Source organism: Streptomyces sp. NPDC021622, assembly GCF_040640795.1.
In the GTDB taxonomy this organism is placed as follows: Bacteria; Actinomycetota; Actinomycetes; order Streptomycetales; family Streptomycetaceae; genus Streptomyces.
Map to the genome: position 1 here is coordinate 1 of NZ_JBFACK010000003.1, position 57370 is coordinate 57370.

At 70.8% G+C, this 57370-nt stretch carries 48 protein-coding genes (1 of these 48 cut by a window edge); 20 read left to right on the forward strand and 28 right to left on the reverse strand.

The genetic code is table 11. The features are described from left to right. Positions 1-300 precede the first annotated feature (300 nt). From AB0G47_RS07495 to leuA, 5 genes are all read right to left on the reverse strand, one after another. Positions 301-978: a response regulator transcription factor gene (locus AB0G47_RS07495; protein WP_360765173.1), complete on the reverse strand. Its 678-nt coding sequence runs from the start codon at positions 976-978 to the stop codon at positions 301-303. After that, positions 975-2153, reverse strand: a complete 1179-nt coding sequence (locus AB0G47_RS07500) for a histidine kinase (RefSeq protein WP_360766498.1) — start codon at positions 2151-2153, stop codon at positions 975-977. The genes AB0G47_RS07495 and AB0G47_RS07500 overlap by 4 nt, the downstream gene beginning before the upstream one ends. A gap of 181 nt (positions 2154-2334) precedes the next feature. Next, a complete protein-coding gene (locus AB0G47_RS07505) occupies positions 2335-4413 on the reverse strand; it encodes an MMPL family transporter (RefSeq protein WP_360765176.1) in 2079 nt (692 codons plus the stop codon). Between the two features lie 211 nt (positions 4414-4624). Beyond that, positions 4625-5305 (reverse strand): TerB family tellurite resistance protein, encoded by a 681-nt coding sequence (locus AB0G47_RS07510; protein WP_360765179.1) that lies wholly within the window; start codon positions 5303-5305, stop codon positions 4625-4627. Positions 5306-5619: 314 nt separating this feature from the next. Beyond that, positions 5620-7347 carry a 2-isopropylmalate synthase gene (gene leuA, locus AB0G47_RS07515; protein ID WP_360765182.1) on the reverse strand — a complete coding sequence of 576 codons (1728 nt, stop codon included), beginning with the start codon at positions 7345-7347 and terminating at the stop codon, positions 5620-5622. 297 nt (positions 7348-7644) lie between these two features. Between leuA and AB0G47_RS07520 the strand changes: the two genes are divergently transcribed. The 4 genes from AB0G47_RS07520 (at position 7645) to AB0G47_RS07535 (ending at position 11700) form a co-directional block, all read left to right on the forward strand. Continuing rightward, a complete protein-coding gene (locus tag AB0G47_RS07520; RefSeq protein ID WP_360765185.1) occupies positions 7645-8715 on the forward strand; it encodes a M4 family metallopeptidase in 1071 nt (356 codons plus the stop codon). A 25-nt stretch (positions 8716-8740) separates the two neighbouring features. Beyond that, entirely contained in the window at positions 8741-9007 is a 267-nt protein-coding gene (locus tag AB0G47_RS07525) for a protealysin inhibitor emfourin (protein ID WP_360765189.1), read from the forward strand. Positions 9008-9103: 96 nt separating this feature from the next. Beyond that, complete coding sequence (locus AB0G47_RS07530) at positions 9104-10465, forward strand: GH1 family beta-glucosidase (protein ID WP_360765192.1); 1362 nt, start codon at positions 9104-9106, stop codon at positions 10463-10465. Next, on the forward strand, positions 10462-11700 hold the full coding sequence (locus tag AB0G47_RS07535; protein ID WP_360765194.1) for an MFS transporter: 1239 nt from the start codon (positions 10462-10464) through the stop codon (positions 11698-11700). The genes AB0G47_RS07530 and AB0G47_RS07535 overlap by 4 nt, the downstream gene beginning before the upstream one ends. A 213-nt stretch (positions 11701-11913) precedes the next feature. Here the strand turns inward: AB0G47_RS07535 and AB0G47_RS07540 are convergent, their stop codons facing one another. Further along, the gene (locus tag AB0G47_RS07540; RefSeq protein WP_360765198.1) at positions 11914-12588 is read right to left on the reverse strand and encodes a TetR/AcrR family transcriptional regulator; all 675 of its coding nucleotides are present in this window, start codon (positions 12586-12588) and stop codon (positions 11914-11916) included. A gap of 80 nt (positions 12589-12668) precedes the next feature. On the opposite strand from AB0G47_RS07540, the gene AB0G47_RS07545 reads away from it, so the two are divergent. After that, a complete protein-coding gene (locus AB0G47_RS07545; protein WP_360765201.1) occupies positions 12669-13391 on the forward strand; it encodes an SGNH/GDSL hydrolase family protein in 723 nt (240 codons plus the stop codon). Between the two features lie 4 nt (positions 13392-13395). On the opposite strand, the gene era is transcribed toward AB0G47_RS07545, so the two are convergent. Beyond that, positions 13396-14355 carry a GTPase Era gene (gene era / locus AB0G47_RS07550; RefSeq protein WP_360765203.1) on the reverse strand — a complete coding sequence of 320 codons (960 nt, stop codon included), beginning with the start codon at positions 14353-14355 and terminating at the stop codon, positions 13396-13398. 153 nt (positions 14356-14508) lie between these two features. Here era and AB0G47_RS07555 point away from each other — a divergent pair, with 153 nt between their 5' ends. From AB0G47_RS07555 to AB0G47_RS07580, 6 genes are all read left to right on the forward strand, one after another. Continuing rightward, positions 14509-15819, forward strand: coding sequence for an ammonium transporter (locus AB0G47_RS07555; RefSeq protein WP_360765205.1), 1311 nt, complete (start codon positions 14509-14511; stop codon positions 15817-15819). Then, complete coding sequence (locus AB0G47_RS07560; RefSeq protein WP_360765207.1) at positions 15816-16154, forward strand: P-II family nitrogen regulator; 339 nt, start codon at positions 15816-15818, stop codon at positions 16152-16154. The genes AB0G47_RS07555 and AB0G47_RS07560 overlap by 4 nt, the downstream gene beginning before the upstream one ends. Positions 16155-16308: 154 nt before the next feature. Further along, positions 16309-17376, forward strand: coding sequence for a PhoH family protein (locus AB0G47_RS07565; RefSeq protein ID WP_360765210.1), 1068 nt, complete (start codon positions 16309-16311; stop codon positions 17374-17376). 13 nt (positions 17377-17389) lie between these two features. Beyond that, positions 17390-17887 (forward strand): rRNA maturation RNase YbeY, encoded by a 498-nt coding sequence (gene ybeY / locus AB0G47_RS07570; RefSeq protein ID WP_360765214.1) that lies wholly within the window; start codon positions 17390-17392, stop codon positions 17885-17887. 16 nt (positions 17888-17903) lie between these two features. Continuing rightward, positions 17904-19196, forward strand: a complete 1293-nt coding sequence (locus tag AB0G47_RS07575) for a hemolysin family protein (RefSeq protein WP_360765217.1) — start codon at positions 17904-17906, stop codon at positions 19194-19196. Further along, positions 19193-19549 carry an MmcQ/YjbR family DNA-binding protein gene (locus tag AB0G47_RS07580; RefSeq protein ID WP_360765219.1) on the forward strand — a complete coding sequence of 119 codons (357 nt, stop codon included), beginning with the start codon at positions 19193-19195 and terminating at the stop codon, positions 19547-19549. Before AB0G47_RS07575 ends, AB0G47_RS07580 begins: the two co-directional genes overlap by 4 nt. Here AB0G47_RS07580 and AB0G47_RS07585 read toward each other — a convergent pair. Continuing rightward, a complete protein-coding gene (locus tag AB0G47_RS07585) occupies positions 19546-20979 on the reverse strand; it encodes an MFS transporter (RefSeq protein WP_360765222.1) in 1434 nt (477 codons plus the stop codon). The two genes, AB0G47_RS07580 and AB0G47_RS07585, sit on opposite strands and share 4 nt — an antisense overlap. A gap of 170 nt (positions 20980-21149) precedes the next feature. Between AB0G47_RS07585 and AB0G47_RS07590 the strand changes: the two genes are divergently transcribed. Together AB0G47_RS07590 and AB0G47_RS07595 are read left to right on the forward strand one after the other, a co-directional pair. Next, entirely contained in the window at positions 21150-21974 is an 825-nt protein-coding gene (locus tag AB0G47_RS07590; RefSeq protein WP_360766501.1) for a helix-turn-helix transcriptional regulator, read from the forward strand. Between the two features lie 17 nt (positions 21975-21991). Then, positions 21992-22345: a cytidine deaminase gene (locus AB0G47_RS07595; protein WP_360765225.1), complete on the forward strand. Its 354-nt coding sequence runs from the start codon at positions 21992-21994 to the stop codon at positions 22343-22345. A 7-nt stretch (positions 22346-22352) separates the two neighbouring features. Here AB0G47_RS07595 and AB0G47_RS07600 read toward each other — a convergent pair whose 3' ends face one another. The 7 genes from AB0G47_RS07600 to AB0G47_RS07630 form a co-directional block, all read right to left on the reverse strand. Beyond that, complete coding sequence (locus AB0G47_RS07600) at positions 22353-23456, reverse strand: PfkB family carbohydrate kinase (RefSeq protein WP_360765227.1); 1104 nt, start codon at positions 23454-23456, stop codon at positions 22353-22355. Positions 23457-23541: 85 nt separating this feature from the next. Continuing rightward, positions 23542-24735 (reverse strand): macrolide family glycosyltransferase, encoded by a 1194-nt coding sequence (locus AB0G47_RS07605; protein ID WP_360765230.1) that lies wholly within the window; start codon positions 24733-24735, stop codon positions 23542-23544. A 197-nt stretch (positions 24736-24932) separates the two neighbouring features. Continuing rightward, positions 24933-25934 carry an adenosine deaminase gene (locus tag AB0G47_RS07610; protein ID WP_360765233.1) on the reverse strand — a complete coding sequence of 334 codons (1002 nt, stop codon included), beginning with the start codon at positions 25932-25934 and terminating at the stop codon, positions 24933-24935. Positions 25935-25947: 13 nt separating this feature from the next. After that, positions 25948-26856, reverse strand: a complete 909-nt coding sequence (locus AB0G47_RS07615; protein ID WP_360765236.1) for a ribonuclease Z — start codon at positions 26854-26856, stop codon at positions 25948-25950. A 6-nt stretch (positions 26857-26862) separates the two neighbouring features. Continuing rightward, positions 26863-27216 (reverse strand): histidine triad nucleotide-binding protein, encoded by a 354-nt coding sequence (locus AB0G47_RS07620; protein ID WP_360765238.1) that lies wholly within the window; start codon positions 27214-27216, stop codon positions 26863-26865. A 444-nt stretch (positions 27217-27660) separates the two neighbouring features. Then, complete coding sequence (locus tag AB0G47_RS07625) at positions 27661-30924, reverse strand: S41 family peptidase (RefSeq protein WP_360766504.1); 3264 nt, start codon at positions 30922-30924, stop codon at positions 27661-27663. Positions 30925-30975: 51 nt separating this feature from the next. Continuing rightward, entirely contained in the window at positions 30976-31620 is a 645-nt protein-coding gene (locus AB0G47_RS07630) for a hypothetical protein (protein WP_360765240.1), read from the reverse strand. A gap of 75 nt (positions 31621-31695) precedes the next feature. Between AB0G47_RS07630 and AB0G47_RS07635 the strand changes: the two genes are divergently transcribed. Then, the gene (locus tag AB0G47_RS07635) at positions 31696-32133 is read left to right on the forward strand and encodes a hypothetical protein (RefSeq protein ID WP_360765243.1); all 438 of its coding nucleotides are present in this window, start codon (positions 31696-31698) and stop codon (positions 32131-32133) included. On the opposite strand, the gene AB0G47_RS07640 is transcribed toward AB0G47_RS07635, so the two are convergent. The 5 genes from AB0G47_RS07640 to hrcA all read right to left on the reverse strand — a co-directional run bounded on the left by AB0G47_RS07640 (position 32075) and on the right by hrcA (position 36631). Beyond that, the gene (locus AB0G47_RS07640; RefSeq protein WP_360766507.1) at positions 32075-32446 is read right to left on the reverse strand and encodes a VOC family protein; all 372 of its coding nucleotides are present in this window, start codon (positions 32444-32446) and stop codon (positions 32075-32077) included. The genes AB0G47_RS07635 and AB0G47_RS07640 overlap by 59 nt on opposite strands. A gap of 48 nt (positions 32447-32494) precedes the next feature. Then, complete coding sequence (locus AB0G47_RS07645; protein WP_360765246.1) at positions 32495-33235, reverse strand: 16S rRNA (uracil(1498)-N(3))-methyltransferase; 741 nt, start codon at positions 33233-33235, stop codon at positions 32495-32497. Further along, complete coding sequence (locus tag AB0G47_RS07650; protein WP_360765248.1) at positions 33232-34329, reverse strand: nitronate monooxygenase; 1098 nt, start codon at positions 34327-34329, stop codon at positions 33232-33234. The genes AB0G47_RS07645 and AB0G47_RS07650 overlap by 4 nt, the downstream gene beginning before the upstream one ends. Before the next feature lie 148 nt (positions 34330-34477). Continuing rightward, entirely contained in the window at positions 34478-35614 is a 1137-nt protein-coding gene (gene dnaJ, locus AB0G47_RS07655) for a molecular chaperone DnaJ (protein WP_360765251.1), read from the reverse strand. Next, a complete protein-coding gene (hrcA, locus tag AB0G47_RS07660; RefSeq protein ID WP_135335328.1) occupies positions 35615-36631 on the reverse strand; it encodes a heat-inducible transcriptional repressor HrcA in 1017 nt (338 codons plus the stop codon). It lies immediately after the preceding gene. 212 nt (positions 36632-36843) lie between these two features. On the opposite strand from hrcA, the gene AB0G47_RS07665 reads away from it, so the two are divergent. Further along, on the forward strand, positions 36844-37587 hold the full coding sequence (locus tag AB0G47_RS07665; protein ID WP_360765254.1) for an MBL fold metallo-hydrolase: 744 nt from the start codon (positions 36844-36846) through the stop codon (positions 37585-37587). A 35-nt stretch (positions 37588-37622) separates the two neighbouring features. Continuing rightward, positions 37623-38438: a DUF3097 domain-containing protein gene (locus tag AB0G47_RS07670; protein WP_360765257.1), complete on the forward strand. Its 816-nt coding sequence runs from the start codon at positions 37623-37625 to the stop codon at positions 38436-38438. A gap of 415 nt (positions 38439-38853) precedes the next feature. On the opposite strand, the gene hemW is transcribed toward AB0G47_RS07670, so the two are convergent. Together hemW and AB0G47_RS07680 are read right to left on the reverse strand one after the other, a co-directional pair. Next, positions 38854-40086, reverse strand: coding sequence for a radical SAM family heme chaperone HemW (gene hemW, locus AB0G47_RS07675; RefSeq protein ID WP_360765260.1), 1233 nt, complete (start codon positions 40084-40086; stop codon positions 38854-38856). Positions 40087-40147: 61 nt separating this feature from the next. Next, on the reverse strand, positions 40148-41959 hold the full coding sequence (locus tag AB0G47_RS07680) for an ATP-binding SpoIIE family protein phosphatase (protein ID WP_360766510.1): 1812 nt from the start codon (positions 41957-41959) through the stop codon (positions 40148-40150). 411 nt (positions 41960-42370) lie between these two features. On the opposite strand from AB0G47_RS07680, the gene AB0G47_RS07685 reads away from it, so the two are divergent. Together AB0G47_RS07685 and AB0G47_RS07690 are read left to right on the forward strand one after the other, a co-directional pair. Further along, positions 42371-46474 carry a HAMP domain-containing protein gene (locus tag AB0G47_RS07685; protein ID WP_360766512.1) on the forward strand — a complete coding sequence of 1368 codons (4104 nt, stop codon included), beginning with the start codon at positions 42371-42373 and terminating at the stop codon, positions 46472-46474. Positions 46475-46486: 12 nt separating this feature from the next. Further along, on the forward strand, positions 46487-47074 hold the full coding sequence (locus tag AB0G47_RS07690) for a response regulator (RefSeq protein WP_360765263.1): 588 nt from the start codon (positions 46487-46489) through the stop codon (positions 47072-47074). 47 nt (positions 47075-47121) lie between these two features. On the opposite strand, the gene AB0G47_RS07695 is transcribed toward AB0G47_RS07690, so the two are convergent. Then, positions 47122-49011 carry an AMP-dependent synthetase/ligase gene (locus tag AB0G47_RS07695; protein WP_360765266.1) on the reverse strand — a complete coding sequence of 630 codons (1890 nt, stop codon included), beginning with the start codon at positions 49009-49011 and terminating at the stop codon, positions 47122-47124. A 268-nt stretch (positions 49012-49279) separates the two neighbouring features. Next, positions 49280-51151: a translation elongation factor 4 gene (gene lepA, locus AB0G47_RS07700; RefSeq protein WP_360765269.1), complete on the reverse strand. Its 1872-nt coding sequence runs from the start codon at positions 51149-51151 to the stop codon at positions 49280-49282. A 258-nt stretch (positions 51152-51409) separates the two neighbouring features. On the opposite strand from lepA, the gene rpsT reads away from it, so the two are divergent. Next, on the forward strand, positions 51410-51676 hold the full coding sequence (gene rpsT / locus AB0G47_RS07705; protein WP_266867063.1) for a 30S ribosomal protein S20: 267 nt from the start codon (positions 51410-51412) through the stop codon (positions 51674-51676). A gap of 324 nt (positions 51677-52000) precedes the next feature. Here rpsT and holA read toward each other — a convergent pair whose 3' ends face one another. After that, the gene (gene holA / locus AB0G47_RS07710; protein ID WP_360765273.1) at positions 52001-52984 is read right to left on the reverse strand and encodes a DNA polymerase III subunit delta; all 984 of its coding nucleotides are present in this window, start codon (positions 52982-52984) and stop codon (positions 52001-52003) included. Between the two features lie 136 nt (positions 52985-53120). On the opposite strand from holA, the gene AB0G47_RS07715 reads away from it, so the two are divergent. Continuing rightward, a complete protein-coding gene (locus AB0G47_RS07715) occupies positions 53121-53366 on the forward strand; it encodes a hypothetical protein (protein WP_360765276.1) in 246 nt (81 codons plus the stop codon). Positions 53367-53379: 13 nt separating this feature from the next. On the opposite strand, the gene AB0G47_RS07720 is transcribed toward AB0G47_RS07715, so the two are convergent. From AB0G47_RS07720 to AB0G47_RS07730, 3 genes are all read right to left on the reverse strand, one after another. After that, positions 53380-54264 carry a YceI family protein gene (locus AB0G47_RS07720; RefSeq protein ID WP_360766515.1) on the reverse strand — a complete coding sequence of 295 codons (885 nt, stop codon included), beginning with the start codon at positions 54262-54264 and terminating at the stop codon, positions 53380-53382. A 190-nt stretch (positions 54265-54454) separates the two neighbouring features. After that, positions 54455-57130 (reverse strand): ComEC/Rec2 family competence protein, encoded by a 2676-nt coding sequence (locus tag AB0G47_RS07725; RefSeq protein WP_360765279.1) that lies wholly within the window; start codon positions 57128-57130, stop codon positions 54455-54457. Further along, positions 57127-57370, reverse strand: partial view of a ComEA family DNA-binding protein gene (locus AB0G47_RS07730; protein ID WP_360766518.1) — the end only. It continues 632 nt past the right edge of the window; only the last 244 of its 876 coding nucleotides appear in the window; the start codon falls outside the window, past its right edge — the gene reads right to left on this strand; its stop codon occupies positions 57127-57129. Before AB0G47_RS07730 ends, AB0G47_RS07725 begins: the two co-directional genes overlap by 4 nt.

Genomic DNA, 57370 nt, shown 5'->3' on the forward strand with positions numbered 1-57370 from the left:
GGAGGCCGCTGCGGGGCAATCGGGTGGGCGGGCGGGAAAGCTTTCGCCGCGAAGCGGCGGTACGGCGGCGCGGCCGACGACGGCGCGTGGGCAGAGACGGAGGCCGCTGCGGGGCAATCGGGTGGGCGGGCGGGAAAGCTTTCGCCGCGAAGCGGCGGTACGGCGGCGCGGCCGACGACGGCGCGTGGGCAGACCGGAGCCGCCGCCGGGCAATCGGGCGGGAAAGATCCGCCGCGAAGCGGCGGTCTTGAGCGGGGTCCGGGAGCGAAGCCCCCGGTTCAGAAGCCCCGCAGGGACCGCCTACCCCGCCGCCCCACCCGGCCGCACAAGCCCCGACTCGTACGCCACAATCACCAACTGCGCCCGATCCCGCGCCCCCAACTTCCCCATGATCCGGCTGACATGCGTCTTCGCGGTCAGCGGACTCAGCCCCAACGCCTCCGCGATCTCCGTGTTGTTCAGCCCCCGCGCCACCAGCGAAAGCACCTCACGCTCCCGCTCGGAGAGCCCCTCGGGCCCGCCCGCCCCCAGCCCCACCGGTGCAGCCGGCGCCCGCAGCACGCGGGCGATGAGCCGGGACGTCGGGCCCGGCGACAGCAGGGACTCCCCCGCCGCCACCGTCCGAATCGCATCGAGCAGCTCCGCCGGCTTCGTGTCCTTGACCAGGAAGCCCGACGCCCCGGCCCGCAACGCGTCGACGACGTGCTCATCGGTGTCGTACGTCGTCAGCATCAGCACCTTCACGCCCGCCAGATCCTCGTCCTTGGCCAGCAGGCGCGTCGCCTCGATGCCGTCCAGATCCGGCATGCGGATGTCCATGACGATGAGATCGGCCCGCTCGGAACGGGCGAGATCGACCGCCGCCCGCCCCGTCTCCGCCTGCCCGACCACCTCCATGTCCGGCGCCGACTCCACGAGCAGCGCGAACGCCGCCCGTACCAGCGTCTGATCGTCGGCGAGCAGCACACGGATCGTCATCGGAGGCCTCCCACGGGCACCAGGGGCAGTACGGCGTCCACCATGAAACCGCCCTCGTCCCGAGGCCCCGCCTCCAGGGTGCCCCCCACACTGCGGGCCCGCTCGCGCATGCCGACGAGGCCGAAGCCGGGCGTGTGGTCCGGGTCGCGTACGGCACGCCCGTCATCCGTGACCGTCACCCGCAGCGCCGCGTCCTCGGTGTGTACGCCCACCCGGATGGTGAGGCCGGGGCCCCCGTGCCGGACGGCGTTGGTCAGGGCCTCCTGGACGATGCGGTACGCGGCGGCGCCCACGGCGGGCGGCGCGTCCGCCGGAGTCTCGTGCACCGAAAGGTCGACCGCGGCGCCGGAGATCCGTGCGGCCTCGGCCAGATCGGTCAGACCGTCGAGGCCGGGCAGCGGCCCGCGCGACTCGTCGGAATCCGACCTCAACACCTCGAGCGTGGCCCGGAGTTCGCCGCGTGCGGACCTGCAGGTGTCTGCGATGTCGTCAAGGGCCTTGGCGACCGCCTTCCGGTCGAGCCGCTCCGGATCGGCGGCCAGGACGTGCGCCGCGACGGAGGTCTGGACGCCGACCAGGGTGATGCTGTGCGCAAGGAGATCGTGCAGATCGCGGGCGACCCGCAGCCGCTCCTCGGCGACGCGCCGCCGTGCCTCTTCCTCGCGCGTACGTTCCGCACGCTCGGCACGTTCCACGACGGAGGCGACGTACTGCCGGTGGATGCGCACGTACACCCCGAGGAGCAGCACGGCCACGATCCAGCCGGAGATCCGCAGCACCTCCGTGACCTGGTACGGGGCGACGCTCGCGTTGATGGCGAGCGGCACGCCGACGACGGTGAGGCCGGTGAGCAGGGCGCGGCGGGGGCGGCCGGTGGAAGCGACGGTGTAGAGGGCCAGCATCTCCACCGGGACGGCGGCGATGTCCGTGAACTCGGCGGTGTGGTACGGCACGACGAAGGCGGCGACGGCGAGCAGCACCAGCTGAGGGCTGCGCCGCCGCCACACGATGGGGATGTTGGCGGCCATGAGGAGGGCCCACCCGATGGCGTCCGGGCGGTGCTCGTCCTTCACGAACGCGGCGAGGAGCGCGGCGAGCAGGGCGACCGCCGCCGCGAGGACGGCGTCGTCCCGCAGGGCCCTTCGGCTGCCGGGGGCCGCGCCGCTGAACGGCAGGAGCCCCGCGCCGTCGAACCCCCGCGCCTCGTCCCGCTCCTCTGAACCGTTCTGAACCCGCAGGCTTTCCACCACCGCTCGATCCTCCCGTACGTCGCTTCCCCTGTGGGGCTCCTCTGCTCAGAAGCCGGGCGGGCCGGAGTCCATCCAGCCCGCCCGGCTCCGAGGACGAACTCGACGGCTACGAGACCGGAACCCGGGGCGCGTCCGCCCCCTTCGCCACCGCCGCGGGACGCGAAAGCGCTCCGGGCCACCAGACCTTCCGGCCCAGGGCCACACTCGCACTCGTCACCAGGTATGTCCGCACCAGGAAGGTGTCGAGGAGCACTCCGACCGCGATCACGAAGCCCAGCTCGACCAGCTGCACCAGCGGCATGCTGGTGAGCACCGCGAAGGTGGCGGCGAGGACGAGCCCGGCCGATGCGATGACCCCGCCCGTCGTGCGCAGCGCGGTCAGGGCGGCGTCGCCCGGCTCCGCACCGGCCAGGGACTCCTCGCGCATGCGGTGCATCAGGAAGATGCCGTAGTCGACGCCGAGGGCGACGAGGAAGACGAAGGAGAGCAGACCCAGACCGGGGTCCGTGCCCTCCAGGCCGAGGAGCGGTTCGAAGACGAGTCCTGCGATGCCGAGGGACGCGCCCCAGACCGCGACCACCGCGGCGAGCAGCAGCAGCGGCGCGACCAGGCTCCGCAGCAGCGCCACGAGGATCAGCAGGACCGCGGCGAGCACCAGCGGCACGACGATGTTCCGGTCACGGGCGTTGGTGTCCTTCAGGTCGATCTGCTGGGCGCTCGCCCCACCGACGTACGAGGAATCCAGGTCCGACCGCAGGGACTCGATGGTCGCCGTCTCGCCCGCCGACTGCGGCGCGGAGGATGCGATGACGGAGATCTCCGTCCAGCCCTTCGCGGTACGTCCCTTGGCCGCGCTGTCCACGCCCTTCGTGTCCTGGATCTTGGTGAGCGCGGTGCCCGCGTCCTCGGTGGGCGTCATCACGGTGATCGGCTGGCTGCCCCGCTCGGGGTAGGCCTTGGCGAGCGTCTCCATGGCGGAGACGGAGTCGGGCGTCTTGGTGAAGGAGTCCTCCTGCTTGAGGGCTCCGGGCAGGTTCAGCGCGCCGAGCGCCAGCGCGCCCAGGAGCACCGCGCCACCGGCGAGGACCGTCAGCGGCCTGCGCCCGGCCGAGCTGCCCATCATGGAGAAGAGGCTGCGGCGCTGCTTGGGCTCGCTGCCGAACGCGGGAATCAGCGGCCAGAACACCTTCCGCCCGAGGAGGACGAGGATCGCGGGCAGCAGCGTCAGCATCGAGGCGAGCGCGCACAGCACGCCCACCGTGCCGAGCGGGCCCATGCCCCGGCTGCTGTTGAGGTCCGCGGCGAGCAGGCAGAGCAGACCGGCCGCGACCGTGCCGGACGAGGCGAGCACGGCGGGACCGCAGCCGCGCAGGGCGGCCACCATCGCGTCGTAGGGGCGCTCGATGCGGCGCAGTTCCTCCCGGTAGCGGGCGACGAGCAGCAGTGCGTAGTCGGTGCCCGCGCCGAAGACGAGGATCGTCATCACGCCCGAGCTCTGGCCGGTGACGGCGGTGCCGAACCATTCGTGCAGTCCGTACGCGATGGCCATCGCGAGGTAGTCGGCGAGGCCTGCGACGGCGAGCGGAACCAGCCACAGGAACGGGCTGCGATAGATCAGGATCAGGAGGAGGGCCACCACGCCTGCCGTGGTGTAGAGCAGCGGGCCGCCCAGCGAGTCGTAGACCTTGCCGGCGTCGGTGCCGAACGCCCCGTCGCCGCCCACCTCGACGCTCAACCCGCCCTGGCTCTCGGCGACTTCGCGGACGTCCTCGACGAGCGCGTCCCGCTTCTTCTCGTCCTGGCCGGGCTCGGTGCTCGCCACCGGGTACATCAGCGTGGTGCCGTCCTTGGACGGTACGGCGCGGGGCTCGGAGGTCAGCTTGTGGGCGCCCTGGATCTCGGCGACCTGGTCCGCGGCGGTCTTGCGGTCGGCTGCCGTCAGACCGCTGTCGCGGTGGTAGACGAGCACCATCTCGGTGGCCTCGCCGCCGGGCAACTGGTCTTCCAGTTCGGCCACTTGGGTGGAGTCGGCGCTTGCGGGGAGGTAGTCGACGACGCGGTCCTGCTGGGTGTCGGCCAGTTTCGCCGCGAAGGGCGCGGCGAGCGCGATGACGCCGATCCACAGCACGAGGAACACCCAGGGCACGGCTCGTCGCCGTCGAGCGGTGGTCTGTTCGGCCCGCATGACAGGCCTCCTTCCGGCAGGTTGGCAGGTTCAGCGCCAACCCTCCCGGAATCGGAGGGCCAATCCGTCGGGCCGGAGGGCGAGTTGGGGCGTACACCCCAGGGAGTCAAGGGGAGATAAATACTCCCGGGGGAGTACTGCGGCCGCGTACACGAGACCCTGTACGCGTACACGAGCCCCTGTAAACGAGACCCCTTGCCGGAGCCGCCCGCTACGACTGCGTCGTCCGCGCCGCCACCAGGAGCCGGGTCACCTCGTCGGCGCCGATGGTCAGCGCCCCGCCCGCCGTGCCGAGCACCTCGCGCTCGGCGGGGGTGTAAGGGCCGTCGGCAAGGGCGATCCGCGCGCCCTGCAGGAGCAGCGACTCGCGTCCTGCGGGGGCGAGGTGCGGGGCCAGCGGGCCGAGCGCCTCGTGCAGCTCTATGGCCAGACCCGGCACATAGTCCGGCACGGTGGCCCGCCCGGTGTCGGCGGCGAGCGCCTCGACGAGCGCGACGAGCTGTTCCTCGCAGCAGTCGTCGTATCCGGCGGCGCGCAACGTCGCGACGGCCGCGTCGAGCGTCGTGCGCGACGAGGTGCCGCCGGCGGAGAGGACCGCGAGGACGACCGTGTGCACGGCGTCGCGCACCATCGCGGAGAGCCGGGTGGTCGTGGGATGGCCGAGAACATCCGTACCGAAGTGGTCCTGGCAGGCGGCGCATTCGACGATGGGGCCCGTGGTGCCACGGGGCAGCACGGGCACGCCGAGGAGGACGAAGCGGCGCCGCCCTGTGCGCCGCTGGTAGTTGCGGTCGCCACCGCAGCCGGGGCAGAAGAACTCGCCGTCCCCGACGGTGGTCCAGGCCGTATGCACGCCGATCACGCGCCTGCGCAGCACCCGCGCGCGCGACACGGGCGTGGCGAAGATGCGGGATTCCCGGCCGTTTCGTCCCCGATCTGGCAGCACCACGCACCTCCGTAACGCCCCGGCAACATTGCCTGGTTGGGCGTGATGTTAGCCACATTGTTGATGTGACGTCAGCACCCTGTGCGAGAGATGGCCGGTAGACGACCAGAGCGCGAGGGCGCACAAAGGCGCCGGACCGGCTCAGAATGAGCCGGTCCGGCGCTTTTGGACCCAGGGTCGGGCCCCGAAGGGGCGCGGGGAACTGCGCGACCAGCCACGTCCAACCCGCAGACGAAACGCACCGGCCTCGCAGCGGAGCGCTAACGCGCCGCGCGGTTGACGGCAGAAACAGCCGCCTTCAGCGAGGCCCGGGTCGTATTGGAGTCGATGCCAACGCCCCACAGGACCTTGTCGCCGATCGCGCACTCGATGTACGAGGCGGCCTGCGCGGATGCGCCCTCGCTCATCGTGTGCTCCTGGTAGTCGAGCAGGCGTACGTCGATGCCGATGCCCTGCAGCGCCTGGAAGAAGGCCGAGATCGGGCCGTTGCCGGTGCCGGTCAGGACCGTGTCGGCGCCGTCGACCGTGGCCTCGACGGTGAGGGTGTCCGTGCCGTCCTTGTCCGTGGTCGTCTGGCCGTTCTTGACCTGGATGCGGCCCCACGGGTTCTGCGGGTTGGGCAGGTACTCGTCCTGGAAGATGCCCCAGATCGCGTCCGGCGTGACCTCGCCGCCCTCGGTGTCGGTCTTCGTCTGGATGATCTTGGAGAACTCGACCTGCATACGGCGCGGCAGGTCCAGCTTGTGGTCGTTCTGCAGGACGTAGGCGATGCCGCCCTTGCCGGACTGCGAGTTGACGCGGATGACGGCCTCGTAGGAGCGGCCGACGTCCTTGGGGTCGATGGGCAGGTACGGCACGGCCCACTCGATGTCGTCGACGGTCTTGCCCTGCTGCTCGGCCCGGACCGCCATGGCCTCGAAGCCCTTCTTGATGGCGTCCTGGTGGGAGCCGGAGAAGGCGGTGTAGACGAGGTCGCCCGCGTACGGGTGACGGGGGTGGACCTCCATCTGGTTGCAGTACTCGGCGGTGCGGCGGATCTCGTCGATGTCGGAGAAGTCGATCTGCGGGTCGACGCCCTGCGAGAACAGGTTCATGCCCAGGGTGACCAGGTCGACGTTGCCGGTGCGCTCGCCCTGGCCGAACAGGCAGCCCTCGATGCGGTCGGCGCCGGCCATGATGGCCAGCTCGGCGGCGGCGACGGCGGTGCCGCGGTCGTTGTGCGGGTGCACGGACAGACAGACGTGCTCGCGCCGGGACAGGTTGCGGGACATCCACTCGAAGCGGTCCGCGTGCGTCGACGGGGTCGAACGCTCCACCGTGGCGGGCAGGTTGAGGATGATCTCGCGGTCCGGGCCGGGCTGCCATACGTCGCAGACGGCCTCACAGACCTCCAGGGCGAAGTCCAGCTCGGTGTCCGTGAAGATCTCGGGGCTGTACTGGTAGCCGAAGACCGTCTCGGGGCCCAGCAGCTTCTCGGCGTACTCCATGACAAGACGCGTGCCGTCGACGGCGATCTGCTTGACCGCATCCTTTGAGCCACGGAAGACGACCTCGCGCCAGACGGGCGCGGTCGCGTTGTACAGGTGGACGGTGGCGCGCTTGGCGCCGACCAGCGACTCGACGGTGCGGGAGATCAGCTCTTCGCGGGCCTGCGTCAGGACGGAGATGGTGACGTCGTCCGGGATCGCGCCGTCCTCGATGATCGAGCGTACGAAGTCGAAGTCCGTCTGCCCGGACGAGGGGAAGCCGACCTCGATCTCCTTGTAGCCCATACGGACCAGCAGATCGAACATCTCGCGCTTGCGGGCCGGGGACATCGGGTCGATCAGCGCCTGGTTGCCGTCGCGCAGGTCCGTGGAGAGCCAGCGGGGAGCGACCGTGATCCGGTTCTGCGGCCAGGTGCGGTCGGGGATGTCGACCTGCTCGTACTGGCCGTACTTGTGGATCGGCATGGACGTGGCGCGCTGGAAATTAGGCTTGATCGCCATGATGCGGGGCTCCTCGGGTGTGTCCTTAAGGACGGCCGACGGTCGCTTTCGCGAGCAACACCGAACTCCGCGGGGAGGGGGTCGGCCTCGACTACAGGCCCTCGCCGCGGCAGCTAAGGAGAAGCAGCCCGTAACGCATGATGCTCCGCAGCCTAGCCGAGCCGCGCTGTGTGCGCGGATGCGTATCAGTATGCGGGATCACCATCAGGTAACGGGGTAGAGGTGATCAATCCCTCTATTTCACTAATCATGGTTGCAGGTAGTGACAGCGGCATGACCCAGTGCCACATTGCCGCCATGACCGCCAACCCAGGCTTCGAGCCTGTCTTCTGCACCATCATTCCGCCCCACGTGCTCGACACTCTGGCCCAGAGTGACGACGCCACGCTCGCCGGACCCGCCCGCCGCACCCTGGAGCGGGACGCCATCGAGCGCACCCACCGCCGGCTGACCACGGTCATCGGCGCCCCCTCCGTCACGCCGCCCAAGGAAGCGGCCGAAGGCAAGCCGCACCGCACGATCTACGACGCGAAGCACAAGACCGAGCTGCCGGGCCGCAAGGTCCGCGGCGAGGGCGACAAGCCCGGCAAGGACGCGACCGTCAACCGCGCGTACGCGGGCCTCGGCGCGACCTTCGAGCTGTATCTGAAGTCGTACGAGCGCAACTCCATCGACGGCAGCGGACTGCCGATGAACGCGACGGTCCACTACGGCGAGAACTACGGGAACGCGTTCTGGAACGGCGAACAGATGGTCTTCGGCGACGGTGACGGCGAGATCTTCCTCGACTTCACCATTCCGGTGGACGTCATCGGCCACGAGCTGACGCACGGCGTCGTGCAGTACACGGCGAACCTCACGTACTTCGGCCAGCCGGGCGCGCTCAACGAGTCCATGGCGGACGTCTTCGGCTCGCTGATCAAGCAGTACACGCTCGGCCAGACCGCGGCCGAGGCCGACTGGCTGATCGGCGCCGGGCTGCTCGCCCCGCGCGTCACCGGCACGGCCCTGCGCTCCATGAAGGCACCGGGCACGGCGTACGACGACGACGTGCTCGGCAAGGACCCGCAGCCCGCCGACATGGACCACTACGTCAAGACGGGCCGCGACAACGGCGGCGTGCACATCAACTCCGGCATCCCCAACCACGCCTTCTACCTGCTCGCCGAGGCGCTCGGCGGCCACGCGTGGGAGCGGGCAGGACAGATCTGGTACGCCGTCCTGACCGGCGGCGATCTTGCGCAGGACGCGTCCTTCGCGGACTTCGCGAAGCTGACGGTGGCCGCGGCCCGCGACAAGTTCGGCGAGGGCGAGGAACACGGGGCCGTCCTGAAGGCGTGGTCCCAGGTCGGGGTGCCTACCAACTGACCGCCTCCTGGAGTAGACAGGACCCATGCGTATCCAGGTGAAGCGCACGGGAGGATTCGCGGGCATCGAGCGGCACGCCGAGGTCGACACCTCGGGACTGCCCGATGCCCACGAGTGGCACGCCCTGGCCGAAGAGGCCATGGCCGAGGGCCGGGGCACGCCACCCATAGGGGTGCCGGACGGCTTCAACTACCAGCTCACCGTCGACGGGCACACGGTGTACTGCTCGGATCCCCGGCTTACCGAGCCGCAGCGGAAGCTGATCTCACGGGTCCTGAAGGAGGGCTCGTAGCGCCCTCGCAGCACTCTCGTAGAACTTGAGAAGTGTTCATCTTTTCTCGTGTACGCCCATTGACTTCCGTACTGGGCGGTACGGAAGATCGCGCCCATGGCAGCGAGCGATGCGCGCGAACCGATACCCCAGTTCCCCCGCGACTTCCTGTGGGGGGTGTCCACATCCGCCCACCAGATCGAGGGCGCCGTCGACGAACGCGGCCCCTCGGTCTGGGACGCGTTCACCGCGGTGCCGGGCCGGGTGAAGGACGGCACGACGGCCGCCGTCGCCTGCGACCACTACCACCGCTACCGCGAAGATGTGGCGCTCATACGGGAGTTGGGCGTGGGCGCGTACCGCTTCTCGGTGTCGTGGCCGCGGGTGCTTCCGACGGGCACGGGCGAGGTGAGCGCCGCGGGCCTCGACTTCTACGACCGCCTCGTCGACGAGCTGTGCGCGGCGGGCGTGCGCCCCGTCCCCACCCTCTTCCACTGGGACACCCCGCTGGCCGTGCAGGAGGCCGGCGGCTGGCTGCGGCGCGAGACGGCCGAGCGGTTCGCCGATTACGCCGCCGTGGTGGCCGCCCGTATCGGCGACCGCGTCACGAAGTGGATCACCCTCAACGAGCCCGCGGAACACACCCTGCTTGGCCACGCCCTCGGCCAGCATGCCCCCGGCGAGCAGCTCCTCTTCGACGCGCTGCCGGTCGCCCACCACCAGCTCCTCGCGCACGGCCTCGCGGTGCGGGCGCTGCGCGCGGCGGGCGCGGGCGACATAGGCATCGCCAACTCGCACGGCCCGACCTGGCCCGCGTCGGCCGCCGACGAGGACACGGCGGCGGCCGACTTCTACGACGTACTCCTCAACCGCCTCTTCGCTGACCCGTTGCTGCTCGGGCAGTACCCGGACGGCATCGGGGAGTTGATGCCGTCGGACGACCTCGAAGCGGACCTGAAGGTGATCTCCGAGCCGCTCGACTGGTACGGCGTCAACTTCTACCAGCCGACGAAGGTGGGAGCGCCGCTGCCCGAGAGCACGGCCACCGAGTTCTCCGGCCTCACCCTCCCGCCCGAACTCCCCTTCTCCCCAAGGGAGATCGAGGGATACCCGGTGACGGACTTCGGCTGGCCGGTGGTCCCGGACGCGCTCACGGAGCTGCTCACCGGCTTCCGCGACCGGTACGGCGACCGGCTTCCGCCTCTCGTCATCACCGAGAACGGCTGCTCGTACGAGGGTCTCGACGACCAGGATCGGATCACGTACCTGGACGGTCATCTGCGGGCGCTGCACAGGGCGTTGGAGGCTGGGGTGGATGTCCGCGGCTACTTCGTCTGGTCGCTGATGGACAACTTCGAGTGGGCGGAAGGCTATCGGCAGCGCTTCGGCCTGGTCCACGTCGACTACGACACCCTTGAACGCACCCCTAAGGCGTCGTACGGCTGGCTGCGCGAGGCCCTGCGGGCGCAGCGACCATGACCGCCACCGCGCTGGCGGAGCCGACGGAGCGGGTCGGACGGGGCTGGAAGAGCGCCCTGTCGGTCGCCAACGGGGCGATCTGGGTGGGCTGGTACGGCCCGCTGCAGATCCTGCTCGCCGTGCAGGCGGAGGACCTGGCCCCGGCGGGCACGTCGAAGGAGACGGTCCTCGCCTGGGTGACGGGCGTCGGCGCGGTGGTGTCCCTCGTCGCGAACCCGCTCTTCGGCGCGCTCTCGGACCGCACGACGTCCCGCCGGGGCCGGCGCACCCCCTGGATCGTGGCAGGCACGGCGGGCGGCGCTGCCTCCCTCCTCCTGCTCTCGGCGGCGGGCTCGGTGTGGTGGATGGCGGCGGGCTGGTGCCTGGTCCAGCTCACCCTGAACGCCGCCTTCGCCGCGGTCACCGCCGCCGTCCCCGACCGGGTGCCGCGCCTCCAACGGGGCTCCGTGGGCGGCTGGTTGGGCGCGGCGCAGCTGCTCGGCGTGGTCGTCGGGACGGGCCTTGCGACGGTGGCGGGCGGGACGGTCGCGGGGTACGCGGCGTGTGCGGTGTTCACCGTGGCGGGCGTGCTGCCCTATGTCGTACGCCATCGGGACCTGCGCCTGGCTGCCGCCGACCGCCCGCCGTGGAACCGGCGTAGCTTCCTGGCCGGCTTCTGGCTGAGCCCGCGCCGCTACCCGGATCTCGGCTGGGCGTGGCTGACCCGCTTCCTGATCAACGTCAGCAACTCGGTGGTGCTGCTCTACCTCCTCTACTTCCTCCGCGACCGCCTGCACCGCTCCGACCCGGAGTCGGGCGTACTGATCCTGACGGCCGTGAACGGCGTGACGATGCTGGCCACGGTCGTGGTGGGCGGCGCCTGGTCGGACCGGGTCGGCCGCCGCAAACCGTTCGTGATCTGGTCGGGCTGCCTGATGGCGGTGGCCACCAGCCTCCTCGCGGTGTGGCAGACCTGGCCGGGGGCGATCGTCGCGGCGGCGGTGCTCGGCATCGGCTTCGGCGTCTTCACGTCGGTGGACTTCGCCCTGATGACGGACGTCCTGCCGAAGGCCCTCGACCGCGGCAAGGACCTGGGCATCATCAACATCGCCAACTCCCTGCCCCAGGTGGCGGCCCCGGCGATAGCGGCCCCGATCGTGACACACCTGGGCGGCTACCGGGTCCTGTACCTGGTGGCGGCGGCGGTGGGGCTGACGGGGGCGGCGCTGGTGACACGGATCAGGGGCGTGGAGTAACCCGCCGATTCGGCCACCCGCCTTCGTTGCGCGCAGACGTTCCGCACGGCGCCCCCACCCCGCCCGCCCACGTTGTGGGCAGGCGTTCCGGCCGCCCTCGTTGTGGGCAGGCGTTCCGCACGGCGAGTGGGGTCTCCCCTGCTCGAGCGAAGCCGAGAGCTTGGGGAAGGGTGGGCACAACGCACCACTGCCGGGCACCGATCCCAGGATCTCTCACCCGGCAAGGGTGCCGCCGCCGCCCGCAAGGCCCGAGGTCACGGACGCCTCGGCCGCGCCCGCATCGTCCCCGGCGGCGAAGGCGAAGTCGCGGAGCATTCCGTGCAGCACCTGGTCCGGGGTGAAGCCGCCCATGATGTAGCCGGCGCGGGCCAGTTCGGCCAGGCCGTGCATCTGGCTGAAGAGCTGCCGCACCAGCAGATCGGGGTCCGCGTCCGCGCGGAAGCGGCCCGCGTCCACGCAGCGGCGGATGGCGTCGCGCGGGGCCCGCAGCAGGAACGTACCCATCCGGCGGTCGTCGTCGGAGAGCGCGAAGCCGGTGACCACCGAGCTGCCGAACATCACGGCGTAGACGTCGGGTTCGGCGCGCGCGAACTCCTGGTAGACGCGGCAGAGTCCGGCGAGCTCGACGACGGGGTCGGCGCCCTGCTCGATGCCGGCGGTGCGGGCATGGAAGCGCACGAAGCCCTCCCGGATGACCTCGCGCACCAGCTCGGGCATCGACCCGAAGTGGGTGTAGACGGCCATCGTCGAGGCCCCGACCGCCTTGACCAGGCGGCGGGCGCTGAGTGCGGCGGGGCCCTGCTCGGCTATGACGCGGGCGGCCTCGTCGAGGAGCCGGCGCCGGACGTCGGCCGGTTCCCGCGGCATTTCCTGCTTTCCGGTTGACACGGGAGCAGTATAACGCTGTTATGGCCATAACAGCGTTATACGCATGGGGGACGGGACACGGAGCGCGGAAGGGGCTCGGGATGTTCGCACGGGGAATGCGGGGACGGCTGGTTCGGTTGCCGGAAGCAGCCGGGAACGACAGCGGGCTGACCGGGCCGCAGCGGGAGAACGGGGGTCCTCCGCTGCGGCTCGCGGTCATCGGCGACTCGCTCGCCGCGGGCGTGGGGGCGGCGAGCCACGATGAGGCGCTCAGCGGGCAGTTGGCCCGCACCCTGACGGCGATGACGGGACGCCCCGTCTCCTGGCGGGTGTCGGCGAAGGCCGGGGCGACGATGCCGGTGGTACGGCGGGGCCTGCTGCCGGGCCTGACGGATCCGACGACCCGCTGGCGGCCCGACCTGGTCCTGGTGGCCGCGGGGTCGAACGACGCACTGCGGATGCGCCGCCCGCGGGCGTTCCGGCACGACGTGGAGAGGCTGATCAGGGACGTACGACTGCGTCTGGGCGAGGACGTCCCGATGGTCTTCGCGGGCCTGCCCCCGATGACCCGCGTGGCCGCGCTGCCCCGCCCGGCGCGGGGCCCGCTGGACGTCTATGTCCGGCTCCTGGACCGCCAGTTGAGGACGGTGGCCCGCCGCACCCCGGCCGTCTTCCACCTGCCGACGGGCGGACCGCCGGCGATCGCGGGCGAGTGGTTCGCGGCCGACCGGCTGCATCCTTCACCGGACGGCTACCGGGTGTGGGCACGGGAACTGGCCGTGGGCCTGGCAACCCTGACGGAAGCGCGACCGGCACCGGCCTAGCCCGTCAGAAGCCCAGCTTCCGCAGCTGCTTCGGGTCTCGCTGCCAGTCCTTGGCCACCTTCACGTGCAGGTCCAGGAAGACCGGCGTACCGAGAAGCGCCTCGATCTGGCGGCGGGACTTGATGCCGACGTCCTTCAGGCGCTTGCCCTTCGGGCCGATGATGATGCCCTTCTGGCTGGGGCGCTCGATGTAGACGTTCGCGTGGATGTCCAGGAGCGGCTTGTCCGCCGGGCGGTCCGTGCGCGGCAGCATCTCCTCCACCACGACGGCGATGGAGTGCGGCAGTTCGTCCCGCACGCCCTCAAGCGCGGCCTCGCGGATCAGCTCGGCGACCATGACCATCTCGGGCTCGTCCGTGAGGTCGCCCTCCGGGTACAGCGGCGGGCTCTCCGGCAGCATCGGGACGATCAGGTCGGCGAGCAGCCCGACCTGCTTGTCGCCGACCGCCGAAACGGGCACGATCTCGGCCCACTGGATGCCCAGCTCCTTGCCGAGCTGGTCGATGGCGATGAGCTGCTCGGCGAGGGTCTTGCTGTCGACGAGGTCGGTCTTCGTCACGACCGCGATCTTCGGCGTCTTCTTGATCGTGGCCAGTTCCTTGGCGATGAACCGGTCGCCGGGGCCGAGCTTCTCGTTCGCCGGCAGACAGAAGCCGATGACGTCGACCTCGGCCCACGTCGTGCGGACGACGTCGTTGAGCCGCTCGCCGAGCAGCGTGCGCGGCTTGTGCAGCCCGGGGGTGTCCACCAGGATCAGCTGCGCGTCGGGCCGGTGCACGATGCCCCGCACCGTGTGCCGCGTGGTCTGCGGCTGGTCGGCGGTGATCGCCACCTTCTGGCCGACCAGAGCATTCGTGAGGGTGGACTTGCCCGCGTTGGGGCGGCCCACGAAGCAGGCGAAGCCGGCGCGGTGGATGGCCTCGGACGGCTCGGATGACTGGGTACGAACGCTCATGGCGCCCATTGTCCCTGATCGACGGGGGCCCGCAGCACGCATGGGCCCCGGCGGCGGCGCGACGGCACCGCGGTGAGCTTCCGGAAACCCCCGCGCAACGCGAAACACGGCGGAAACGCGTGGTTGCCCGTTCCGAAACGCGTGCCGGTGACGCTCTCCCCCATGACTTTTCTGGCCGCAGCACAAGGCCCCGACACAGGCGACACCGCCTGGCTGCTCGCGGCCACCGCACTCGTACTCCTCATGACCCCGGGCCTCGCGCTCTTCTACGGCGGCATGGTCCGCACGAAGAGCGTCCTGAACATGCTGCTCATGAGCTTCGTGTCGATCGCCCTGGTCACCGTCGTCTGGCTGCTCGCGGGCTACTCGCTCGCCTTCGGCGACGACGCCTTCGCGGGCCTGATCGGCGGCCTCGACCACCTGGGCATGGCGGGCATCGGCCCGAGCACACTCACCGGGACGGTCCCCACGTTCCTCTTCACCACCTTCCAGCTGACCTTCGCGATCCTCACCACGGCGCTGATCAGCGGCGCGATCGCGGACCGCGCGAAGTTCGCCGCCTGGCTCGTCTTCGTGCCGCTGTGGGCGCTGCTCGTATACGTTCCCGTGGCGCACTGGGTGTGGGGCCCGGACGGCTGGATCTCCTCCTCCCTCGGCGCCCTCGACTTCGCCGGCGGCCTGGTCGTAGAAATCGCGTCGGGCGCTTCGGGACTCGCCCTGTGCCTGGTGATCGGCCCGCGCATCGGCTTCAAGAAGGACGCGATGCGCCCGCACAACCTGCCGATGGTCCTGATGGGCGCGGGCCTGCTCTGGTTCGGCTGGCTCGGCTTCAACGGCGGCTCGGCGCTCGGCGCGAACGGCCTCGCCGCGGCCGCCCTCCTCAACACGCTGCTCGCCGGCTGCACGGGCCTGCTCGGCTGGCTCTTCGTGGAGCAGCGGCGCGACGGCCACCCCACCACCTTCGGTGCGGCCTCGGGCGCGGTCGCGGGCCTGGTGGCGATCACCCCGTCGTGCGGGGCCGTCGGCATCCTGGGCGCGGCGGTGATCGGCCTCGCGGCGGGCGTCGTCTGCTCGTACGCCGTCGCCTGGAAGTTCCGCCTCGACTACGACGACTCGCTGGACGTCGTCGGCGTCCACCTGGTCGGCGGCGTGATCGGCACGCTCCTGATCGGCCTGTTCGCGACGGCCACGATGACGGACGGCGCGGAGGGCCTCTTCTACGGCGGCGGGCTCGCCCAACTGGGCAAGCAGACGGTGGCGGTCCTCGCGGTGGCGGCGTACACCTTCGCCGTCACGTACGGCATCGGCAAGGCGATCGACAAGCTGATGGGCTTCCGTGCGAGCGCCGAGGACGAGCTGACGGGCCTCGACCAGACGCACCACGCGGAGACCGCCTACGATCACGGCGTCCTGGTCGGCCCCATGAAGGGGAGCACCGCCCCGCACCACCCGAAGGGAAGCACCCCCGCATGAAGCTCGTGACCGCGGTCATCAAGCCGTTCCGCCTGGACGAGGTGAAGACGGCGCTGCAGGAACTGGGCGTGCAGGGCCTCACGGTCACCGAGGCGAGCGGGTACGGGCGTCAGCGGGGGCACACGGAGGTGTACCGGGGCGCGGAGTACCAGGTGGACCTGGTGCCGAAGGTCCGCATCGAGGTCGTCGTCGACGACGTGGACGCCGAAGCGGTCATCGACGCGGTCGTGCGCGCGGCCCGCACCGGGAAGATCGGTGACGGGAAGGTGTGGGCGGTGCCGGTCGACTCCGTCGTACGGGTACGGACCGGCGAGCGGGGCCCGGACGCGGTCTGATCCCCGGCCGGTGCGGGACCGGGCGGCCACCCGCGACGGGAGTGGAAAAGCACTGCGGCGGTGACAGTGGTGCGTCGTACTCTTGGCAGTGCAAGGCTGTCGAGCGGCCACCAAGCCCCGCATGAGGAGGATGAGCAGGCCCTAGAGCCGGCCCATGACTCAGACACCCACAGCTCGTACCCCTGCCCAGGGGCAGTCCCGAGCCCATTTCACCGTCCCGGCGAACCATCCCATGGTGACGGTGCTCGGCTCCGGAGACGCCCTGTTGCGCGTGATCGAGAAGGCCTTCCCGGCGGCCGACATCCATGTCCGGGGCAATGAGATCAGCGCCGTCGGTGACGCCCCTGAAGTGGCCCTCATCCAGCGCCTGTTCGACGAGATGATGCTGGTGCTCCGCACCGGTCAGCCGATGACGGAGGACGCAGTGGAACGCTCGATCGCCATGCTCAGGGCGGACGAGGCAGGGGAAGGCGACGGCCAGGAGACCCCGGCCGAGGTCCTCACGCAGAACATCCTCTCGTCCCGGGGCCGCACCATCCGCCCCAAGACCCTCAACCAGAAGCGCTATGTCGACGCCATCGACAAGCACACCATCGTCTTCGGCATCGGCCCCGCGGGCACCGGCAAGACCTACCTGGCCATGGCCAAGGCCGTGCAGGCCCTGCAGTCCAAGCAGGTCAACCGCATCATCCTGACCCGCCCGGCCGTCGAGGCCGGCGAGCGGCTCGGCTTCCTGCCGGGCACGCTCTACGAAAAGATCGACCCGTATCTGCGTCCGCTGTACGACGCCCTGCACGACATGCTGGACCCGGACTCGATCCCGCGCCTGATGGCGGCGGGCACCATCGAGGTCGCCCCGCTGGCGTACATGCGAGGACGCACGCTGAACGACGCCTTCATCATCCTCGACGAGGCGCAGAACACCAGCGCCGAGCAGATGAAGATGTTCCTGACCCGCCTCGGCTTCGACTCGAAGATCGTGATCACGGGCGATGTCACGCAGGTCGACCTGCCGGGTGGCACCAAGTCGGGTCTGCGCCAGGTCCAGGACATCCTGGACGGCCTCGACGACGTGCACTTCTCGCGGCTCACCTCCAGCGATGTCGTACGGCACAAGCTGGTCGGCCGTATCGTCGACGCGTACGAGAAGTACGACGACAGCCAGCAGAAACTGCAGCAGAAGCTGCAGCAGAGTCAGCAGCACAAGAAACACGGGAAGTAGCGGAAACCGCACCATGTCGATCGACGTCAACAACGAATCCGGGACCGAGGTCGATGAGCAGGCGATCCTCGACATCGCCCGCTACGCACTCGCGCGGATGCGCATCCACCCGCTCTCCGAGCTCTCGGTGATCGTCGTGGACGCCGAGGCCATGGAGCAGCTGCACATCCAGTGGATGGATCTGCCGGGTCCGACGGACGTGATGTCGTTCCCGATGGACGAGCTGCGGCCGCCCGCCAAGGACGAGGAGGAGCCGCCGCAGGGCCTCCTCGGCGACATCGTGCTCTGCCCCGAGGTCGCGCTCAAGCAGGGCAAGGAAGCGGAGACGGAGCACTCCATGGACGAGGAGCTGCAGCTGCTCACCGTCCATGGGGTGCTTCACCTGCTCGGGTACGACCATGAGGAGCCGGACGAGAAGGCGGAGATGTTCGGTCTCCAGGCGGCCATCGTCGACGGCTGGCGCGCCGAGCACGGCCTGACCGGGCCGTCTCCCGCGCCCACCGTCTCCTAGGGCCGCCGACGCCGTCATGAGTCCTCAACTGATCGCGGGCGCCGTCGCCCTGGTCGTCGTGGCCTGGCTCGCGGCCTGCGCCGAGGCGGGCATCGCCCGCACCTCCAGCTTCCGGGCGGAGGAGGCGGTCCGTTCCGGGCGGCGCGGCAGCGCGAAGCTCGCGCAGGTCGCCGCCGATCCCACCCGCTATCTCAATGTGGCGCTGCTCGTGCGCGTCGCCTGCGAGATGGCCGCGGCATCCCTGGTGACGTACGCCTGCCTGAAGGAGTTCCCCGAGACCTGGGAGGCGCTCGCCATCGCCATCGCGGTGATGGTCCTGGTGTCGTACGTCGCGGTGGGGGTGTCGCCGCGCACCATCGGCCGTCAGCACCCGCTCAACACGGCGACGGCGGCCGCGTACGTCCTGCTTCCGCTGGCCCGCGTCATGGGGCCGATCCCGCCGCTCCTGATCCTCATCGGCAACGCGCTCACGCCCGGAAAGGGCTTCAGGCGCGGCCCGTTCGCCTCCGAGGCCGAGCTGCGGGCGATGGTCGACCTCGCGGAGAAGGAGTCCCTCATCGAGGACGAGGAGCGCCGCATGGTGCACTCCGTCTTCGAGCTCGGCGACACCCTCGTACGCGAAGTGATGGTGCCCCGGACCGACTTGGTCGCCATCGAGCGCTTCAAGACGATCCGGCAGGCGCTGACGCTCGCCCTGCGGTCCGGTTTCTCGCGGATCCCGGTGACGGGCGAGAGCGAGGACGACGTCGTCGGCATGGTCTATCTGAAGGACCTGGCCCGCAAGACGCACATCAACCGCGACGCGGAGAACGAACTGGTGTCGACGGCCATGCGCCCCGCCACGTTCGTGCCGGACACGAAGAACGCGGGCGATCTGCTGCGCGAGATGCAGCAGGAGCGCAATCACGTCGCCGTCGTCATCGACGAGTACGGCGGCACGGCGGGCATCGTCACCATCGAGGACATCCTCGAGGAGATCGTCGGCGAGATCACCGACGAGTACGACCGTGAACTGCCGCCGGTGGAGGAGCTCGCGGACGGCTGCTACCGCGTCACCGCGCGCCTCGACATCGGTGACCTCGGCGAGCTCTTCGGGCTCGACGAGTTCGACGACGAGGACGTCGAGACGGTCGGCGGCCTGCTCGCCAAGGCGCTCGGCCGGGTGCCGATCGCCGACGCGTCGTCGATCGTGCCGCTGCCGGACGGGCGGGAGCTGCGGCTCACCGCGGAGTCCGCGGCGGGGCGGCGGAACAAGATCGTGACGGTGCTTGTGGAGCCGGGTGGCACGGGAGAGGGGACCTCGGGGTGACCCCGCAGGAGCTGCGTACGTTCTGTCTGTCGTTCAACGCGGCGGTGGAGGAGTTTCCGTTCACCCCCGACACCTCGGTCTTCAAGGTGCTCGGCAAGATGTTCGCGCTCTCCCACCTCGACGGGCGGCCGCTGACGGTGAACCTGAAGTGCGAGCCCGACATGGCGGTCCAACTGCGGGCAGCGCACCCCGAGATCGTGCCGGGCTGGCACATGAACAAGCGGCACTGGAACACGGTGACCGTCGACGGTGAGCTCCCGGACCAGCAGGTCCGGGAGCTCATCGAGGACTCGTACGACTTGGTGGTGGCCGGACTCCCGAGGGCCGAGCGGCTCCGTCTCGACCGCCCCTAGCCGCGCGAGCCCGTGCGGCGCAGGCCCACCGCCACCAGGGCCGCCGTGGCCAGGACGACCGCCGCATCGATCAGGAGCACCGTCCGCGTCCCCGCCAGAAGATCCGTGCCCGTGGTGGCGATGACCCCCAGAAGCGGGATGCCGACGGTGATGCCCACCTGCTGGGTGGAGGTGACCAGGCCCGTGGCCAGGCCCTGCTCCTCGTCCGGGACGCCCGATGTGACCGTCAGGCCGTACGAGATGATCGCGCCCAGGTGGAACATGCTGGCGATCGAGACGCCCGCCGTGGCGAGCCAGACCGACCAGGTGCCTTCGTCGATGCCGAGCAGCGACGCGATGAACAGGCCCTGGCCGAGCAGCGAGACGACGAGGGTGCGGTGCGCCCCGAAGCGGCTGATGACCCTGGGCGCGTAGATCCCGGCGACCACGGAGAGCACGCCCTGCACGCCGAAGACGAGACCGGTCTGGAAGGCGGAGAGGCGCAGGACCTCCTGCAGATAGAGCGTGAGGACGAAGATGACGGCCGACATCATCGAGAAGGTGACGAGCCCGCCCAGGTTGCCCCACGCCACCGTGCGCCGCCGCAGCATCGGCAGGGAGACCAGCGGGGACGCGGCGCGCGACTCGACATAGCCGAAGGCCGCGAGCAGCAGCACGCCGCCGATGAGCGTGACGATGACGTCGGTGCCGCCGAAGCCGCGCTCGGCGGCCGTGGACAGGGCGTAGATCAGGGCGAGCAGACCGCCGGTGACGGTGACGGCGCCCGGGATGTCCAGGCGCGGGCGGTCAGGGGTGCGGGACTCGGGCAGCAGGCCGGGGGCCAGCGGCAGCACGATCAGCGCGAAGAGGGTCAGCAGGCCCATGGTGGAGCGCCAGCCGAGCGTGTCGGTGAGTACGCCGCCGAACACCATGCCGAGCGTGTAGCCGAGCGAGAGCAGGGTGCCGGAGATGCCGAGCGCCCGGTCGCGCTGCGGGCCCTCGGGGAAGGTCGTGGTCAGCAGGGACATGCCGGTCGGCACGATCGCCGCCGCGGCCACGCCCTGCAGCGCGCGCCCGGCGAGGAACGACGCCGGGTCCCAGGCGAACGTCGCGAGCAGCGAGGCAAGGCCGAACAGGGCGAGCCCGCCGAGGAACAGCCTGCGCCGCCCGAACAGGTCGCCGGTGCGGCCGAAAAGGAGCAGGAAGCCGCCCGATGGCAGGGCGAACGCCGTCACCGCCCACTGCAGCGCGGACTGGCTCATGCCGAGGTCGGCGCCGAGGACGGGCAGCGCCACGTTCAGCACGGAGAAGTCCAGCGCCACCATGAACTGGGCGGCGCAGAGCACGAGGAGGACGAGCCTGTCCCGGGTGGAGAGCTGGTGGCCCTGAGGTTGCTGCGGTGCCGAGGGAGTAGCTGGTGTGAGAGAGGGAGTGGAGGTGTCGATCGCCATGCCCATGAGCCTCCGGTGTCCGGAACAGCCGTGGGGAGCTGGAACTTATGCTGGTGGTCGGAACACCAGGCAGGGGGGAGCCGTACATGGCGGGGACGAGTGAGGCGGCTGCGGTGCGGCCGCAGGACGCGTCCAAGGCGAGGCGGCTCGGTGAGCTGCGCGAGTTCCTGATGAGCCGTCGGGCCCGGGTCAGCCCCGCGGAGGCGGGACTTCCGGACGGCGGGGCGCGACGGCGTACGCCGGGTCTTCGCCGTGAGGAGGTCGCCGTGCTCGCCGGGGTCGGCGCGTCCTGGTACCAGTGGCTGGAGCAGGGCCGCGACATCTCGGTGTCGCCGCAGGTCCTGGACTCCGTGGCGCGCGTCCTGAAGCTGTCGAGCGCCGAGCGGCGGCATCTGTACGTCCTCGCCGGCCTCAACCCGCCCGCGCCGGAGGTCGAGCAGGCCGACCGGGACATGTGCCACGGCATGCAGCGCCTGATCGACACATGGATGCCGTACCCGGCGCACATCATGGACCGCTACTACAACTGCGTCATGTACAACGACGCGGCGGGGATGGTCTTCGGAATGCGCCCCGAGATCACCCAGAACTGCCTCGTGGACTTCTTCACCGACCCCATCTACCGCTCACGGAGCGTGAGTTGGCAGGAGAACGCGGCGCGGGTCGTGGCGCAGTTCCGCGCGTCGTGCTCGGAGCACCCGGACGACGAGGGGTTCCAGGCGGTCCTCACGGAGTTGCGGAAGTCGGCGGGCGAGGAGTTCACCGAGCTGTGGGAGCGGCGGGACATCCAGCCCGCCGGGCAGGTCCACAAGGAGCTGACGCATCCGCTGGTGGGCTCGCTGCACGTCGAGTCGACGGCGCTGCGGGTGCCGGCCCGGCCCGATCTGACGATCGTGCTCCACACGCCGCTGGACGAGGCGGAGACGGCGGCGAAGCTGGAGTGGCTCGCGTCGCCGGAGGGGCGGCGGGGGTCCATGTTTCCGGTGGCGATGTAGCTCCGTATGCTCGGATCATGACCGAGAGCACCGCGCTTGGCGCTGAGGACCAAAAGATCGTGACGCTGGCTCGTTCGGCGCGGGCGCGGAACGCAGTGGCCGAGGGGGCCGCCGTGCGGGACGAGACGGGGCGTACGTACGTCGCCGGGACCGTCGCACTTGCCTCGCTCGAGCTTTCCGCGCTGCGGACGGCGGTGGCCATGGCTGTCGCCTCCGGTGCGGAGTCCCTGGAGGCGGCGGCGGTCGTCTCCGGTGCCGAGGAGCTGCCGGCGGAGGACCTTGCCGCCGTGCGGGACCTCGGCGGGGCCGGGACGCCGGTGTTCCTGGCGGGGCCCGACGGGCAAGTCCGGGCACAGCTCCAGGCCGGCTGACCTGCCGCTACGCCGAACGGAACCCGATCGTCGGCACCGCCCGCCGCAGCGGCCACGGACGGGTCACCTCGGGAATGAGGCCCTCCAGGAAGCCGTAGCGGTGCAGCGCCGCCGGGTCCTGGTCCTCGACCTCCCGCACGGTGCGCCACCACGCGGCGACCTCCGCCCACCCGGGCGCCGACAGGGACCCGCCGAACTCCTGTACCGAGAGCGCCGCCGTGAGCCCCGCGAAGGCGAGCCGGTCGGCCAGCGGCCAGTCCGCGAGCGTGCCGGTCACAAAGCCCGCCACGAACACGTCCCCGGCCCCCGTGGGGTCGAGCGCCTCGACGGCGATCGCGGGGACCTCGGCGGTCTCGCCGGTCCGCCTGTCCACCGCGTACGCCCCTTCGGCGCCCAGCGTCACCACGACGAGCGGAACGTGCTCGGTCAGCGCACGTGCGGCGGCACGCGGGCACTGGGTTCGCGTGTACCGCATGGCCTCCTCCGCGTTCGGCAGGAACGCCTCGCAGTGCTCCAGGTCCGCGAGCCCCGCCAGATCCCAGCGCCCGGTGTCGTCCCACCCGACGTCGGCGAAGATCCGCGTCCCCTTGCGGGCGGCCTGGGCGATCCACGGTGCGCGCGTGCCGGGCGTCAGGGCCACGACGGCGGCACGCGCGCGTGGCGGGCAGTGCGGGGCGCCGCCGTCCGGGGAATCGGCGTCGGGCGGCGGCTCGTGCCCGTGGCTGACCATGGTCCGCTCACCCTCGTACGCCATGGAAACGGTCACCGGGGAGTGCCAGCCGGGCACGGTGCGCGACGGCGTGAGGTCGATGCCCTCGCCCTGTTCGAGCGCGTCCCAGCAGTACTCCCCGTAGTGGTCGTCGCCGAACGCCGCCGCGAGCGAAGTGCGCAGGCCGAGCCGGGCAAGCGCGGTCGCCATGTTGGCCACGCCACCGGGGCTCGACCCCATCCCGCGCGCCCAGGACTCGGTCCCGCGCACGGGCGCGGAGTCGAGCCCGGTGAAGATGATGTCGAGGAAGACCGTGCCGGTGAGGTAGACGTCGCAGTCCGGATCACCGGCTCTGCGGGCTGCCTTGAGCGGGTCGACGCTGGGTTTGAGGGGTACGACCATGCAGGCAACGTAACCGACGGAGCTTTCGGCCACTCGGTGTGGCACGGCATGGAGTCGTCCATGCCGTGCCGTGCGCCTCGAGGGGCTAGGCGATTCCGAGCTCCGCCTCGATGAGATCAGCCGCGCGAGCCGCGCCGCCCTCGGCCCGTGCCTCGGCCTTCAGGCGGGCCAGCCGAAGCTCGACGTCGGGGTCGGATGTCAGGTCGAACAGCGCGGCACGCAGCGCATCCGCCGTCGCATCGGCGGTGTCGATCCTGCGAGCGACCCCCAGCTCCACGAGCCGGTCCGCATTCATGGGCTGCTCCGCCCCCTGAGGCACCGCGATCATCGGCACCCCCGCGAACAGCCCCTCCCCACAACTGCCCATGCCCGCATGCGTGACGAACGCGTCGGCCTGCTCCAGGATCGCCAACTGCGGTACCCACGACCGTACTTCGACATTCCCCGGCACCTCCCCCAGCTCCGCGGGATCCACGTGCTTGCCGATCTGCAGCACCACGTGCCACCCGGCGAGCCCGCCGAACGCGGCCACGCACTGCCGGTAGAACTCGGGCTGCTGGGTGTACGCGGACCCCAGCGACACGAGCAGCACCTTCTCGGCGCCCGCGGGCCGCTGCCAGCTTCCCTGCCCCGAGCGGTCCCCGAAGCAGGGCCCGACGAAGCTGACCCGCTCCGGATCGACCCGGTCGGCGAACAGCTGCATAGCCCGGGGGATCGTCGCGACGGCCCGCTCGGGCGTACCGGAGAAGGCGCCGACGTCCAGGGTCGTGGCCCCGTTCCCCGCGAGCCACTCCCCGAACCGGGCCTCGAGTTCGGCGGCACCCGGCAGCTGCCGGAGCTGCGCCCCGACCTCCTCCTGGTAGCCGTCCCAGGCCACATAGGTGGGCGACAGCTGCACGAACGGCCGCCGCTGCCCCTCGGCCAGCGCACGGGCGACGTACGCGCCGATGTCGTACAGATACAGATCGGCGGGGTCGTCGTCGTAGAACGAGCGCAGGCGCGGAAGCACCGCGATCGCGTCGTCGAGGAAGAGGGCGCTCGCGGCGATCGGGTCCTCGGGCCAGATGTTGTCCTTGAAGGGCAACACCGATGTGACGGGGACGAGTTCGGCACCGGTGGGCTCGATCAGCTCGCGGGTCGCCGGGTCGTTCGCGTACGTCACCCGGTGCCCGCGCGCCACCAGCTCGCGGATGATCTCCAGACTGGGCAGCACATGGCTGACCATCGGGACGCCGACCATGGCGATATGGGCAGGGCGGCGGGACGTTCGACGATTCATGGAACTCATGGAACTCATGGATGAGATTCCTTCATGTGATTCAACTGCTGCGGATGAGGGCACGACGGCCCGGCGCGGCCGCTGATCAGCGGGGCGCCGCCCCGCTGATCAGCGGGGCGCCGGGCCTATGAGGGCCGTGTCAGCCGTAGAGCTGAATGAAGGAGTCCATGGGTGGACCGTAGTCCCGTCCTGCGCGATCAGTCGAACGAATACTCGGCGACCTCGGCGAGATACCGCGCCCGCAGCGCCTCGTCCGCCGCGCTCCCGTCGAGGAAGGACGCCTCGAACGAGTTCCGCGCGAGCTCCCGCAGCCGCTCCTGGTCGATCCCGAGCGCTTCCCGTACGGCGTGGAAGGTGTCGTCGACATAGCCGCCGAAGTACGCGGGGTCGTCGGAGTTGACCGTGCACAGGAGGCCGGCGTCCATCATCCGGGCCAGGGGGTGCTCTTCGAGTACGTCGATGGCGCGCAGCCGGACGTTGGACAGCGGGCAGAGCGTGAGCGGCACCCGCTCCCGCACGAGCCGCTCCACGAGCTCCGGGTCCTCCATGCAGCGCAGCCCGTGGTCGATGCGCTCGACGCCCAGGACGTCCAGAGCCTCGGTGATGTACGCGGGTGGCCCCTCCTCGCCCGCGTGCGCGACCCGGCGCAGACCGAGCGCGGCGGCCGCCTCGTACACCTCGCGGAACTTGGCGGGCGGGTGCCCGACCTCGGCGGAGTCGAGCCCGATGCCGACGATCCGGTGGAGGTGGGGCTTGGCGGCGTCCAGCGTCTCCAGGGCGGACTCGGCGGACTGGTCCCGCAGGAAGCACATGATGAGCCGGGTCGAGATCCCGTGCCGCTCCTCGCTGCGGTCCAGGGCGCGCCCGAGCCCCTCCACCACGGTGCCGATGCCGACGCCGCGCGCCATGTGCGCCTGCGGGTCGAAGAAAATCTCGGCGTGCCGCACGCCCTGCTGGGCGGCCCGCGCCAGATAGGCGTCGGCGAGTTCCTCGAAGTCCCGCTCGGTCCGCAGCACGGCCATCAGCCCGTAATACAGATCGAGAAAGGACTGCAGATCGTCGAAGAGATAGGCCTTGCGCAGCGCTTCGGTGTCCGTGAACGGCAGGGTGACGCCGTTGCGGGCGGCGAGGGCGAAGGCCAGATCGGGCTCGAGCGTCCCCTCGATGTGGAGGTGGAGTTCGGCTTTGGGAAGGGGCATGGCGGCGGCTCACTCAGGTGGTTCGTTTGGGCAGAGGTACACGCAACAGGTCCTGTGCGACGGTGAGTTCACCGTCGAACCCGGCCTCCCGGGCCTGCTGCTCGAAAACGCGGGAGTCGGGGTAGCGCTGACTGAAGTGGGTCAGTACGAGATGCCGGACACCGGACTCCATGGCGACACGGGTCGCCTGCCCCACGGTCAAGTGCCCGTGGTCGACGGCCAGTTGCTCGTCCTCGTTCAGGAAGGTCGACTCGATGACGAGCATGTCGCACCCTTCCGCGAGTGCGTAGACGCCGTCACACAGCCGGGTGTCCATCACAAAGGCGAACCGCTGCCCCCGCCGCACGGTGCTCACCTCGTCCAGCGCGACGCCCCGCAGCACGCCTTCGCGCTGCAGCCGCCCCACGTCAGGGCCGGCGATCCCCCGCGCGGCGAGCAGCTCGGGCCGCATCCGCCGCCCGTCGGGCTCGGCGATGCGGTAGCCGAACGACTCGACGGGGTGCGAGAGCCGGACGGCGTCGAGCGCGAACGAGGAGGAGACGGCCAACTGCCCGTTGCCGTCGACGGGTTGCTCGACCAGCGGGACCGACTCGCGGTAGGCGGTGGCATACCGCAGCCGGTCGAAGAAGTGCTGCCCCGAGCGCGGGAAGTGGACGGTCACCTCATGCGGGACCCGGTCCAGATTGATCCGCTGGATGACGCCGGGAAGACCGAGCGAGTGATCGCCGTGGAAGTGCGTGACACAGATCCGGTGCAGGTCGTGCGCGGCGATGCCGGCACGCAGCATCTGCCGCTGCGTGCCCTCGCCGGGGTCGAAGAGGATCCCCTGCCCGTCCCAGAGCAGGACGTAGCCGTTGTGGTTGCGGTGCCGGGTGGGGACCTGGCTCGCGGTGCCGAGGACCACCAATTCGCGTACGGACAAGGTGCGTTATCCCGGGGGCCACTGGAGGCCGCGTCCGCCGAGGAGGTGGGCGTGCGCGTGGAAGACGGTCTGGCCGGCGCCGGAGCCGGTGTTGAAGACGATGCGGTAGCTCTCCGCCTTCTCCTCGGCTGCGACGTCGCCGGCCTCGCGGAGGATGTCGGCCGCGATGGTGGGTTCGGCGGCGGCGAGGGTGGCGGCGTCCGCGTAGTGCACCTTGGGGATGACCAGGATGTGGGTGGGGGCCTGCGGGTTGATGTCCCGGAAGGCGACGGTCGTCTCCGTCTCCCTCACGACGGTCGCGGGTACCTCACCCGCGACGATCTTGCAGAACAGGCAGTCTGCCTGCGGTTCTCCCGCCATGGGGCGCCTCCGGTCCGAGCTGATTCACTATGCCCCCGCATGCTATCCGGGCTGCGCCCGCGCCTGGCCGCCTCCACGCCCCCGGCAGCGGTGAGCTGCGCCCCGCGGTTCCGCCTGAACGAACAGACCTTTCCCACCCACCCACAACCCGGCAGCCCCGCCTGAACGAACAAACCTTTCCCACCCACCCACCCACAACCCGGCAGCCCCGCCTGAACGAACAAACCTTTCCCGCCTGCCCGGCAATCCCGCCTGCGCGAACAAGCCTTCCCGCCCACCCACCCGATTCCCCGCGGGGTGATCGGGTGGGTGGGTGGGAGAGATCCGCCGCGGAGCGGCGGGACAGGGACGCCGCCCGAGCACCCGGGCCATCGCGGACCGGCCCCACCGCCCCGCCCCGAGGGCGAACCCGCGGACGGGGCCCGAGGCCGCAGGCCAGCTCCCTCACGCCCCCGGCAGCTCCGGGGCACTCTTCGGCGGGGACTCCGCCAGCGCGGCAAGCGCCAGGCGGATCGCCTCGTCCAGTTGAGGGTCCGCGCCGGACGCGTAGTCCTCCGGTGTCGTCACCACCTCCACGTCCGGGTCCACGCCGTAGTTCTCGACGCCCCACCCGTACCCCTCGAGCCAGAACGCGTACTTCGGCTGTGTCACCAGCGTCCCGTCCACCAGGCGGTACCGGCTGTCGATGCCGATCACCCCGCCCCACGTCCGCGTCCCCACCACGGGCCCGATCCCCAACGCCTTGATCGCCGCGTTCACGATGTCCCCGTCGGAACCGGAGAACTCGTTGGCGACGGCGACGACCGGCCCGCGGGGCGCATCCGCCGGGTAGCTGTACGGCTGCGCGCCGCGCGGCAGGTCCCAGCCCACGATCTTCCGGGCCAGCTTCTCCACGACCAGCTGCGACGTGTGCCCGCCACGGTTCTCGCGTACGTCCACCACGAGACCGTCCCTGGCCACCTCCACCCGCAGGTCCCGGTGGATCTGCGCCCAGCCAGGGGCCTGCATGTCCGGCACGTGGAGATAGCCGAGCCGTCCCCCCGACCGCTCGTGGACGTACGCCCGCCGGTCCACGACCCACGCGTGGTACCGCAACGGCTCCTCGTCATCGACGGGGACGACCACCGCATGCCGCGGATCGCCGCCCCCCGCGGGCGACACGGTCAGCTCCACGGGCTTGCCCGCCGTACCCACGAGCAACGGCCCAGGACCCGTCACCGGATCGACCGGCCGCCCCGCGACGGCGAGCAGCGCGTCGCCGGCCCGCACCGCGACCCCGGGAGCGGCGAGCGGCGACCGGGCGGCGGGATCCGACGTCTCGGAGGGCAGGATCCGGTCGATCCGCCACGCACCGTCCGCGCCCCGCGAGACATCCGCCCCGAGCAGCCCCTGCCGCACCGCGGGAGTCCCCCAGGCCCCGCCCCCGAAGACGTACGCATGCGACGTGCCGAGCTCTCCCGCGACTTCCCACAGCAGGTCGACGAGGTCGTCGTGCGTGGCGACGCGGTCGAGCACCGGCCGGTAGCGGTCGAGTACGCCGTCCCAGTCGATGCCGCCCAGGTCCGGCCGCCAGAAGTTGTCCCGCATGAGCCGCCCGGCCTCGTCGTACATCTGGCGCCATTCGGCGGCGGGGTCGACGGTCTGCCGGACCCGTGTGAGGTCGACGGTGATGTTGGAGTCGGAGTTCTCGTCGCCGGAGGCGCGCCGGTCGCTCGGCACGACCTTCAGCTTGCCGTCGACCCAAAGGAGCACCCGCTTGCCGTCCCCGCTGACGGAGAAGTGGTCGGCGTCCGAAGCCAGTTCCTCGATGCGCTGCTGGACGAGGTCGTAGCGTTCGAGCTCGGTCTGCGGGTCGGGATCGGACGGGGTGGCGCGGGACGCGCCGAGGACGCCCCGCACGGGGTGCCGCAGCCACAGGACGCCGTCCTTGGCGGCCCGCAGCGTCGAATAGCGGGCGGCTTCGACGGGGAAGGGCACGATCCGGTCGGCGAGCCCGTCGAGGTCGATCCGGGTGACGGGAGCGCCCTCGCTGTCCGGGGTCTCGTCCTTGTCGGGCGCTTCGAAGGGCCGCCCGTGGCGCTGCGGCCCGAAGGGCGATGGCGTGGTGGCGGCCAGCGTGATCAGGTAGGGCCGCGATCCGCCGACGAAGGCGAGGTCGAAGACGTGCTCGTCGTAGACGGGGTCGAAGGAGCGCGCGGACAGGAACGCCAGGTGCTTCCCGTCGAGGGTGAACGCGGGTGCGTAGTCGCGGAATCGCAGCGGGGTCGCCTCGGACACCGAGAGGTCTGCCGTGTTCGCCAGCTTCAGCTGGCGCAGCGGACGCGGCCCCGGATGCGACCAGGCGAGCCAGGCCGAGTCCGGCGAGAAGACGAGCCCGGTGGCGTCGCCGTGCTCCCCGCGGTCGACCTCGCGCACCTCGCCGCTCTCCCGCTCGACGAGCAGCACACGCCCGTCGTGCGAGGCGACGGCGGCCCGGCTGCCGTCGGGCGCCACGGCGAGCCCGAGCACCCGGCCCAGCTGCCCGGCGGCGATCCTGCGCGGCGTGGCGCCCGGCGCGAGCCCCGTGGCGGGCGCGAACTGGAGCGCGTCGTCGCCCTCCGCGTCCGTCACCCAGACGACGTGTTCCTCGCCGTCGACGCGGAAGGTGCGCGGCAGCCGTGCGCGCACCCCGTGCTCGACGGCGAGGGCGCGGGCAGGACCCTCGCGGTGGGTCACCCAGTGCACGCCGCCGCGCACGGAGACGGCGCTGCCGCGTCCGGTGTGGTCGGGAGCGGCGGCGCCGAACCAGCGTGCCGCGCTCACGGGGAACGGCTGGAGGTCGGTGCGCTGGCCGCCGAGGCGGATGTCGATGCGGCGCGGCTCGGCGTCCACCAGGTCGCCCAGGAGCCAGAGTTCACCCGCGGACGCGTAGACGACACGGGTGCCGTCGGTGGCGGCATGGCGGGCGTAGAAGCCTCCCCCACTCTCGGCTTCGCTCGAGCGGGAGGTGCCCCCTTCCCCCGTATGCCTGCGCAGATCGGAGCCGTCGGGCAGCGAGGAGTAGACGGCCCCGACGCCTTCGTGATCGGAGAGGAAGGCGATGCGCTCCCCCACCCACAGCGGGTACTCGATGTTCCCGTCGAGCTCTTCATGGACGCGTACGAAGCGGTCGTCGCCGCCCTCGTCACCGGCGCCGCCACGCCGGATCCACAGCTTCCCCGCCGTGCCGCCCCGGTACCGCTTCCACCAGGCGGCCTCGCGCCCCATCGGCGCGGAGAGCAGCAGGACTTGGCCGTCCCGCGGGCCGTGCGCGACATCGCCGACCAGTCCGTACGGCAGCGTGTCGGCGGGTCCGCCGTCCAGCGGGACGGCCCGCGCCCAGCTGCGGCGCAGCGATGCCTGGCCGTACGTGCTGACCGCGAGGACCTGCCCGTCCGGGGTCCAGCCCCGCACCGACGTACGCGAACTCCCCCAGTACGTAAGGCGCTTGGAGGATCCGCCGTCGACCGGGGCGACATGCACCTCGGGGGCGCCGTCCCGTGTGGACGTCCAGGCGATGGTCGTGCCGTCCGGGGAGATGCGGGGGTGGTTCACCGGCATGTTGTCGGCGCTGACGCGCCATGCCCGGCCGCCGTCGAGGGGAGCGACCCAGACGTCGTCCTCAGCGGTGAAGGCGACCAACTCGCCGCGCAGGTGCGGAAACCGAAGGTACGCAGGGTGTCCAGTCAGTGTCACACAGCCAGCCTAAGCAGGTGCGGCGGAGCCGGTCAGTGTTTTGGATCACTTGCCCTTGAAGCACGAGCAGGTCGGGTCGGGAGTCGCGGGCGGCGGATCGGGCGTGACGGTCACCGTGACGGTGGGCGCGGGCGGCTGATGGGACGTCGGGGCCTGGGTCGGCTCGTCACCGCCGTGGTCACCGCCACCGCCGTTGTCGTTGCCGCCGTTGCCGTTGCCGTCGTCACCCCCGGAGCAGTCGCCGAGCACGTCCACCCGGAACCACTCCTTGCCGTCGACCTTGGCGGTCAGGTTCCCGCGTACGCAGTGCCCGTCGACGACCGACCACACCGTCCCCTTGACGGTGATGTCGCTGGTGTCGTCGGACCCCTTGCCCTTCCTCGCCTGCCCCTGGCAGTCGACATGGGCGACGGTCTCGTCGTTCCGGTCCCCGCTTGACGGCGTGACCTTGTCCTTGAAGCGGGCCGTGCAGCTGATCCACAGCACGTCGAGGTGCTGCCGCTCCAGTTCCTTCGTCGCCATCTCGTCGGTGGTGATCGCGATGGACGAGGTGTTCATGTCCCCGTCGACGGGATCGCACGCGGCGCCCCCGATCACCGCGGCCCCCGCGAGCCCGGCGGCGTACAGCACCCGCCGGCGCCGCCCGCGCACGACCACCGCACGATCACGTAATCGCCTCAATGCCCCCATAGGCGGCAGAGTGCCACTACGAGCCGCCTGACGGTAGACCCCTTTGCGTCCACTCCGGGCCCGTACCCTCCTCGCATGGGAAACGACCGCAGGCTCCGACGTCTTGTGGTCGACGACCGCACCACCTACCTGTGGTCGTTCCGGCACCGCCATGACGCGGCGGGCGGGGCGGGCGGCGCGGACTGCCGCCACGTCCTGTCCCTCCACCGCGAGGGCGGCCGGTTCCGTACGGCGGTCGTCTTCCGGGCGGGGCCCGGTCACGTCATCTCCGAGGGCTGGTGGGAGCACGGCTCGCTGGTGGACATGACCGAGAACGACGACCGGAAGTGGCTCAACCTCTACGAGCCCGGATCCGTCCGGCTGCTCGTCGACGAGGCGACGGCGCGGGGACTGCTGCCCGGCGAAGGCGCGGGGCAGCAGGAAGTGGACGGCTGGCCGCTCCTTGAGGGTGCCCTCAGCCGCGCAGCAGCAGCCACTCCTGCAGCTCCACCAAGTTCCCTTCCGGGTCCTTGAGATGGGCGACCCGCATGCGGTCGGTCATGGGCGCGGGGCCCTGGGTGATGACCCCGCCCCGCTCGACGACGCGGCCGCAGTACGCGTCGAGGTCGTCGACCCGCAGCACCACCAGCGAGCGGTGCCCCGTCGCCGACTCCTCCAGTTCGCCGAGGAGTTGGGCCATCATCGAGCGGTCCTGGAGCGCGATCCCCGCGGAGCCGATCGCCGGACTGAACTTCTCGTACGGCCCGTCCACCGCCCCCGACTGCGGCTTGAGGCCGAGCACTTCGGCGTAGAAGCGGTAGCAGGCGCTGAAGTCCGATACGAGCAGCCGTACTTGAGCGAGTTCTAAGGCGTCCCCCTGACAGCGTGCGGGGAGTCAGGACCAGCGGCCCGTGCGCCCGAGCAGCAGTGCGGCCGCCGCCGTCCCCGCGGTCGATGTACGCAACACGCTACGCCCCAGGCGGTACGGCTTCGCCCCCGCGGCGGCGAAGGCCGCGAGCTCGTCCGGGGACACGCCGCCCTCGGGGCCGACCACCAGGACGATGTGCCCGGCCGCCGGAAGCTGCGCCGTGGCCAGCGGTTCGCTGCCCTCCTCGTGCAGGACGGCGGCGAGGTCGGCCTCCGCGAGCAGCGCCGCGACCTGCTTGGTCGTCGCCGCGTCCGCGACCTCCGGGAAGCGCACCCGGCGCGACTGCTTGCCCGCCTCGCGCGCCGTGGCCCGCCACTTGCCGAGCGCCTTGAGCCCACGCTCGCCCTTCCACTGCGTGATGCAGCGGGACGCCGACCAGGGCACGATCGCGTCGACGCCGGTCTCCGTCATGGTCTCCACGGCGAGTTCACCGCGGTCGCCCTTGGGCAGCGCCTGCACGACCGTGATCCGGGGCTCCTCGGGAGCCTCCTCCCGTACGGCGTCCATCCGCACGATCAGCCGGTCCTTGCCCTCGGTTCCGAGGACCACGCAGTCCGCCCACCGCCCGGCGCCGTCGGTGAGGACGAGCTCCTCACCGGGGTTCAGCCGCTTCACGGAGACGGCGTGCCGCCCTTCGGGGCCATCGAGTACGTAGCGTCCTTCGCCACCCGCGTCGAAGTGCTCGACGACGAATACGGGCGCGGTCATGCCTGGCTCCCGGGCTGGGTCCCCTGCTGGCTCCCGGCCGCCAACGAGGTCTTCGCCGCGGCCAGTTCGGCCGCGAGGACCTCGACCAGCTGCCCGGCGGGCAGCTCACGCGCCATCCGGTGCCCCTGCCCCGCCCAGAGCGCCATGCCCTGCGCGTCACCGGCCTTGGCTGCCGCCTTGCGCAGGCCGCTGGTGAGGTGGTGGACCTGGGGGTAGGCGGCGGGGGCGTACGGGCCGTGCTCGCGCATGAAGCGGTTGACCAGGCCGCGGGCGGGGCGGCCCGAGAAGGCGCGGGTGAGTTCGGTCCTGGTGAACAGCGGATTGGTCATGGCCTGCTTGTGCAGGACGTTCGCGCCCGACTCGGGGCAGACCAGGAACGCCGTGCCGAGCTGCGCCGCGTCCGCGCCCGCCGCGAGCACCGCGGCGATCTGCGCGCCGCGCATCAGGCCGCCGGCCGCGACCACGGGGATCTGCACGGTCTCGCGCACCTGCGCGATGAGCGAGAGCAGGCCGAGCCCGGAGCCGTCCGTCTCGGGGTTGTCGCGGTGCGTGCCCTGGTGGCCGCCCGCCTCGACGCCCTGTACGCAGACGGCGTCGGCGCCGGACCACTGCGCGGTCTGTGCCTCTTCGGGGGTGGTGACCGTGGCGACGGTGATCGTGCCGACGCGGGCGAAGGCGTCGAAGACGTCGCGGGTGGGGCACCCGAAGGTGAAGGAGACGACCGGTACGGGGTCGTCGATCAGAATGGCGAGCTTGGCGTCGTAGCCGTCGTCGCGGCCGCTGTCCGGATCACCGAGCTGCGTCTCGTACCAGCTGGCCTCGCCCGCGAGCTGGTTGCGGTACACCTCGACGGCTGCGGTGTCGGCGTACTCGGGCTGCGGCATGAAGAGATTCACGCCGAAGGGCTGAGCGGTGAGCCCCCGCAGCTGTTTGATCTCCTGGTACATCCCGTCGGCCGTTTTGTACCCGGCGGCGAGGAAGCCGAGCCCCCCGGCCTCGGACACGGCGGCGGCGAGCTGCGGGCACGAAGCACCGCCCGCCATGGGGGCCTGCACGATCGGGTAGCGGCAGAGATCGGTCAGCGCGGTGGACATGAACGCATCGTGCCATGCCCTGGGCGGGCGGCCGAATCGCCCCTTCCGCTGGGCCCGCAGGCGCCTGCGGCGGGCAACAGACCTTTCCCACCCACCCGCCCGTTACCCCGGCACCGGGGCAGAACCCCGGCGCCGGAGCACCAATGCGTCAGCGGCCGTTGAACGCATCCTTGAGACGCGAGAACAGCCCCTGCTGCCCAGGCTGGAACTGGCCGGTGGGCCGCTCCTCGCCCCGCAGCTGCGAAAGCTCCCTCAGCACCCGCTCCTGCTCCGCGTCCAGCTTCGTCGGCGTCAGGACCTCGACGTGGACGATCAGATCGCCACGGCCCCCGCCCCGCAGATGCGTTACGCCGCGCCCGTGCAGCGGGACGGACTGCCCCGACTGCGTACCGGGCCGGATGTCGATCTCCTCGAGCCCGTCAAGCGTCTCGAGCGGCACCTTCGTGCCCAGCGCCGCCGCCGTCATCGGGATCGTCACCGTGCAGTGCAGATCGTCGCCGCGCCGCTGGAAGACGGAGTGCGGCAGCTCGTGGATCTCGACGTACAGGTCACCGGCGGGACCGCCACCGGGGCCGACCTCGCCCTCGCCCGCGAGCTGGATCCGCGTGCCGTTGTCGACACCCGCGGGGATCTTCACGGTGAGCGTCCGCCGCGACCGGATGCGGCCGTCACCGGCGCACTCGGGGCACGGCGTGGGCACGACCGTGCCGAAGCCCTGACACTGCGGGCAGGGCCGCGAGGTCATGACCTGGCCGAGGAAGGACCGCGTGACCTGCGACACCTCACCGCGACCGCGGCACATGTCACACGTCTGGGCGGAGGTACCGGGAGCGGCACCCTCCCCGCTGCAGGTCGTACACACCACAGCGGTGTCGACCTGAATGTCCTTGGTGGTCCCGAAGGCGGCCTCGTCGAGGTCGATCTCCAGACGGATCATGGCGTCCTGGCCACGGCGTGTGCGCGAGCGCGGTCCGCGCTGCGACGCCGTACCGAAGAACGCGTCCATGATGTCCGAGAAGTTCCCGAACCCGCCCTGCCCGAAGCCGCCGGCACCGCCGCCGCCCGCCTGGGACAGCGGGTCGCCGCCGAGGTCGTAGACCTGCTTCTTCTGCGGGTCCGACAACACCTCGTATGCGGCGTTGATCTCCTTGAAGCGCTCCTGAGTCTTCGGATCCGGATTCACATCCGGGTGAAGCTCACGCGCCAGCCTCCGGAAGGCCTTCTTGATCTCGTCCTGGGAAGCGTCGCGGCGCACGCCGAGTACGGCGTAGTAGTCCGTGGCCACTTACGACTCCGCCAGGATCTGTCCGACGTAACGTGCCACTGCGCGTACTGCTCCCATCGTTCCCGGATAGTCCATGCGGGTCGGTCCGACCACGCCGAGTTTGGCTACTGCCTCGCTGCCCGAACCGTAGCCGACCGAGACCACGGACGTGGAGCTGAGTCCCTCATGGGCGTTCTCATGACCGATCCGTACGGTCATGCCCGAATCCGTAGCCTCCCCAAGCAACTTGAGGAGCACGACCTGCTCCTCAAGGGCTTCGAGAACCGGCCGGATGGTGAGGGGAAAGTCATGCCCGAAGCGGGTGAGATTGGCCGTTCCGCCGATCATCAGCCGCTCCTCGGTCTCCTCGACGAGGGTTTCCAGAAGCGTCGAGAGCACCGTGGCCACCGTGCCCCGGTCCTCCGCGTCGAAGGAGTCCGTCATGTCCTGCACCAGCTGCGGCACGTCCGCGAAGCGGCGGCCCGCGACCCGGCTGTTGAGCCGCGCCCGCAGGTCGGCGAGCGAGGTCTCGCCGAACGGGGCGGGGCAGTCGATCATGCGCTGCTCGACCCGTCCGGTGTCCGTGATCAGTACGAGCATCAGACGGGCGGGAGCCAGCGAGAGCAGCTCCACGTGCCGGACCGTCGACCGGGTCAGGGACGGGTACTGCACGACAGCGACCTGCCGGGTCAGCTGCGCGAGCAGACGCACCGTACGAGCGACCACGTCATCGAGGTCGACGGCACCGTCGAGGAAGTTCTGGATGGCCCTGCGCTCGGGCGCGGCCATCGGCTTGACGCCGGCCAGCCTGTCGACGAAGAGGCGGTACCCCTTGTCCGTGGGGATGCGCCCCGCGCTCGTGTGGGGCTGGGCGATGAACCCTTCCTCCTCCAGCGCGGCCATGTCGTTGCGGACGGTCGCCGGGGAGACGCCCAGGCTGTGCCGTTCGGTGAGGGCCTTGGAGCCGACTGGCTCCTCCGTCCCCACGTAGTCGTGGACGATGGCGCGCAGCACCTCGAGCCTGCGTTCACTGAGCATCCGCGCACACCTCCACCGATTCGTCCACCGTTTCGCCCTGACACCTGTCTGCCCGAGCCCCTGCCTGGCACTCCCCTCGGGCGAGTGCCAGTCCTCACCGCGCCCAGTGTACGGCCGACGGGTACGGCCCCGGCAAGGGCCGGACCTCGCGGTTCGGTACAGCGGTCCTGGCAGCGGCTGCCAACCGGTCCGCCGAGGGCTAGCGTCGGCTTATGGACGTGGCGCTGGCATGGGACGAGGCGGGTTGGGAGCGGCTTGCGCCGCATGTCGGGCGGCGGCGCCTTCCGGTGTGGGACTGCACGGCTGGGCTCGTCGTCGGCGGCGAATCGGCCCTCATGATCGAGGCGGGCGCGACGCTGCGCGAGGGCGCGGAGCTGCGGACCCAGGCCCGCACCATCCTGGGCGGTGGCCGCCGGGTCACCCATCTCGCCCTGACCCACCCGCACTTCGACCATGTGCTCGGGGCTGCGGCGTTCGCGGGCGTTGAGCTGTACGGCGCGGTGGGCCTGGACACGCTCCTCGCCAAGGGCCGCGACGAGCTGCGGGACTCTGCGGTACGCCACGGTGTCCCGCAGGACGCCGCAGCCGAGGCGGCCGATCTCCTCGTCCACCCGCATCACTTGGTGTGCGGGGAGTGGACGCTCGACCTGGGCGGCGGGGTGCAGGTGCTGCTCGCCAACGTGGGCCCCGGCCACTCGGGCCACGACATGGCGGTCCTGGTGCCCGGCACGGAATCGTCCCCCGAGATCGTCTTCTGCGGCGATCTGGTGGAGGAGTCGGGCGAACCGCAGGCGGGTTCCGACGCGGTCCCGAAGCGGTGGCCTGCGGCGCTCGACCGGCTCCTCGACCTGGGCGGGGAGGATGCGTTGTACGTCCCCGGGCACGGAGCCGTGGTGAATGCGGAGTTTGTCCGTGCGCAACGGGCCACACTGGCGGCACGCTTCGGCGTGTCGTAGGCGGTGCGGCGCCACCTCTTCCTATCGTCGTCCGAATGCGCCAGTACTCCCCCGACCTCACCCCGCCGTGGAAGAAGCCGAAGCCCGTGCCGGAGGTCGCCGCGGACGCGGGCCTCGTGGTGGAGGAGCTGAGCACCGGTTTCTGCGGGGCGGTGATCCGGTGCGAGAAGACCGCGGAGGGGCTGACGGTCACCCTGGAGGACCGCTTCGGCAAGCACCGCGTCTTCCCGATGACGCCGGGCGGCTTCTCCCTGGAGGGCCGTACGGTCACGCTGGTGCGGGCCGCTGCCTCCACCCCGGTACGCCCCACCCGTACCGCTTCCGGTTCGGTGGCGGTGCCGGGAGCGCGGGCCCGGGTCGCCCGCGCGGGTCGGATCTACGTCGAGGGGCGCCACGACGCGGAGCTGGTGGAGCGGGTCTGGGGCGACGATCTCCGCATCGAGGGGGTCGTCGTCGAGTACCTGGAGGGCATCGACGACCTGCCCGCGATCGTCGCGGAGTTCGCGCCGGGGCCTGACGCGCGGCTCGGTGTCCTGGTGGACCACCTGGTCCCCGGCTCGAAGGAGTCCCGTATCGCGGCGTCGGTGAGCAGCGCGCACGCGCTGGTCGTCGGCCACCCGTACATCGACGTGTGGGAGGCGGTGAAGCCGGGGTCTGTGGGCATCGCGGGGTGGCCCCGCGTGCCGCGGGGCCAGGACTGGAAGACGGGCGTCTGCCATGCCTTGGGCTGGGCCCCCAATACAGGCGCCGCCTGGCAGCGGATCCTGGGCTCGGTGCGCAGCTACCGGGATCTGGAGCCGGAGCTCCTGGGCCGGGTGGAAGAACTGATCGACTTCGTCACGGCCCCCTAGCCCGCGGATCTTTCCCACCCACCCGCCCGATTACCCGGCAGCGCCCCCAGCCCACCGACGCGCCGCCGTCGACCGCGCCGCCGTACCGCCGCTTCGCGGCGATCTCTCCCACCCACCCACCCGATTGCCCCGCAGCTGGCTGGCTTCAGGCCGTTCGGCGCGCTCGCCGTCGTCGGCCGCGCGCCCGCTTCGCGCCGCCGCTTCGCGGCGGATCTTTCCCACCCACCCGCCCGAAACTCCGCAGCTGCCCGCCCACCCCCATCGGCATGGTTCTTCAGCCCGTCCGGCGTTTGAGGACGAACTCGGCGGAGCCGGTGATCTACGGCCACCTCGCGGCCGGCGCAGCCGGAAGTGATTCGGGTAGGGGCGGGGTTGGGGAAAGAGAACCCGCTCTGACCGTCAGCCGACGCACCCGTCAGTCGACGAGGTCCCGCACCACCCCATCCGCCAGCAACCGCCCCCGAAGGGTCAGCACAGCCCGCCCCTCCCCGAACGGCCCCGCCTCCAGCAGCCCCTCCTCCAACGCCCGGCCCGCCGCCGCCCGCCCCGCAGGGCGAAGCAGAGACAAGGGGCACCCAGAAAGCAGCCGCAGCTCAAGCAGGATCCGTTCCACCCGCCGGTCCTCCGGCGAGAGGATCTCCCGCCCGGCCCCGGGCGACCGCCCGGCAGCCAGCGCCCCCGCATACGCCCCCGGATGCTTCACGTTCCACCACCGCACACCCCCGACATGGCTGTGGGCCCCCGGCCCGGCCCCCCACCAGTCGGCCCCCCGCCAGTACAACTCGTTGTGCAGACACCGCCCCGCCTCCGAGGTGGCCCAGTTGGACACCTCGTACCAGGAGAATCCCGCACCCCCAAGCACCTCATCGGCGATCAGGTACCGGTCCGCGTGCACGTCGTCGTCCGTCATCGGCACCTCCCCGCGCCGGATCCGCCGCGCCAGCTGAGTGCCTTCCTCCACGATCAGCGCGTAGGCACTGACGTGGTCGGGCCCCGCCCCGATCGCCGCGTCGAGCGAGGCCCGCCAGTCGGCATCGGACTCCCCCGGGGTGCCGTAGATCAGGTCCAGGTTGACGTGGTCGAAGCCCGCCGCACGGGCCTCCGCCACGCACGCCTCGGGGCGGCCCGGCGTGTGCGTACGGTCGAGCACCTTCAGGACGTGCTGCTTCGCGCTCTGCATGCCGAAGGAGATCCGGTTGAAGCCGCCGGCCCTGAGCTCGGCCAGGTACTCGGGCCCGACCGACTCCGGATTCGCCTCAGTAGTGATCTCCGCGTCGTCCGCGAGACCGAACTCGTCCCGCACAGCCCCCAGCATCCGGACGAGATCACCCGCCGCAAGCAGCGTCGGCGTACCTCCGCCCACGAACACGGTCCGCACCGGGCGCGGATCGTCGCCCAGTACCTTCCGGGCGAGGCGCACCTCGTCGATCAGGGTGTCCGCGTAGTTGTCGCGCGAGGCGAGGACGCCGCCGGATCCGCGCAGCTCGGTCGCCGTGTACGTGTTGAAGTCGCAGTATCCGCAGCGCGTGGCGCAGTACGGAACGTGGAGGTAGAAGCCGAGCGGACGGGCCCCCGCCCCCTGCAGGGCGGACGCGGGCAGCGTCCCGTCCTCGGGCATGGGCTCACCATCGGGCAGTGCGGAAGGCATACCTTCGATTGTCCCGCACCGCCGGGAATCCCCGAGCCGCCCTCGTTCTGCCCTGACGCGACTACTGCGCCTGCAGCACAAGCACCGCCATGTCGTCGTCCGGCGGCCGCTCGGAGAACTCGTGCACCAGGCGTTTGATCCGCTCCGCGACCAGACCAGCGTCGAGCCCCGCGCAGCCGGCCAGCGCCGTCGCAAGGCCGTCCTCGTCGTCGAACATGTGGCGGCCCGAGCGGCGCTCCGTGACGCCGTCCGTGACGCAGAGGAGTGTGTCGCCGGTCCGTAATTCGAAGGTCTCGCTGGTGTACGTCACGTCGTCGACGACCCCGAGGAGGAGCTGGGGCGTGGCCGCTCCCCGGACGTCCCCGTCGGGGGAGAGCAGGAGGGGCAGCGGGTGTCCCGCGCTCGCGATGGTGCAGCGGACGCCGCCCTCGACGGGCACCAGCTCGCCGTAGAGGAGGGAGAGGAAACGGGACGTGGCGCCGTCCGGCGGCACGCCCTGGCCGCCCGCCACCGCGACCACCGCGGCGGCCGCGTCCGCCGCCTCCGTCGCGTCGTCGAGGAGGAGCTGGTTGAGGCGGTCGAGGACCTCCGCGACCTGGTAGCCCTCGCGGGCGAGCAGGCGCAGCCAGGGCCGGGCGAGGCCGATGACGACGGCTGCCTCGACGCCCTTGCCCTGGACGTCGCCGAGCGCGAAGCACCAGCGTCCCTTGCCGGCCTGGAACACGTCGTAGAAGTCGCCGCCGGGGCCGCCCTTGTCCCGCGGTTCGTAGACGACGCCGCTCTGTACGCCGGGAATCTCGGCCACGGATCCCGGCAGCAGGCCGCGCTGCAGGACCTGGCTGATATTGGCCTGCCGCTGGTAGCGGCGGGCCGCGCTGACGGCGAGGGCGACGCGGCGGCTGAAGTCCTCGATGAGTCCGGTGACCTCGTCGGCGAAGCGCACCATTCCGGACCGCCCGATGACGAGCGTGCCGAGCGCGCGTCCGCCCGCGGTCAGGCGGTAGGCGAGGGCCGTGCCGGCCTCCTCGCCGGGCAGCGCATCGGCGGGCCAGGGCACGGGGACCGCACCGGAGCCGACCGCGCCGGACAGCCGGGGCGGCTCCTTCTCCAGGGTGCGGCGCAACTCCTCTATGCGCTGCTCGCTGGTGTGCCAGACGCGGGCGAGGCGGGTGCCGGGCGCCCCGGCGCCGACGCCGCGCCCGGCGGCCTCCGTCTCGTCGTCGAGCCAGACGGCGCACCAGTCGGCGAGCCGGGGCACCAGGAGCTGCCCGGCGAGCGCCGCCACCAGGTCCTCGTCGAACTGTCCGGCGAGCAGGTCGGAGGCCTCGGCGAGGAAGGTGAGCGCGCCGCGGTTGACCCACTCCGTGTCGTGCGTGATCCGCTTCGGCAGCGGCGCGAGGATCTCGGCGGCGCGAAGACCGCGCTGCAGGGCCTGTTCACTGGCGTACGACTCGATCTCCTGGACGGCCTGTACGCCCTCGACGGGGAGGCGGGCCCAGACGGTCTTGGTGCCGGTGCGGTAGGTGATGCCCCAGGACTCGGAGAGGGTCGCGACGAGTTGCAGGCCCCTGCCGTACTCGGGGGTGCCGGGCGGCTGGGGCACGGGCTCGCTGCGGACCGCGCGGGCGGGGTGGTGGTCGGAGACCTCGATGACCAGGGCGTCGGCGCTCTCGCCCAGGCCTGCCTCGTCGAGGCGGCACAGGAGCTCGACGGTGGTGCCGGCGTGCACCACGGCGTTCGTGACGAGTTCGCTGGCCAGGAGCACCGAGTCGTCCGCGAGACGGTCGGTGATGCCCGCGGCCGCGGGCACGGCGAGTTCGGTCCAGTCGGCGAGCGCCGCGCGCACGAACCTGCGCGCGGCGGCGGGCGCCATCGGGTTGCCGGGCAGCGATGTGCGCACCACCGCGGGCGGGCCGGGGCGGTGCCCCGGCTGGAGGGACGCACGGAAAGTGGTCTCCCGTTGCATCGGAATGGACCCCACGTTTCGGCTCCTGAGCAGTTCGGTCGAATACGCCTCAGGCGACACGGACAGAGTGACAGACTGGCCACGCCCATAAGCACCGAGTTACTGAAGTGGGCCGTTATGAGTGAGAACAGTGGTATGCCTGCGCTCGGTTTCGGTCAGATTCCGGCTCCGATACCCGTGCCGGATCCGGTCACGGTCACATCCCTCGAGGGCACGGTCATGTCTGTCGAAAGCACGGCCGTATCCGTCGAAAACACGGCCGCATCCGTCGAGAGCTCCGCGGAGCTGACCTCCGATCTGCGTTCCCTCCTGGCGGCGATGCGGGCCGCGCGGGACGGGGACTTCACCAAGACCGCGGTGACCGGTGGCGGCCTGGCCGCCGAGCTGCACACGGTGTTCAACGAGATGCTGGACCGCTCGCTCCACTTCGACAGCGAACTCACCCGCGTACGCCGGGAGATCATCCGCCACGGCCACCTCGACGAGCGGTTCTCGGCGAGCCCCGGACAGGGCAGCTGGACCACCCGCGTCATGAACGTGAACTCGCTGCTCAACTCGCTGGTCGCGCCGGCGGCCAACGCCACGCGCGTCCTGAACGCGGTCGCGGGCGGCGACCTCACCCAGCGTATGGACCTGCACGACGGCTCGCGTGAACTGCGGGGCGATCTGCGGCGCCTGGGCCGCGCGGTGAACACGATGGTCGACCAGCTGTCGCTCTTCACCGGCGAGGTCACCCGGGTCGCGCGCGAGGTCGGCACGGAGGGGCGGCTCGGCGGGCGCGCCAAGGTCCGTGGCCTGTCGGGGAGTTGGCGGGACGTGACGGAGGCCGTGAACACGATGGCGTCCCGGCTCACCGCCCAGGTCCGGGACATCGCCCTGGTGACGACGGCGGTGGCGCAGGGCGATCTGACGCGCACGGTGACGGTCGAGGCGACGGGCGAGCTGCTCGAGCTGAAGCTCACCGTGAACACGATGGTCGACCAGCTCTCCGCGTTCGCGGCCGAGGTGACGCGGGTGGCGCGCGAGGTCGGCACGGAGGGGCAGCTCGGCGGCCGGGCGCAGGCGCGGGGCGTGTCGGGGGTCTGGAAGGATCTCACCGACAACGTCAACTTCATGGCCTCCAACCTCACTTCGCAGGTCCGCAACATCGCGCAGGTGACGACCGCCGTCGCGAACGGCGATCTGAGCCAGAAGATCACCGTCGACGCGCGGGGCGAGATCCTGGAGCTGAAGTCGACGGTCAACACGATGGTCGACCAGCTCTCCGCGTTCGCCGACGAGGTGACACGGGTCGCGCGCGAGGTCGGCACGGAGGGAAATCTGGGCGGGCGTGCTCAGGTGCGCGGGGTCTCGGGCGTATGGAAGGACCTCACCGACAACGTCAACTTCATGGCGGACAACCTCACTTCGCAGGTGCGGAACATCGCGCTGGTGTCGACGGCGGTCGCCCAGGGCGACCTCGGCAAGAAGATCACGGTCGAGGCGAAGGGCGAGATCCTCGAACTGAAGTCGACGATCAACACGATGGTCGACCAGCTCTCCGCCTTCGCCGACGAGGTCACCCGCGTGGCCCGCGAGGTCGGCACGGAGGGCAACCTCGGCGGTCAGGCGCAGGTGCGCGGGGTCTCCGGCGTATGGAAGGACCTCACCGACAACGTCAACTTCATGGCGCTGAACCTGACGTCGCAGGTGCGGAACATCGCGCAGGTGACGACGGCCGTCGCCAACGGCGATCTGTCCAAGATGATCACGGTGACGGCGCGCGGCGAGATCCTGGAGCTGAAGGACACCGTCAACACGATGGTGGAGCAGCTGCGGGCCTTCGCCGACGAGGTGACGCGGGTGGCCCGCGAGGTCGGCACGGACGGGCGGCTCGGCGGCCGGGCCCAGGTCCTCGGCGTATCGGGCGTGTGGAAGGACCTCACGGACAACGTCAACTACATGGCGGACAACCTCACCGGCCAGGTCCGCAACATCGCGCAGGTGGCGACGGCGGTCGCCGAGGGCGACCTGTCCAAGAAGATCGACGTCGACGCGCGCGGCGAGATCCTGGAGCTGAAGACCACCATCAACACCATGGTGGACACGCTGTCCTCGTTCTCCTCCGAGGTCACCCGGGTGGCCCGCGAGGTCGGCTCCGAGGGTCAACTGGGCGGCCAGGCAAGGGTCGAGGGTGTGTACGGCACGTGGAAGCGCCTGACGACGAGCGTGAACGAGCTGGCCCTCAACCTCACCACCCAGGTCCGCGCGATCGCCGAGGTCGCGTCCGCCGTCGCCCAGGGCGACATGACCCGCTCCATCACGGTCGAGACCCGCGGCGAGGTCTCCGAACTCAAGGACAACATCAACCTGATGGTGTCCAACCTCCGTGAGACCACCCGCGCCAAGGACTGGCTGGAGTCCAACCTGGCCCGGCTGGCGGGCCTGATGCAGGGCCACCGCGACCTGATGGAGGTCGCCGATCTGATCCTGCGCGAGCTGACCCCGCTGGTGAACGCCCAGTACGGCGCGTTCTTCCTGGCCGACCCGGACGCCGAGGACAGCGCGACGCCGCAGACTCCGCCGGTCAAGGGGCTCGCCTTCATCGCGGGATACGGCTCGGCGCAGGGCTCGGTCGTCGACACCGGCGCGATGCCCGCGCACGGTCTGGTGCGGCAGGCGGCCCTTGAGAAGAAGCGGATCCTCGTCGACGAGGTGCCGCCCGACTACATCAAGATCACCTCGGGGCTCGGGGACGCGACGCCGGCCAGCCTCGTGATCATCCCGATCCTCTTCGAGGACAAGCTGCTCGGCGTGATCGAGCTCGCCACGTTCTCCCGCTTCTCCGACGTCCACCTCGCGTTCTTCGACCAGTTCGTGAGCACCATCGGCGTCGCGATCAACACCATCATCGCCAACTCCCGTACGGAATCACTGCTCAGCGAGTCCCAGCGGCTCGCCACCCAGCTGCAGGACCGCTCGGACGAACTCCAGCTCCAGCAGGCCGAGTTGCAGCGCTCCAATGCCGAACTCGAGGAGAAGGCGGCACTGCTGGCCACGTCGTCGCAGTACAAGTCGGAGTTCCTCGCGAACATGTCGCACGAGCTGCGCACCCCGCTGAACTCGCTGCTCATCCTGGCCCGGCTGCTCTCCGACAACCCCGACGACCATCTCTCAGACCAGGAGGTCCAGTTCGCGACGACCATCCACCGCTCGGGCTCGGACCTTCTCCAACTCATCAACGACATCCTGGACTTGTCGAAGATCGAGGCGGGCCGGATGGACGTGCGCCCCAAGAGCCTCCCCCTCATCAAGGTCCTCGACTACGTCCACGCGACGTTCCGCCCGCTCACCCTCGACCGCGGTCTCGCCTTCGAGGTGTCGGTCGGCGAGGACGTGCCGCGCGAGATGTTCTCCGACGAGCAGCGCCTCCAGCAGATCCTGCGCAACCTCCTGTCGAACGCGGTCAAGTTCACCGCGAGCGGCCGCGTCGAGCTGCGCGTGACCCGCGTCAAGCACCCTGCCGACCGGCCGCGCCAGGAAAGCGACGACCTGATCTGCATCGCCGTCAAGGACACCGGCATCGGCATCCCTCCCGAGCAACTCCCCGTCATCTTCGAGGCGTTCCAGCAGGCCGACGGCACCACCAACCGCAAGTACGGCGGCACCGGCCTCGGCCTCTCCATCAGCCGCGAGATCGCCGGACTCCTCGGCGGCCGCATCACCGCGGAGAGCAGCCCCGGCCAGGGTTCCACCTTCACGCTGTACATCCCCGTGGTGCACCCCGGACACGGGGCCGCCGCCGCGGCGTACGCGGCGGCCCGGACCAACGCCCCGCCGCCCCCGGAGGACCGGGCGGCCATGTCCCCGCACACCTTCCACGACCGGGACGACAACTGGCCCACGCCCACCAAGCTGGAGGAGTACCGCGAAGGCCGGGCGGGCCGGGTCCTTCGCGGCCGCCGGGTGCTCATCGTGGACGACGACATCCGCAATGTGTTCGCCCTGACACACGTACTGAGCCGGGTGGGCATGCCGGTCCTGTACGCGGAGAACGGCCGCGAGGGCATCGAGACCCTGGAGCGCAACCCGGACGTCGACATCGTCCTGATGGACATCATGATGCCGGAGATGGACGGCTACGAAACGATCGCCGCGATCCGCCGCAGCCCGCGCTGGTCCAGCCTCCCCATCATCGCGCTGACCGCCAAGGCGATGCCCGGCGACCGCGACAAGGCGATCGCGCAGGGCGCCACCGACTACGTACCCAAGCCCGTGGATGTGGACCAACTGCTCAGCGTGGCCTGCACCCTACTGGCTCCAGATGGTGGTACGGACGCCGTGGAACTGACCACACCGGCCACCACACCACCCGAGAAACCCGTTGTCCCGGAGCAGCCGCGCGCATCAGGGGAGAGCGCTGTTCCGCCAAGGTCCGAGTGAGGCACCGTCAGCATGAGCACTGAGGTCATGAACGACAACCGCGCGAGCATCCTCCTTGTCGATGACATGGAGGACAACCTGATGGCGCTCGAAGCCGTTCTGGGGTCGCTCAACGAACCACTGGTACGCGCCCGTTCGGGCGAGGAGGCGATGAAGGCGATTTTGCGGCAACGATTCGCCGTGATCCTCCTGGACGTACGGATGCCGGGGATGGACGGCTTCGAGACCGCGTCGAACATCAAACGGCTCGACCAGACCAAGGACGTACCCATCATCTTTCTGACGGGCACGGACAACGACGCGGGGTACGCCTTCCGCGGTTACGCGACGGGCGCCGCCGACTATCTCACCAAGCCGTTCGACCCGTGGGTGCTGCGCGCCAAGGTCACCGTCTTTCTCGAACTGCACCGCAAGAACCAGCAGTTGGAGCGCATTCTGGCGCGGGAACAGCAGCAGTTCGACGAACTGGCGGCGCGCCTCGCGGCGATCGAGACGCACATGGCCGCCAGCAGCCTCAAGGACGTCCTTGAACTGCGCCACCATGTGACGCACATGGAGGAGATGGTGAAGGAGATGCGGCGCGGACGGAGTGACAGATGAGGGCCGCGAAGCCCGTGAACACCCCGTCCGCGTGCGGGAGTTGAGGCTCAGGCCTCGCGCGAGCCCGCGTACATCTCGTCGATCAGGTGCTGGTACTCACGCTCGACGACCGGGCGCTTCAGCTTGAGGCTGGGCGTCAGCTCGCCGTGCTCGATGTCCAGGTCGCGCGGGAGCAGCTTGAACTTCTTGACGGTCTGCCAGCGCTGCAGGCCTTCGTTGAGCTGCTTCACATAGCCCTCGATGAGCGTGACCGTCGCCGGGGCGGCGACCACGTCGGCGTAGCTCTTGCCCTCCAGACCGTTCTCCTTGGCCCAGTCCAGGATGGCGGGCTCGTCGAGGGCGATCAGGGCGGTGCAGAAGTTCCGGTCGGCGCCGTGCACCAGGATGTTGGAGACGTACGGGCACACGGCCTTGAACTGGCCCTCGACCTCGGCGGGCGCGATGTACTTGCCGCCGGACGTCTTGATGAGGTCCTTCTTGCGGTCGGTGATCTTCAGGTACCCGTCGGGGGACAGCTCGCCGATGTCCCCGGTGTGGAACCAGCCGTCGGATTCGAGCACCTCGGCCGTCTTGTCCGGCAGGCCGTGGTAGCCCTCCATGATGCCGGGGCCGCGCAGCAGGATCTCACCGTCGTCGGCGATCCGGACCTCGGTGCCGGGCAGCGGCTTGCCGACGGTGCCGGTGCGGTAGGCCTCGCCGGGGTTCACGAAGGAGGCCGCGGAGGACTCGGTCAGGCCGTAGCCCTCGAGGATGTGGATCCCGGCGCCGGCGAAGAAGTAGCCGATCTCGGGCGCGAGCGCCGCCGAGCCGGAGACGGCGGCGCGCAGGCGTCCGCCGAAGGCCTCCCGCAGCTTGGAGTAGACGAGCGCGTCGGCGACCTTGTGCTTGGCGCCGAGCCCGAAGGGCACCGAGGCGTTGCCGGTCCTGCGGAAGTTGTCCTGGCTGACCTTCGCGTATTCGCGGGAGACCTCGGCGGCCCACACGAAGATCTTGTACTTGGCACCGCCGCCGGCCCGCGCCTTGGCCGCGACGCCGTTGTAGACCTTCTCGAAGATGCGCGGCACGGCCGCCATGTACGTCGGCTGCACCACCGGAAGGTTCTCGATGATCTTGTCCACGCGGCCGTCGACGGCGGTGACGTGCCCGAGCTCGATCTGCCCGGAGGTCAGCACCTTGCCGAAGACGTGCGCGAGCGGCAGCCACAGGTACTGCACGTCGTCGGGGCCGAGCAGACCGGTCGCGGCGATGGCCTTCGCCATGTACGACCAGTTGTCCTGCGGCAGCCGCACGCCCTTGGGCTTACCCGTGGTGCCGGAGGTGTAGATGATCGTGGCGAGCTGGTCCTTGGTGATGGCGGCGATCCGCTCCTTGACCGCCTCCGGGTTCTTCTCCAGGTGGGCGGCGCCGCGCGCCTCCAGGTCGGCGAGCGTGAGCAGCCAGCCGTCGGGGTCGCCGTCGACGGGCTCGGCGCCCTCGGTGTCGATCACCACGACGTGCTTGAGCTCGGGCAGCTCGGCCCGCTTCTCGCGCGCCTTGGCGAGCTGCTCGGCGTTCTCGGCGATCAGCACCCGGCTGCCGGAGTCGGCCAGGATGTAGGTGGACTCCTCGGCGTTGGTCTGCGGATACACCGTGGTGGTGGCCGCGCCGGCGCAGAGGATGCCGAGGTCGGAGAGGATCCACTCGACCCGGGTCGACGAGGCGAGCGCCACCCGGTCCTCCGGCGCGAGGCCGAGCTCGATCAGGCCCGCGGCGATGGCGTAGACGCGCTCGGCGGCCTGCGCCCAGCTCAGCGACTTCCAGTCGTCGGGGCCCTCGCCGGCGGCCGCCGGCACGGGATAGCGGTAGGCCTCGGCGTCCGGCGTGGCAGCCACGCGCTCCAGGAAGAGATGCGCCACGGACGGCGGACGGTTCTCGATCAAGGTCTGTGTGTCGCTCACGACATCCTCCGGGCCCGCGACAGTGCGGCGACTGGCTGGCGGCCTGCTTGATTTGCTCTGGCGGCTGCTTGTTTAACTTGCGAGTAACCTGCGAGTGGTGATCAGAGTAGAGCGCCGAGGCCCGCTGCGTAAGGGCCTTCTGCCTGTCACTTCCTACAGCTTCTGCCTGTCACCTCATACAGAACGGGTCCGCCGCGCAAAAGCGCGACGGACCCGTCGTGATGCCCGCGTCGGGCGGGGCGTCTGTTACTTCTTGGGCTTGCCGGGGCTACTTCTTGGGCTTGCCGGGGCCGCTGTCGTCGCTGGAGAGCACCGCGATGAAGGCTTCCTGCGGCACCTCGACGGAGCCGACCATCTTCATGCGCTTCTTGCCCTCCTTCTGCTTCTCGAGCAGCTTGCGCTTACGGGAGATGTCACCGCCGTAGCACTTGGCGAGGACGTCCTTGCGGATGGCGCGGATGGTCTCGCGGGCGATGACCCGGGAACCGATCGCGGCCTGCACGGGCACCTCGAAGGCCTGCCGCGGGATGAGCTCGCGCAGCTTGGCGACGAGCCGCACGCCGTACGCGTACGCCGCGTCCTTGTGCGTGACGGCGGAGAAGGCGTCGACCTTGTCGCCGTGCAGCAGGATGTCGACCTTGACCAGGCTGCTGGCCTGCTCGCCCGTGGGCTCGTAGTCGAGGGAGGCGTAGCCGCGCGTCTTGGACTTCAGCTGGTCGAAGAAGTCGAAGACGATCTCGGCGAGCGGCAGCGTGTAGCGGATCTCCACGCGGTCCTCGGAGAGGTAGTCCATGCCGAGCAGGGTGCCGCGCCGGTTCTGGCACAGCTCCATGATCGAGCCGATGAACTCGCTCGGGGCGAGGATCGTGGCGCGTACGACGGGTTCGTAGACCTCGTCGATCTTGCCCTCGGGGAACTCGCTCGGGTTGGTGACGGTGTGCTCGGCGCCGTCCTCCATGATCACGCGGTAGACCACGTTGGGAGCGGTGGCGATGAGGTCGAGCCCGAACTCGCGCTCGAGCCGCTCACGGATCACGTCGAGGTGAAGCAGACCCAGGAAGCCGACGCGGAAACCGAAGCCGAGCGCTGCCGACGTCTCCGGCTCGTACACGAGCGCGGCGTCGTTGAGCTGCAGCTTGTCCAGGGCCTCGCGCAGGTCGGGGTACTCGGAGCCGTCCAGCGGGTAGAGACCCGAGAAGACCATCGGCTTCGGGTCCTTGTAACCGCCAAGGGCCTCGGTCGCGCCCTTGTGCAGGGAGGTGATCGTGTCACCGACCTTGGACTGACGGACGTCCTTCACGCCGGTGATGATGTAGCCCACCTCGCCGACGCCGATGCCGTCGGCCGAGGTCATCTCGGGGGACGAGACACCGATCTCGAGCAGCTCGTGCGTGGCGCCGGTGGACATCATCCGGATCCGCTCACGCTTGTTGAGCTGGCCGTCGACGACACGTACGTACGTCACGACGCCCCGGTAGGAGTCATAGACCGAGTCGAAGATCATCGCGCGGGCGGGCGCGTCCGCGACGCCGACCGGCGGCGGGACCTCGGCCACGACCTTGTCGAGCAGCGCCTCGACGCCCATGCCGGTCTTCGCGGAGACCTTAAGGACGTCCTCCGGCTGGCAGCCGATGAGATTGGCCAGCTCCTCGGAGAACTTCTCCGGCTGGGCGGCCGGCAGGTCGATCTTGTTGAGCACCGGGACGATCTTGAGGTCGTTCTCCATCGCCAGGTAGAGGTTGGCGAGAGTCTGAGCCTCGATGCCCTGGGCCGCGTCGACAAGGAGGATCGTGCCCTCACAGGCCGCCAGCGAGCGCGACACCTCGTACGTGAAGTCCACGTGCCCCGGGGTGTCGATCATGTTGAGGATGTGGGTCTTGCTCTGCTCGGGGCCCTCGGTGGGGGCCCAGGGCAGACGCACCGCCTGGGACTTGATCGTGATGCCGCGCTCGCGCTCGATGTCCATCCGGTCGAGGTACTGAGCACGCATCTGGCGCTGCTCGACCACACCGGTCAGCTGGAGCATGCGGTCGGCGAGCGTGGACTTGCCGTGGTCGATGTGCGCGATGATGCAGAAATTACGGATCAGAGCCGGGTCGGTACGGCTCGGCTCGGGCACATTCTTAGGGGTCGCGGGCACGCAGGGTCCTGTCTCTTGAGGCGCCTGTCGCCTCGGGGTCGGATCTCCGGATCGATACGTAGGTTCCATGGTCCCATGGGTGGGGCACTGGGCCAGGTGTGGGCCGCTCGCGGCGGGGACCAGGCCCGGATTGGGCCGGTCGCGGGGCGGCTGGTAATCTGGGCAGCTGTGTCTCCTGGCCCTCTCGGTTCTGAGGCACGTGTCAAAAAAACTCATCTGCAGTACCTCTGCAGTACCTGAACCTGAAAAGGCTCTTTCGTGGCGAACATCAAGTCCCAGATCAAGCGGATCAAGACCAACGAGAAGGCGCGTCAGCGCAACAAGGCGGTCAAGTCTTCCCTGAAGACCGCGATCCGCAAGGCCCGCGAGGCCGTTGCCGCGGGTGACACCCAGAAGGCCGTCGAGGCCACGCGCGAGGCTTCGCGCCAGCTCGACAAGGCCGTCTCCAAGGGCGTCATCCACAAGAACCAGGCCGCCAACAAGAAGTCGGCGCTTGCTTCGAAGGTCTCGACCCTCCAGGGCTGAAGCCCTTGCCCCGGCTCGCCGGGGCGCTGATCAATCCTCCCGCGAGGGTAATTCGAGCCCTCTACCTCGAATCGCGGACAGACCACGCAGTACGCCACGCTGCGACAATGCCCCCGGACCCACTCTGGGGGCATTGCTGTGTCCGGGCCCCGCAGGGGGTGCGGGTTTAGCTGCCGGGGGTGTGCCCCTTTAGCTGCCGGGGGCTGCCCCTTCAACTGCGGGGGTGTGCCCCTTTAGGGGCACGGGGAACTGCGCGACCAGCCACATCCGACCCGCACACTCCGAACCAGCAGGTGCCAAACGGCGCGAACTCAGCAGCAACGCCTAGCGCCGCGACCGCGCCGCGCGAGCGATGGCAACGACGGCCTTCTCCAGGGCGTACTCAGGATCATCCCCGCCCCCCTTGACCCCCGCATCGGCCGCCGCGACAGCGGTCAACGCGGCGGCGACCCCGTCCGGGGTCCAGCCCCTCATCTGCTGCCGGACGCGATCAATCTTCCACGGCGGCATCCCCAGCTCCCGAGCAAGATCAGCCGGCCGCCCGCCCCTCGCAGAGGACAGCTTCCCGATCGCCCGCACGGCCTGCGCCAACGCACTGGTGATCAGAACGGGCGCGACCCCGGTCGACAGAGACCACCGCAACGCTTCGAGCGCCTCCGCGGCCCGCCCCTCCACGGCACGGTCGGCCACCGTGAAGCTGGAGGCCTCCGCACGACCCGTGTAGTACCGCCCGACGACCGCCTCGTCGATCGTGCCCTCGACATCCGCCACCAGCTGGGAGACCGCGGAGGCCAGCTCCCGCAGATCGCTGCCGATCGAGTCGACCAGGGCCTGGCAGGCCTCAGGCGTGGCCGAACGGCCGAGCGTGCGGAACTCGCTCCGTACGAACGAGAGCCGGTCCGCGGCCTTGGTCATCTTGGGGCAGGCGACCTCACGGGCCCCCGCCTTGCGGGCCGCGTCGAGCAGGCCCTTGCCCTTGGCGCCGCCCGCGTGCAGCAGGACGAGGGTGATCTCCTCGGCCGGCGAACCGAGATACGCCTTCACGTCCTTGACCGTGTCGGCCGACAGATCCTGCGCGTTGCGCACGACCACGACCTTGCGCTCGGCGAAGAGCGAGGGGCTGGTCAGCTCGGCGAGCGTGCCGGGCTGCAGCTGGTCGGGGGTGAGGTCGCGTACGTCCGTGTCCGCGTCGGAGGCGCGGGCGGCTGCGACCACCTGCTGCACGGCACGGTCGAGGAGAAGGTCCTCCTGCCCCACGGCGAGCGTGAGGGGAGCGAGCGGGTCGGCGGTATCTGTCTTCCTGGCCATCGCGGTCAAGCATCCCACGCGGCACTGACAGTCCATCCGTACGGCAGCCCGTCCCGTACGGCAGTCCATCCCGTACGGCAGTCCATCCCATAAGGCCGGTTCCCGAGCCGCTCACCCGGTACCGGAGAATGGGCAGGTGACCGACGTACGACATGTCCTGGTGCTGCCCGACCGCGATGCCGCGGAGGAAGTGGCCGAAGAGCTCCCCGACCGTTTCCGTGTCGCCGAGGAACCTCAGCTCGTCCGTGACGCCCTGGCCGGCGAGGACGACGCCGAGGACGCCCAGTGGCTGGTCGTGGTCGAGGACCCGGAGCGGCGCCTGGACCGCGCGGCCCTCGACGCACTCGCGGCGGAGCACGAGGGCTGGCTGGAGGCTCCATAGGGACCTCTGGCGGTCAGCCCTTGGGCAGGACCTGGATGTCGAGGTCGATCGTGATGCTGGGGCCGATCGCGGCGATACCGCGCGCCAGCATCGTCTGCCAGGTGATCGTGAAGTCGTCGCGGTGCAGCTCGGTGGTGGCACGGCAGGCGACCCGGGTCTCGCCCTCAAGCCCCCGGCCGACCCCGAGATACTCGGTGTCCAGCGTGACCGTGCGCGTCACGCCGTGCAGCGTGAGGCCGCCCGTGACCGCCCAGCGGCTGCCGCCCTTGTGCACAAAGCGGTCGCTGTAGAACTCCATCGTCGGGAACCGCTCCACGTCGAGGAAGTCGCCGGACCGCAGATGGTCGTCGCGCATCTTCACCCCGGTGTCGATGGAGGCCGCGTCGATGACGACATGCATCGCGGAGTTCTCCATCCGGTCGGCCATCCGGATCGCGCCCGCGAAGCTGTTGAAGCGTCCGTGGATACGGGCAAGACCGATGTGCCGCGCGGTGAAGCCGACCGAGGAATGCAGGGGGTCGATCTCCCAGTCCCCGGCATCGGGCAGCGCCGGAGGGTGCGCGACCTGGAGCATCACATCGCCGAGCGACGCGTGCGTGCTCTCCCCGACCGTGGTGTTCGCCCGGTACGGCGTGAACCCCTCCGCGGAGACCGCCAGGCGGTAGTCACCGGCCGGAACCGTCGCCACGAACGAGCCGAACGGATCCATCCCCCCGGTGACGACCTTGCGGCCCATGGCGTCGCTGACCGCGAACTCCGCGTGCCGCACCGGTTCGTTGACGGGGTCGAGCACCCGGCAGCTGAGCACCCCCGCACTGGGCGGAACCGGCACGGCGGACAGCGGTCCTCCTGCTCCGCCGCCTCGGTTCGTACGGTTCCCCAGCCAACGGCCGAACATGTGCGACATACCCCCGCGCTACTTGACAACTCCTGTCCCGAAGGGGCATTCGATCACCGTTGCGGCATTCGATGCAACACGGCCCTACATCGCAGGAATCACGCACTGGCGCTTGAACTGTCGCGACTGGCCCGTACTGGCCCGAATTGATCAGCTCGGGCGGATCAATCAGCTCGGGCGGATCGATCAGCTAGGGCGGCCGTGTGACCACCTCCATCTCCGGAGCCGCGCCTTCCGCCACTCCTGCCGTCGGTCCGATGACAGCAATCGAGCCATTCCTGTCCGTCCGCAGCACCTCCGCTCCCCCGGCCCGCAACGCCTCGATCGTGCGCGGTGAAGGGTGGCCGTAGGAGTTGTCGCGGCCGCAGGAGATGAGCGCGAGGCGGGGCGCGGACCGTCTCAGAAGCCCGGGGTCCTGATACGCCGAGCCATGATGGGCGACCTTGAGCACATCCACCTCCGGCAGCGACGCCACGGCAGGTGTCCGCAACAGGGCCCGCTGGGCGGGCGGTTCGAGATCTCCGAGCAGCAACAGCGTGAGCCCTTCCGCGCGGACGAGCAGCGTGACGCTGGAATCGTTGGGCCCCTCGGGAGTCAGCCCCCGGCCCACCCCCTGGGCCATGGGCCACAGCACCTGCCAGTCGAGGCCTCCGGTGCGCCGCCGCTCCCCCGCCACGGCCCGGGTCACCGGAACGCGATGGGCGGCCGCCTGCGCATGCACGAACTCGGCCTGGTCCGGCGGCTCCTGAAACCCCGTCGTCTGGATCGCGCCGACCCGGCGCCCGCGCAGCACGCCCGGCAGGCCCGCGACATGGTCGGCGTGAAAGTGCGTCAGGAGCACGAGCGGAACGCGCGTCACGCCGAGCGAACGCAGACAGCGGTCAACGAGCACCGGGTCGGGCCCCGCGTCGACGACCACCCCCGCACCGTCCCCCGCCGCGAGCACGGTGGCATCCCCCTGACCCACATCGCACATCGCGAACCGCCAGCCCGCCGGGGGCCACCCCGCGATCACCCGGGTCAGCGGCGGCGGCTGCACGACCGCGAGGAGGAACAGCAGGGCGCAGGCCGCGGCGAGCCATGGGCGCCGCAGCAGCCCGCGCCCCACCAGGGCGACGACGACCGTGCCGGCGGCGAGCAGCAGCCCGCCGCGCCAGCCACCGGGCCAGTCGACACCGCTGCCGGGCAGCGCCGCACCCGTACGGGCGATGTCCGCGATCCATCCGGTGGGCCAACTGGCGCACCAAGCAAGGAACTTGGCGACCGGCATCATCACAGGCGCCACCGCCAGGGTGGCGAAGCCAAGGACCGTGGCGGGCGCGACGGCGACCTCCGCAAGGAGATTGCAGGGCACCGCCACCAGGCTCACCCGGGCCGCCAGGACGGCGACGACCGGTGCGCACACCGCCTGCGCGGCGGCCGCCGCGGCGAGCGCCTCGGCCGGGCGCGGGGGAACCCGGCGTCTCTGGAGGGACGCGCTCCACCGCGGGGCGAGGGTGAGCAGGGCGCCGGTGGCCAGGACGGACAGCAGGAATCCGGGGCTGCGGGCCAGCCAGGGGTCGTAGAGGACGAGCAGCAGCACGGCGGCGGCCAGGGCGGGGATCAACGACCGGCGGCGCCCGGTGCCGATGGCGAGCAGGGCGATGAGACCGCAGGCCGCCGCCCGCAGCACGCTCGGATCGGGTCGGCAGACGATCACGAAGCCCAGGGTGAGAGCGCCCCCGACGAGCGCGGTCGTCCGCAACGACATCCCAAGGCGTGGGGCGAAGCCCCGCCGCTCGGCGCGCTGCGCGATGCCGGGCGGGCCGATGAGCAGCGCGAGCACGATCGTGAGGTTGGCCCCGCTGACGGCGAGCAGATGGGTGAGATCGGTCGCCCGGAAGGCCTCGTCGAGATCGGGCGGCACGCGCGAGGTGTCCCCGACCACGAGCCCGGGCAGCAATGCCCGCGCGTCGGCCGGCAACCCGTCCGTGGCCTCCCGCAACCCGCCCCGCAGCCGTCCGGCGACCTGCTGCGCCCCGGACGGCCCCTCCACCACACGCGGCTCCCGCTCCCCGGAGACCCGCAGCACCGCCGCGATCCGATCCCCCCGCGGCAATGGAGGCGCGAGACTCCCCTGCACCCGCACCCGGGTCGAGGGCAACAACGCGAACCAGCTCGCCTGACGAGCACGCGGATCAGGACGCCCGCCCCTGCCGGGATCCCCTGCACGGCCGCGCTCAGCGGTCGCGTCCCTGGCGATGACCAGGACCGGGGTGCGCGTCACGGCTGTCGTGCCGTTCGCCGAACCGACCCGCACGATCTCCGCGTTCAGCATGACGGAGGGCGGGACGGACCGGTCCCCCGTGACGTGGGGGCGGGTGTGGCGGGGGTCGGACGTGACCTCCAACTCGGCATCCACCTCCGCGTACTGACGGGCCAGCGCGGGGACGGGTCCGCGGTGCAGGTCGGCACCGTGCAGGCCCGCCGACGTCGCGGCTGCCGCGCTGCAGAGGAGTGCCGTCGCCACCGAGACCCGTCCCCACGGCGGCCGGCGCCCCGCAGCCCGCGCGCACTCCTGTCCCTGCCGCCGCCCCCGCACAGCCGATCGGCCCGCGCCCGTCGGCCACCCCCGCACCGTCAGCGTCACCAACAGGGCGCCCGCCACCACCACACAGACGACCACGGCCGCGATCACCCATCGAGGCGGGGCGTCGAGCGCCAGAGCCGCCGTCCCCCAGGCCGCCAGCGCGGGCGGCACGAGGCGGAGGTCCACCGGGCCCTCCTGCCGGGGGTGGGAGTCCCCGAGCCGGCGCCCGGACGACGCGTGCACCGCGGGGCGGACGGGGGGCGCGGCAGCCCCCGCGGCCGAGGGCGCCGGCCTCATGGCCGCACCAGATTCCGCAGGTCGGCGAAGCGGCGGTCGCCGATGCCGTTGACCTCGCGCAGTTCGTCGACCGAGCGGAAGCCGCCGTGCTCCGTGCGGTAGTCGATGATGTGCTGGGCCAGTACGGGACCGACACCGGGCAGCCCGTCGAGCTGCTCGGCGGTGGCCGTGTTCAGCCCGACCGGCGCGGCGGGACTCGCTCCCGTCGGCCCCGCCGCAGCCCCGGCGCCCGACGCGGCG

Excerpts from the sequence above, each read along its gene's own strand:
- AB0G47_RS07495 (WP_360765173.1), bottom strand. The coding sequence starts at position 978 with ATGACGATCCGTGTGCTGCTCGCCGACGATCAGACGCTGGTACGGGCG.
- AB0G47_RS07505 (WP_360765176.1), bottom strand. The coding sequence starts at position 4,413 with ATGCGGGCCGAACAGACCACCGCTCGACGGCGACGAGCCGTGCCCTGG.
- leuA (WP_360765182.1), bottom strand. The coding sequence starts at position 7,347 with ATGGCGATCAAGCCTAATTTCCAGCGCGCCACGTCCATGCCGATCCAC.
- AB0G47_RS07520 (WP_360765185.1), top strand. The coding sequence starts at position 7,645 with ATGACCGCCAACCCAGGCTTCGAGCCTGTCTTCTGCACCATCATTCCG.
- AB0G47_RS07525 (WP_360765189.1), top strand. The coding sequence starts at position 8,741 with ATGCGTATCCAGGTGAAGCGCACGGGAGGATTCGCGGGCATCGAGCGG.
- AB0G47_RS07530 (WP_360765192.1), top strand. The coding sequence starts at position 9,104 with ATGGCAGCGAGCGATGCGCGCGAACCGATACCCCAGTTCCCCCGCGAC.
- AB0G47_RS07535 (WP_360765194.1), top strand. The coding sequence starts at position 10,462 with ATGACCGCCACCGCGCTGGCGGAGCCGACGGAGCGGGTCGGACGGGGC.
- AB0G47_RS07545 (WP_360765201.1), top strand. The coding sequence starts at position 12,669 with ATGTTCGCACGGGGAATGCGGGGACGGCTGGTTCGGTTGCCGGAAGCA.
- era (WP_360765203.1), bottom strand. The coding sequence starts at position 14,355 with ATGGGCGCCATGAGCGTTCGTACCCAGTCATCCGAGCCGTCCGAGGCC.
- AB0G47_RS07555 (WP_360765205.1), top strand. The coding sequence starts at position 14,509 with ATGACTTTTCTGGCCGCAGCACAAGGCCCCGACACAGGCGACACCGCC.
- AB0G47_RS07560 (WP_360765207.1), top strand. The coding sequence starts at position 15,816 with ATGAAGCTCGTGACCGCGGTCATCAAGCCGTTCCGCCTGGACGAGGTG.
- AB0G47_RS07565 (WP_360765210.1), top strand. The coding sequence starts at position 16,309 with ATGACTCAGACACCCACAGCTCGTACCCCTGCCCAGGGGCAGTCCCGA.
- ybeY (WP_360765214.1), top strand. The coding sequence starts at position 17,390 with ATGTCGATCGACGTCAACAACGAATCCGGGACCGAGGTCGATGAGCAG.
- AB0G47_RS07575 (WP_360765217.1), top strand. The coding sequence starts at position 17,904 with ATGAGTCCTCAACTGATCGCGGGCGCCGTCGCCCTGGTCGTCGTGGCC.
- AB0G47_RS07585 (WP_360765222.1), bottom strand. The coding sequence starts at position 20,979 with ATGGCGATCGACACCTCCACTCCCTCTCTCACACCAGCTACTCCCTCG.
- AB0G47_RS07590 (WP_360766501.1), top strand. The coding sequence starts at position 21,150 with ATGAGCCGTCGGGCCCGGGTCAGCCCCGCGGAGGCGGGACTTCCGGAC.
- AB0G47_RS07595 (WP_360765225.1), top strand. The coding sequence starts at position 21,992 with ATGACCGAGAGCACCGCGCTTGGCGCTGAGGACCAAAAGATCGTGACG.
- AB0G47_RS07600 (WP_360765227.1), bottom strand. The coding sequence starts at position 23,456 with ATGGTCGTACCCCTCAAACCCAGCGTCGACCCGCTCAAGGCAGCCCGC.
- AB0G47_RS07605 (WP_360765230.1), bottom strand. The coding sequence starts at position 24,735 with ATGAATCGTCGAACGTCCCGCCGCCCTGCCCATATCGCCATGGTCGGC.
- AB0G47_RS07610 (WP_360765233.1), bottom strand. The coding sequence starts at position 25,934 with ATGCCCCTTCCCAAAGCCGAACTCCACCTCCACATCGAGGGGACGCTC.
- AB0G47_RS07620 (WP_360765238.1), bottom strand. The coding sequence starts at position 27,216 with ATGGCGGGAGAACCGCAGGCAGACTGCCTGTTCTGCAAGATCGTCGCG.
- AB0G47_RS07630 (WP_360765240.1), bottom strand. The coding sequence starts at position 31,620 with ATGGGGGCATTGAGGCGATTACGTGATCGTGCGGTGGTCGTGCGCGGG.
- AB0G47_RS07635 (WP_360765243.1), top strand. The coding sequence starts at position 31,696 with ATGGGAAACGACCGCAGGCTCCGACGTCTTGTGGTCGACGACCGCACC.
- AB0G47_RS07645 (WP_360765246.1), bottom strand. The coding sequence starts at position 33,235 with ATGACCGCGCCCGTATTCGTCGTCGAGCACTTCGACGCGGGTGGCGAA.
- AB0G47_RS07650 (WP_360765248.1), bottom strand. The coding sequence starts at position 34,329 with ATGTCCACCGCGCTGACCGATCTCTGCCGCTACCCGATCGTGCAGGCC.
- hrcA (WP_135335328.1), bottom strand. The coding sequence starts at position 36,631 with ATGCTCAGTGAACGCAGGCTCGAGGTGCTGCGCGCCATCGTCCACGAC.
- AB0G47_RS07665 (WP_360765254.1), top strand. The coding sequence starts at position 36,844 with ATGGACGTGGCGCTGGCATGGGACGAGGCGGGTTGGGAGCGGCTTGCG.
- AB0G47_RS07670 (WP_360765257.1), top strand. The coding sequence starts at position 37,623 with ATGCGCCAGTACTCCCCCGACCTCACCCCGCCGTGGAAGAAGCCGAAG.
- hemW (WP_360765260.1), bottom strand. The coding sequence starts at position 40,086 with ATGCCTTCCGCACTGCCCGATGGTGAGCCCATGCCCGAGGACGGGACG.
- AB0G47_RS07680 (WP_360766510.1), bottom strand. The coding sequence starts at position 41,959 with ATGGCGCCCGCCGCCGCGCGCAGGTTCGTGCGCGCGGCGCTCGCCGAC.
- AB0G47_RS07685 (WP_360766512.1), top strand. The coding sequence starts at position 42,371 with ATGCGGGCCGCGCGGGACGGGGACTTCACCAAGACCGCGGTGACCGGT.
- AB0G47_RS07690 (WP_360765263.1), top strand. The coding sequence starts at position 46,487 with ATGAGCACTGAGGTCATGAACGACAACCGCGCGAGCATCCTCCTTGTC.
- holA (WP_360765273.1), bottom strand. The coding sequence starts at position 52,984 with ATGGCCAGGAAGACAGATACCGCCGACCCGCTCGCTCCCCTCACGCTC.
- AB0G47_RS07720 (WP_360766515.1), bottom strand. The coding sequence starts at position 54,264 with ATGTTCGGCCGTTGGCTGGGGAACCGTACGAACCGAGGCGGCGGAGCA.
- AB0G47_RS07725 (WP_360765279.1), bottom strand. The coding sequence starts at position 57,130 with ATGAGGCCGGCGCCCTCGGCCGCGGGGGCTGCCGCGCCCCCCGTCCGC.